This is a genomic window from Pukyongiella litopenaei (genome assembly GCF_003008555.2).
GTDB lineage: Bacteria > Pseudomonadota > Alphaproteobacteria > Rhodobacterales > Rhodobacteraceae > Pukyongiella > Pukyongiella litopenaei.
This window is the reverse complement of record NZ_CP027665.1, coordinates 2853089-2909438: the sequence shown is the minus strand read 5'-3', so window position 1 is coordinate 2909438 and position 56350 is coordinate 2853089. Positions and strand designations below refer to the sequence as shown.

Genomic DNA, 56350 nt, shown 5'->3' with positions numbered 1-56350 from the left:
CCGTGACCAGCGGCATTCGTCTGGGCAGTCCCGCCGGCACCACCCGCGGCTTCGGCGAAACCGAGTTCCGCCAGATCGCGGACTGGATCATCGAGGTGGTCGACGGGCTGGCCGCCAATGGCGAGGACGGCAATGGCGAGGTCGAGGCCAGGGTGAAGGCCGAGGTGGCTGATCTCTGCGCCCGCTTCCCGATCTATCCCGGCCTCTGAGCACTGCCCGGAAACGGCCCGGAAACTGGCCGGAAACTGGCCGGAAACCACATCAGGCGCGCGGAGCCCGCGCGCCTTTTTCGTGTCAGAGCAGCCCCTTCCAGCGCAGGAACACGACCAGCAGCGCGCCAAACAGCAGCAGGTTGAAGGCCAGCGCCCCCAGCATCCCCAGCCACCAGCCCTTGCGGCGGTCGGCCGGATCGACGCCGTCGAGATACGCGCCCACATCCGTGGCCGCCCGCGCCAGTGCGGCGTGATCCAGCGTCATCCGCAGGCGCGGATGGGCGAGGATCGGGGCCGCCGTGGCCAGGCGCTCGGCCTTGCGGCGGATCCGCCGTGGCACCCGGTAGCGCGCGCGGCGAACCACGCGGCCGATATCGCCGCCGCGCAGGCCCAGCTTGTCCCTGAACAGCAGGGCGATCCGGTCGATTTCGGCGGGCAGGTTCTCGGTCATGGGCCGATCCTAGCCGGTCGCGCGGGCGGCCTCAACGGGGCTGGCGCCGCCCCGCCGGGGCGGGTATCCCGGTGCCCATGCTGAACGTCATCACCCACGGAACCCCGACCGACACCCCGCCGCTGCTGATCGCCCACGGGCTCTACGGATCGGCCCGCAACTGGGGCGTGATCGCGAAACGCCTGTCGGACGAGCGCCAGGTGATCGCCGCCGACATGCGCAACCACGGCGCCAGCCCCCGGTTTTCCAGCCACGGCTACGAAGACATGGCCGACGACCTGGCCGAGGTGATCGACCGGTTCGGCGGGCAGGCGGATGTTCTGGGCCACTCGATGGGCGGCAAGGCGGCGATGATGCTGGCGCTGCGCCACGGCGCGAAACTGCGCAAGCTGGTGGTGGCCGATATCGCCCCGGTCGCCTACACCCATTCGCAACTGCCCTATATCCACGCGATGCGGGCGGTGGACCTGTCGCAGGTCACCCGCCGGTCAGAGGCCGAAACGCAACTGGCCGCGCAAGGGGTCGAGAAAGCCCTGCAGAGCTTCTTTACCCAGTCGCTCGACCTGAAGGAAAGGCGCTGGCTGCTCAATCTCGACGTGCTCGAGGCGGAGATGCCGAGGATCATGGGATTTCCGCAGATCACGGCCAGCTGGGACGGCCCGGCGCTGTTCCTGTCCGGGGCCGATTCGGATTACATCCGCCGCGACCACCGCCCCGCGATCAAGACGCATTTCCCCCGCGCCGGCTTTGCCAGGATCCCCGGCGCCGGACACTGGCTGCATGCGGACAAGCCACGGGAATTCGAGGCGACGGTGCGGGCTTACCTGAACCGGTGAGATGGCAATGCCGGGCCAGCGTGCAGGCCATGGATACAGAGGAGAACCCCACGCGGCACGACCGGGGTCAGCCCCCTAGCTGTCCATCTTCAGCGCCGAGATGAACGCCTCCTGCGGGATGTCGACCTTGCCGAACTGGCGCATCTTCTTCTTGCCGGCCTTCTGCTTCTCCAGCAGTTTGCGTTTGCGCGTCGCGTCGCCGCCATAACATTTGGCGGTCACGTCCTTGCGCAGGGCCGACAGGGTTTCGCGGGCGATCACCTTGCCGCCGATGGCGGCCTGGATCGGGATCTTGAACATGTGGCGCGGGATCAGGTCCTTGAGCTTTTCCACCATCGCCCGGCCGCGCATTTCGGCGCGGTCGCGATGCACCATGACCGACAGCGCATCGACCGGTTCGTCATTCACGAGGATTTGCATCTTGACCAGATTGTCGGCGCGGTAGCCAGTCAGCTGGTAGTCGAAACTGGCATAGCCCTTGGTCACCGATTTCAGCCGGTCGTAGAAATCGAACACCACCTCGTTCAGCGGCAGGTCATAGACCACCATCGCCCGCGACCCGGCATAGGTCAGGGTCTCCTGGATGCCGCGGCGGTCCTGGCAGAGTTTCAGCACGTCGCCCAGATAGTCGTCGGGCACCAGGATCGTCGCCCTGATCCGGGGTTCCTCGAGGTGGTCCACATGGGTCAGGTCGGGCATGTCGGCGGGGTTGTGCAGCTCGCGCATGGTCCCGTCGCGCATGTAGATGTGATAGATCACGCTGGGCGCGGTGGTGATCAGGTCGATCCCGTATTCGCGTTCGATCCGGTCGCGGATGACCTCGAGATGCAGCAGCCCGAGGAACCCGCAGCGGAAACCGAAGCCCAGCGCCGCCGAGGTCTCCATCTCGTAGCTGAAGGAGGCGTCGTTCAGCGCCAGTTTCTCGATCGCGTCGCGCAGATCCTCGAATTCGGCCGAATCGACCGGGAACAGCCCGCAGAACACCACCGGCACCGAGGGGTGGAACCCGGGCAGCGGCTCGGTCGCGCCCTTCTTCTCGTGGGTGATGGTGTCGCCGACCGAGGTGTCGCGCACCTGCTTGATCGACGCGGTGAGAAACCCGATCTCGCCCGGCCCCAGTTCGCCGATGGTTTCCATCTGCGGGCGGAACACGCCGATCCGGTCCACATGGTGCAGCGACCCGTTCGACATCATGCGCACGCGGTCGCCTTTCTTCAGGACGCCGTCCATGACCCGCACCAGCACGATCACGCCCAGATAGGCGTCATACCAGCTGTCGACCAGCATCGCCTTGAGCGGCGCGTCACGGTCGCCCGCTGGCGCGGGCAGCTGGGTGACGATGGCCTCGAGCGTCTCGTGGATGCCCTGCCCGGTCTTGGCGCTGACCTGGATGGCGCCGGAGGCATCGATGCCGATCACGTCCTCGATCTGTTCGGCCACGCGGTCGCAATCGGAGGCGGGCAGGTCGATCTTGTTCAGCACCGGCACGATTTCATGGTCGGCGTCGATCGCCTGGTAGACATTGGCCAGCGTCTGCGCCTCGACCCCCTGGGTGCTGTCGACCACCAGCAGCGATCCCTCGACCGCGCGCATCGAGCGGCTGACCTCATAGGCGAAATCGACATGGCCCGGCGTGTCGATCAGGTTGAGGACATAATCCTGCCCGTCATCGGCGCGATAGTCGATGCGCACGGTGTTGGCCTTGATGGTGATGCCGCGTTCGCGCTCGATATCCATCGCGTCGAGCAGCTGTTCCTTCATGTCCCGGTCCTTGACGGTCCCGGTTTCCTGGATCAGCCGGTCGGCGAGCGTGGATTTCCCGTGGTCGATATGGGCGACGATGGAGAAATTGCGGATGTGAGCGAGGTCGGTCATGGTAGCGGGATATGGGTGTGAAACCGTGGCTGGTCAAGGAGAATGAAGCGGGCAGGATTGCGTCTCGCGATCCCTCGATCGGCGCGGCTGCCGTCATCGCGGATTGGCATCGCCGGCAAGGGGCCGCACGCGCCGTCCCGCGCGGCCCCGGCGTCCCCTGCGACCACGGGACCGGCCGACAGACGGGCGGTGGGGTGAAACCCCACCCTACGCGGGCTTGCGCGACCGTCAGGCCGCATCACACGCGGCAATTGATCCTTAACCCCGTTTGCGGCATGATGCGCATCAGGCCGGAACGGCATGGCCCCGCAAGAGGGCCGGAATGGGTAGAGCCGGAAAACCGGCGGCACGAGGCAAGAGGAGCAGGCAGATCATGGACAAGAGGATTTTGGGTGCAGTCTGCGCAGGCGGGCTGATGATGCTGGCGGGCGTGGCACAGGCCGGCGTGATCGAACGGGCCTGCCGGGCGTCGGACCGGGCGGCAGCCACCCGGCAGATGTGCAGTTGCATCCAGAGCGTCGCCAACAAGCATCTGAGCCGGTCGGAACAGCGCAAGGCCTCCAAGTTCTTTGCCGATCCGCACATGGCGCAGGAGGTGCGCCAGTCGGACAAGCGCAGCGACGAGGTCCTGTGGAAACGCTACAAGGCGTTTGGCCGGCAGGCGGCCCAGACCTGCCGCTAGGCAACGGCCCGTTTCACCGCTGACCGGACGCGGGCTTGACCCCGTGCGCCCGCAGTTTCAATAAATGTGAAACGGCGGGGGCGGTCGATGCTGGCCAAGGGTGTGACATTGCGGGGGCTGGAAGTGTTCGAGGCACTGGCCGCGACCGGTTCGGTGGCGCGCACCGCCGCCGCCACGGGCATGTCGCAGCCTTCGGTCAGCCAGCATATGCGCAATCTCGAAACCGCGCTGGGGATGACGCTGGTGGATCATTCCCGGCGTCCGATGGTGCTCACCCCCGCCGGGCGCAGTTTTCTGGCGCGCACCGAAAAGGTGCTGCGGGAATTGCGGCTGGCGCAGAGCGAGCTCTCGGTGATGGACCTGTCCGATCTCACCTCGCTCTCGGTCGGGCTGATCGACGATTTCGACGACGACCTGACCCCGCGCCTGGCCACGGCACTGGCTGACAGCATGAGCAACTGCCGGTTTCGCCTGATCACCGCGCCCAGCCTCGAAATCGGGAGCGCGATGCGGGCGCGCGAACTGAACATCGCCGTCGCCGCCAGCAGCGGCGAGCTGCTGGACGGCGTGACCGAATACCAGCTGGCGCGAGACCCGTTCATCCTCGTGGCCCCGGCCGGCATCACGCGGGGCGGCGACGGCATCCTCGACGACATCGCCGATCTGCCGTTTCTGCGCTATGACCGCGAACAGCTGATCTCGCGCCAGATCGAGGCCCACCTGTCCCGCCAGCAGGTCACGTTCGAGGACCGGTTCGAGATCGGCAGCCACCTGGCGCTGATGGCGATGGTGGCCCGCCGGATCGGCTGGACGGTGACGACGCCGCTGGGCTACATGCGCGCGGCGCGGTTCCATGACGGCATGGACGCGCACCCGCTGCCATTCGGGTCCTTTGCCCGCACCATATCGCTCTATGCCGCCGCCGACTGGGCCGACCGGGTGCCGCGCGAGGTGGCGCGGACCATGCGCAACCTGCTGCAGGCGCAGATGATCGACCCGGCGGTGGCCCGGCTGCCCTGGCTGGCAGGTGAATTGCGGCTGATCGGCGGCTAGACCGCACCCCTGTCCAACGCGGCGACCAGTCCACGGGCGCAGCTTTCGATCAGGTCCAGCACGCCGTCGAAATCGCGGGTGTAATAGGGATCGGGCACATGGGTCGCGCCCGGATCGGGCGCGTAGTCCGTGAACCGCCGCACCGGCGTCGGGTGCCCATGCGGGCGCAGGGTTTCGACCTTGGCCACATTGTCGCCGTCCATGCCCAGGATCAGGTCGAACCGGTCGAAATCGGCGGTCGAGAACTGGCGCGCGCGCAGGGCCGACAGGTCCAGCCCGCGCGCGGCGGCGGCCGCCTGCATCGGCTGGTAGGGCGGCTCACCCACATGCCAGTCCGAGGTGCCGGCGCTGTCTATCTCGAATTGTGGCGCCAGCCCCCGCAGCACCGCCTCGGCGGCGGGCGACCGGCAGATATTGCCGAGGCAGACAAAAAGGATTCGGTTGGTCATCGGCGCGGTCCCGGTTAGCATCGCGCCGACAGGAATGGGGCATTTGCATGGGAAAGACCAGAGCAGCGCGGTCCCGCGGCAGCCGCCCACGCACGGGACCGGCATGAAGACCATCGTGATCCTGACCGGCGCCGGCATCTCGGCCGAGAGCGGGCTGGACACGTTTCGCGATGCGGGCGGGATCTGGACCCGCTACCCGCTGGAAGACGTGGCGACGCCCGAGGGCTTTGCCCGCGACCCCGATCTGGTGCAGGGCTTCTACAACGCGCGCCGCGCCAAGGCGGCCGCCGCACGCCCGAATCCGGCCCATGTGGCATTGGGCCTGCTGCAGCGGGACTGGCCCGGCGACGTGGTCATCGTCACCCAGAATGTCGATGGCCTGCACGAGGCCGGTGGCGCGGACCGCGTGATCCACATGCATGGCGAATTGTCCCGCGCCCTGTGTTCCGCCTGCGGCCACCGCTGGGACGCGCCCGAAAACATGGCAGCGGACGAACCCTGCCCGCAATGCCGGGGCAGCGCGCGCCCCGATATCGTCTGGTTCGGCGAGATGCCCTATCACATGGATCGGATCGAAAAGGCGCTGATGCGGGCCGACCTGTTCGCGGCCATCGGCACCTCGGGGCAGGTCTGGCCCGCGGCGGGGTTCGTTCAGAACGCGCGGGCGGTGGGCGCCCATACCGTCGAGATCAACCTCGAGCCGTCCGAGGTGACTTCGGAATTTGCCGAGTCCCGGCTGGGCCCGGCCAGCGAAACGGTGCCGGTCTGGGTGGCCGATCTGCTGTCAGGGGTCGGCCGGGACTGACGCCCCGGCCGCGGGATCACGGCGGATCAGTGGCTCATCTTGGCGGGTGCGCGCTCGAGGTCCACCGGCACGTCGATCGACATTTCGCCCGCCTTTTCAAAGGTCAGCGTCACCGGAACCGTCGCGCCCTGTTCCAGCGGCGCCTTCAGCCCCATGAACATCACATGGTCGCCACCGCGTTGCAGCATGTGCTTGCCGCCGGCGGGAATGACAAAGCCTTCCTCGACTTCCATCATCTGCATGACACCGTCGGCGTTTTCCTTGTGGGTGTGCAGTTCGACCCGCGCCGCGATGTCCGACGCGGCCGACACCAGCCGATCATCCGTGTCGCCGGTGTTTTCGATCATCATGAAGGCAGCCCCCGAGGACGAGGTCGCCGTCGAGCTGCGCGCATAGGAATCGTGCACGGCGATCGTGTCGGCGGCAAGGGCGGGAATGGCGAAAGCGATTGCGGCGGTTGCCGCGACAAGCGTGGATTTCAGGGTCATGGCCCATATCCTTTGATCTGTATTGATAGTGTAGGTCGGTGTCGGCGTCAGACCGGCACGGGCGGCGCGCGGGCCTGCGTCGGCGGCAGGTCGCGGGGGTGCAACTGCACCAGCCCCCGCGGGCGGTCGATGCGGCGGGGAATATCGGCGGCATCATCCGGCAGAACCGGGATGAAAACGGCGTTCAGCAGCGACAGAGCATTGTCAGGGCAGAGTCGCGGCCCGACCGGCTGGCCGTCTTCGTCGACCAGGATCATCACCGGCCCGGTGCCGGTGCAGATCTCGATCCGGCCCGCCGCGGCAGGGGCGCCGCGGGCCGCGGCCAGGCCGGCGCCGGTCAGGGCCAGCACCGCGGCCAGCATCAGGACGAGATATGTGCGAACCGCAGCCATGGCCCAAGGGTCTAGGCCCGGCGACCGGCCTGCACAAGCACAAACGGCCCCGCCGGGGCGGGGCCGTTTGTCACGGATCACGGCGAAAGGATCAGGCCGAAGCCTGGGCCTTCGCGATTTCCTTTTTCACCTTCAGCGCGTTGGGCGACAGGTCTTCGTCCTTCGCCTTGGCGAGAAACGCGTCCAGACCGCCGCGATGATCGACGCTGCGCAGGGCGGCGGCCGAAATCCGCAGCTTGACGCCGCGGCCCAGGGCTTCGCTCTGCAGGGTCACATCATTCAGGTTCGGCAGGAACCGGCGCCTGGTCTTGTTGTGGGCGTGGCTGACATTGTTGCCAGTCATCGGGCCTTTTCCGGTCAGTTCGCAACGGCGCGACATGGGGTCATCCTTCGTCTTGTCTGGTGGCGCGGGATGGAGCCGGAACCGGACCTTTGCGCCAAATCGTCAAGGGCGCCGCCTGTGGCCGCGCCCGGAAACTGGTTGGCTGGCTTTAGAGGGAATCGCGAACCGGGTCAAGACACATCGCCCGCCCCGGTTTCGCCCCCCGCGTTTGCCCCCGATCTTGCCCCGGTCCGGCGCCGCGAACCGCCCGGCGCGGCGCGGCGACATGCCCCGGTTCGGGCGGGCATGTTCAATTGCACCGCTCCCCCGCATGATCTATGGAGCGGGCAACTCCCTTTCACCTGCAACAGAGGTTGACGACATGGCCGAGAACAACACGCCCGACATTCTGTATACCATCGTGGACGAAGCACCGGAACTGGCCAGCGCCTCGTTCCTGCCGATCATCCGCAAGTTCGCCTCGGCGGCCGGTGTCAGCGTCGGCACCCGCGATATTTCCCTGGCCGGGCGCATCATCGCTGCATTCCCCGAGAACCTGACCGACGCGCAGCGTCAGTCCGACGATCTCGCCGCGCTGGGCGATCTGGTGAAAACGCCCGGCGCCAACGTGATCAAGCTGCCCAACATCTCGGCCTCGGTGCCGCAGCTGGTGGCTGCGATCGCCGAGTTGCAGGGCCAGGGCTATGACATCCCCGGCTATCCCGAGGAACCGGCCACCGACGCGGAGAAAGCGATCCGCGCGCGCTATGACGCGATCAAGGGATCGGCGGTGAACCCGGTGCTGCGCGAAGGCAACTCGGACCGCCGCGCCGCCAGGGCGGTCAAGAACTACGCCCAGAAGAACCCGCATTCGATGGGCGACTGGTCGGCGGACAGCAAGACCAAGGTATCGTCGATGCCGGGCAATGATTTCTACGCCAACGAGAAATCCGCCACCCTCGCCGCCGCGCAGGCGGGCGATGCGCGGATCGAGTTCGAAGGCAAAGACGGCGCGGTCTCCGTGCTGCGGGATGGCTGGACGCTGGGTGACGGCACGGTCGTGGACGCCACTTTCATGTCGGTCAGGGCGCTGTCGGAATTCCTGGCCGGCGCCATCGAAGACACCAGGGCCGACGGCACCATGTTCTCGCTGCACATGAAGGCCACGATGATGAAAGTGTCGGACCCGATCATCTTCGGCTACGCGGTGCGCGCCTGGCTGGCGCCGGTTTTCGACAAATATGCCGACGACCTGAAGGCCGCCGGCGTCAACCCCAATGCCGGCATGGGCGACGTGCTGGCACGGATCGACACGCTGCCGAACGCGGCGGCCATCAAGGCCGATATCGCGGCGCTGACCGCCGAACGGCCGTCGATGTACATGGTCGATTCCGACCGGGGCATCACCAACCTGCACGTTCCGTCCGACGTGATCATCGACGCCTCGATGCCGGCGGTGATCCGCGCCGGCGGCAAGGGCTGGGACGAAACCGGTGCCAAGGGTGACACCAACTGCGTGATCCCCGACACCTGCTATGCCCCGGTCTATGACGAGGCCATCCGCTTCTTCAAGGCCAATGGCGCGCTGAACCCGGCCACCGCCGGGGCCGTGGCCAATGTCGGCCTGATGGCGCAGAAGGCCGAGGAATACGGGTCGCATCCGACCACGTTCGAGGCACCCGCCGACGGCACCATCCGCATCGTTCTGGCCAATGGCGAAACGCTGCATGCGCATGAGGTCGAGGCCGGCGACATCTGGCGGGCCTGCACCGTGAACAAGGCCCCGATCGAAAACTGGATCCAGCTGGCGATGGACCGGCAGCGGCTGACCGGGTCCGAGGCGATCTTCTGGCTGGATGCGGACCGCGCCCATGACGCACAGCTGATCGGCTATGTGAAACCGGCGCTGGACGCCGCGGGCGTCGCGGAGCAATTCCGGATCATGGCCCCGCGCGAGGCGACCCGGCAATCGCTGGAGACGATCACCGCCGGACGGGACAGCATCGCGATCACCGGCAACGTGCTGCGCGACTACCTGACCGACCTGTTCCCGATCCTGGAACTGGGCACCTCGGCCAAGATGCTGTCGATCGTCAAGCTGATGCAGGGCGGCGGCCTGTTCGAAACCGGCGCCGGCGGTTCGGCTCCGAAACACGTTCAGCAGCTGGTCGAGGAAAACCACCTGCGCTGGGATTCGATGGGCGAATTCTGCGCGTTGGGGGAAAGCCTGAATTTCCTCGCCGATGCCCGTGGCAACGCCAAGGCGGGCGTGCTGGGCGCGGCGGCCGAAGCGGCGACGCAGGGCATTCTCGACAATGGCCGCTCGCCCGGGCGCAAGGTCGGCCAGCCCGACAACCGCGACAGCCATTACTGGTTTGCGCGCTACTGGGCCGAGGCACTGGCCGACCAGGACGGCGATAGCGATCTGGCGGCCGAGTTCGCGCCGGTCGCCAGGGCGTTGGCCGAAAACGAAGCGGCGATCCTGTCGGAACTGGCCGCCGTGCAGGGCGCACCGGCGGAGCTGGGCGGGTATTACCACGCCGATCCGGCCCGGACCGCGGCGGTGATGCGCCCCAGTGCGACGCTGAATGCGATCATCGGCGAGGATCGCGCTTAACGGTATCTGCGGGACCGAGGGGCCAGCCCCTCGGGCTCCCCGGAGTTTATCCGGCAAGATGAAGCAGCGGACCCGCGCGCCGAGTCGGGTCAGGCCCCCAGGTCAGGCCCCCAGATCGGCCAGCAACAGGCGCGCGGCGGCCGCCGGCGCGAGCGCGCCCCGGGCCACGTCATCGCCCAGATCGCGCATCCGGTCCCGCGCGGCGGCGGTGCTCAGGCGGGCCAGCAGCGCCTGCCGGACCTCTTCGGCGAACCAGTATCGGGCCTGCGCGGCCCGGTGCGCCGCCCAGTGGCCGTTGTCCTTGCGCCAGTCGGCCAGCGCGTTCATCTCGGCCCAGGCCTCGGACAGGCCAGTGCCTTTTGTTGCCGAGACCAGCAGCGCCTTGGGGAACCCGTCGGGATCTTGCGAACGCTTGCGCAACAGCCGCAGGGCGCCTGCGTAATCGGCGCAGGTGCGCCGCGCGGTGGGCAACAGGTCGCCATCGGCCTTGTTGACCAGGATCAGGTCGGCCATTTCCATGATGCCGCGTTTGACGCCCTGCAATTCGTCGCCGCCCGCGGGCGCCAGCAACAGCAGGAACAGGTCCGACATTTCGGCGACCACGGTTTCCGACTGGCCCACGCCGACGGTTTCGATCAGCACCACGTCAAACCCCGCCGCTTCGCACAGTGCCACCGCCTCGCGCGTGCGGCGCGCGACCCCGCCGAGTTGCGACTGGCTGGGCGAGGGCCGGATGAAGGCACTGGCTTCGCGGCTGAGCCGTTCCATCCGCGTCTTGTCGCCGAGGATCGAGCCGCCCGACCGCGTGCTGGACGGGTCGACGGCCAGCACCGCGACGCGCAGGCCCTGACCGACCAGCATCATGCCGAAGGCCTCGATGAAGGTGGATTTGCCGACGCCCGGTGTGCCGGACAGGCCGATGCGCAGCGCCTGTTTGCCGCTGTGGCCCAGCGCATCCAGCAGCGCATCGGCCCGTTCGCGGTGATCGTTGCGGCTGCTTTCGATCAGGGTGATCGCGCGGGCCAGCGACCGGCGGTTGCCCGATGCCACGCCCGCGGCAAGCTCTGCGATATCCATGCGGCGGCCCCGTTTCCTGTTCCTGCCGTTTCATGCCGCGCCGGGTGCGGGAATGTCCAGAGGCGCGGGCGCTGGACCTGCCGGAAACGAGCGGCGATAAGACGGCCATGACCCCGGCCCTGCCCATCGACGACATCCTGCCCGGCCTGCTGGACGCCCTGCGCGGCCATGGCCGGGCCGTGCTGCAGGCGCCGCCGGGCGCGGGCAAGACCACCCGCGTGCCGCTGGCCTTGCTCGACGCGGGGCTGACCGGGGGCCGGATCGTGATGCTGGAGCCGCGCCGGCTGGCCGCCCGGGCCGCCGCCGAGCGGATGGCGCAGACGCTGGGCGAGGCCGCCGGGCAGACGGTCGGCTACCGGATGCGCGGTGCGGCCAAAGTATCGGCCGCAACCCGGATCGAGGTGGTGACCGAAGGCATTCTGACCCGGATGCTGCAATCTGATCCCGAACTGTCCGGGGTCGGCGCGGTGATTTTCGACGAGTTCCACGAGCGGTCGCTGAACGCCGATCTGGGTCTGGCCCTGTGCCTGGAGGTGGCTGCCGCGCTGCGTGACGACCTCATCCTGCTGGCGATGTCGGCGACGCTGGACGCGGCCCCCGTGGCCGGGTTAATGCAGGCGCCGCTGATCACCTCCGAGGGCCGCGGCCATCCGGTCGAGACACGCTGGCTCGACCATCCGCTGCCGCCGGGCACGCGGCGGGAGGGCGCGCTGGCCGATCTGGTGGTCCGTGCCGAGACCGAGACGCGGGAAACCGGCGGCGGCATGCTGGTGTTCCTGCCGGGCGCGGGGGAAATCCGCCGGGTCCAGGCGCTGGTGTCGGGACGGCTGCCCGCGAATTGCGTGGTCAGGCCGCTTTATGGCGCGCTGCCCTTTGCCGAACAGCAAAAGGCGCTGGCCCCGGCGTCGGCACGGGACCGGAGGATCGTGCTGGCGACCTCGATCGCCGAAACCTCGCTGACCATTCCCGACATCCGGGTGGTGGTCGATGGCGGTCAGGCGCGGCGGGCGCGGTTCGATCCCGGCTCGGGAATGTCGCGGCTGGTGACCGAACGGGTCACGCGCGCCGAGGCGACCCAGCGCGCGGGCCGCGCGGGACGGGTGGCGGCGGGCGTCTGCTATCGGTTGTGGGCGCGGGGCGAGGACGGCGCGCTGGCGGCGTTCCCGCCCGCCGAGATCGAGGCGGTGGACCTGACCGGGCTGGCGCTGGACCTGGCGCAATGGGGGGCCGAGGCGGAGGCCCTGCCATTCCTGACGCCGCCGCCGGATGCCGCACTGGCGCAGGCGCGCGACCTGCTGCACCTGCTGGGGGCGCTGGACCGGCGCGGCCGCATCACCGGTCACGGCCGGACGCTGGCGGCGCTGCCGCTGCATCCGCGGCTGGCGCATATGCTGTCGGTGGCCGGGTCGCAGGCCGCGCCGCTGGCGGCGCTGCTGGGCGACCGCGACCCGCTGGCCCGCTCCGCGCCCGCCGACCTGTCGCTGCGGCTGGAGGCGCTGGCCGACCTGCGCCGCTACAGCGAGCGCCGCCCGCATCCGGCCGATGCGGGGGCGGTGTCGCGTATCCGCTCCGAGGCGAACCGGCTGAAGCAGGCGACGAAAGCGGCAGCGCCGGAACGCACCGACGCATCGTTCAGCCCCGGCGCGATGGCGGCGCTGGCCTATCCCGACCGGATCGGGCAGCGCCGCAGGGGCGAAGCACCGCGATTCGTGCTGTCGGGCGGCAAGGGCGCGGTGCTGGACGACGCCGATCCGCTGGCGGGAACGCCGCTGCTGGTGGCCGCCGACCTCGACGGCGACCGGCGCGAGGCCCGCATCCGCCTCGCGGCAACGATCACCGAGGGCGAGTTGCGCGATCTCTACGCCGACAGGATCGGCTGGCGCGAGACCTGCGCCTGGTCGAAACGCGACCGCCGGGTTGTGGCGCGCCGGCAGGAAAACCTGGGCGCGGTGGTGCTGCAGGACCGGGTCTGGAAACAGGCGCCCGCCGAGGCGGTGGCGCGGGCGATGTGCGACGGCGTGCGCGACCTGGGATTGCGGCTGTCGGGCGATGCGGCGCGGCTGGCGGCGCGGGTCGAACTGCTGCGGGCGACCGGCGCGGAGCTGCCCGATTTCTCCGAACCCGGCCTACTGGCGACGCTCGAAGACTGGCTGGCCCCGCATCTGGACTGCATCCGCGACGCCGCGGGCTGGAAGGGGTTCGACCCCCTGCCCGCCCTGCGCGCGGCGCTGGGCTGGGACCGGATGCAGGAGCTCGACCGCAAGGTGCCTGCGCATTTCACCACGCCGCTGGGCCGCCGGGTGCCGATCGACTATACGCCCGAAGGCCCCGAGATCGCTCTGCGCCTGCAAGAACTGTTCGGCGTCACCACCCATCCGGCATCGGCGGGCGAACCGCTGAAGATCACCTTGCTGTCACCCGCGCAACGACCGGTGCAGGTGACCCGTGACCTGCCCGGTTTCTGGGCCGGGTCCTACGCGGATGTACGCAAGGACATGCGGGCGCGTTATCCCAGGCATCCCTGGCCCGAAGACCCGACCCGGGCCGATCCGACCCTGCGTGCGAAACGGCGCTAGGCGGTCAGCCCCGGAGGCTGGGCAGGCCGATGCCCGTGGCCTGGAACCCACCATCGGCGGCCACGACCTGGCCGGTGACATAGCTCGCCTCGTCCGACAGCAGAAAGGCGATCACCGCGGCGATCTCGTCTTCCTTGCCGTAGCGGTTGAGCGGGATGGCATCGTGATAGGCGGCCCGGATGTCGGGCGTGTGAACCGCCAGCGCCAGCTTGGTGTCGACCGGGCCCGGCGCCACCGCATTCACGCGGATGCCCCGTTCGCCCAGTTCGGCGGCCTGTTGCAGCGTCAGCTGCGCCAGCGCGGCCTTGGACGTGCCATAGGCCACACGCAGGGTCGAGGCGCGCAGCCCCGAGATCGAGGTGACATTGACCACCGCCCCACCGCCGTCCGCCGCCAGCAGGGTCGCAAACGCCTGCGTCATCAGGAACGGCCCGTCGAGATTGGTCGCCATCACCCTGCGCCAGCAGTCGAAACCGGTTTCGCCGATGGGGCCGAACTCGGCGACGCCGGCATTGTTCACCAGTCCGTCGAGCCGTCCGAACCCGGCCGTGATCCGGTCGCGCGCCGCTTCGACCTGGGCCGGGTCCGACACGTCCGCCAGGATCGGCAGCGCCCCGGGCAGCGCGGCCGCCGCCGCATCCAGCGCCGCTGCGTCCCGGTCGAGAATCGCCATTCGCCAACCGCGCTCTGTCAGGAGCCCGGCAGTGGCGAACCCGATGCCACGCGCCGCGCCGGTTATCAGTGCTGCTTTCACCTGTCTTGTCTCCCTTCGATTTTTTTCGGCTTGGTGAATCTTCTCATTCGATATTAGTAAATTGTTAACCTTTGCTCACCAAAGTCCGGTTACACCCGCGACAACTGCTACAAAGAAGGCGGAATCGCAGGGAAAAACAAGGATAAGGGTACTTCACAACTGGCGGGACGGGCAGTCCGCAACCGGTCGGATCCAGCGGTTCCGGCCGGTTCAGCTTGCAACATGCGGACATCACACCGCGCTGCCCGGTCGCCTCGTGTCACGTTTTCGTTGCAACCGGCGCGTGTTGCGTCTAGCCGCTTCGTCCAAACCACCATGAGGGCGAAGCGATGACCGGGGCGCCGGAACCGCAGACATCGAACACCAATCGCTGGACAACGCTTGACCGGGATCTGAAACGCATCTCGCGGATCGAGGAGGCGACGACCTATGTCGCCCGCCCGATGGTCGCACCGAGCATCGCGCTTGCCTTCATCGTGTTCGCCGGCATCGCGTCGGCGGTGCTGCTGGGACAGTTCCCGGTGAACATGATCGTGGTCACGGCCGCCGGGTTCGGCGCCTACATGGCGATCAATATCGGCGCCAATGACGTGGCCAACAACATGGGTCCGGCGGTCGGTGCCAACGCGCTGACGCTGGGCGGCGCGATCCTGATCGCGGCGATTTTCGAAAGCGCGGGCGCGCTGCTGGCCGGCGGCGACGTGGTGTCGACCATATCCAAGGGGATCATCGACCCCTCAGCGGTGGCCGATGCCGACACCTTCATCTGGGCGATGATGGCGGCGCTGATTTCCTCGGCGCTCTGGGTCAACCTGGCGACCTGGATCGGCGCCCCGGTCTCGACGACCCATTCCGTGGTCGGCGGCGTGATGGGCGCGGGCATCGCCGCGGCCGGGCTGGCCTCGGTCAGCTGGCCGACCATGGGCGCGATCGCGGCGAGCTGGGTGATTTCGCCCGTGCTCGGCGGTGCGGTGGCGGCGGGGTTCCTCGCGCTGATCAAGCACCGGATCATCTATCGCGAGGACAAGATCGCCGCGGCCCGGACCTGGGTGCCGCTGCTGGTGGCGATCATGGCCGGCGCCTTTGCATCCTACCTGGCGTTGAAAGGGCTGAAACGGGTGGTCCGGATCGACCTGTCCGCCGCGCTGCTGATCGGCCTGGTGGTGGGTGGCATCGCATGGGCCGTGGCGCGGCCGCTGATCCACCGCCAGTCCGAGGGGCTGGAGAACCGCAACAAGTCGCTGAAGACGCTGTTCGGGCTGCCGCTGGTGATCTCGGCGGCGCTGCTGAGTTTCGCCCATGGCGCCAATGACGTGGCCAACGCGGTGGGACCGCTGGCGGCGATCGTGCATGCGGCCGAGGCCGGCGATTTCGCGGCCAGGGTGGCGATCCCGACCTGGGTGATGGTGATCGGCGCCTTCGGCATTTCCTTCGGGCTGTTCCTGTTCGGCCCCAAGCTGATCCGCATGGTCGGCAGCCAGATCACCAAGCTGAACCCGATGCGCGCCTTCTGTGTCGCCCTGTCGGCGGCGATCACGGTCATCGTCGCCAGCTGGCTGGGCCTGCCGGTCAGTTCCACCCATATCGCCGTGGGCGGGGTGTTCGGCGTCGGGTTCTACCGCGAATGGCACATGGAGCAGCGCCGCCTGCGGGTGTCGAGCGCGCAGCGCCCGCCCGAGCAACGCCTGCCACGGGCGGAACGCCAGCGCCGCAAGCTGGTGCGCCGGTCGCATTTCATGACCATCGTCGCGGCCTGGATCGTGACCGTTCCCGCCGCCGCGCTGCTGTCGGGCGGGATCTTCCTCGTGCTGAACGCGGTCGCGAACTGACCTCCGGGTCCATATGGGGGCAGTTCGGGACCAGATTCGGCCCGGCTCAGACGCCCAGGCACCACCGCATCACCGCCTTCTGCGCGTGCAGCCGGTTCTCGGCCTCGTCGAAGATCACCGAATGGGGCCCGTCCATAACCTCGGAGGTCGCCTCTTCCTCGCGATGGGCCGGCAGGCAGTGCATGAACAGAGCGTCGGGCCGCGCATGGGACATCAGTTCGGCGTTGACCTGATACGGGCGCAGCATGTTGTGGCGGCGTTCCTTGGAGGACTGGCTGTCATGCATCGACACCCAGGTATCGGCCACGACGAGATCGGCGCCCTCGACCGCCTTGACCGCGTCGCGTTCGATCCGCACCGCCGATCCCCGGTCGCGGGCAAAGCCCATGAACTCGGCCTCGGGGTCCAGCTGCGGCGGCCCGGTGAAGGTCAGGTCGAAGCCGAACTGGCCGGCGGCATGCAGGAACGAGGCGCAGACATTGTTGCCATCGCCGCACCAGACAACTTTTTTTCCGGCGATCGGGCCACGATGTTCCTCGTAGGTCAGGACATCGGCCATGATCTGGCAGGGATGGGTGCGGTCGGTCAGCCCGTTGATCACCGGTACATCCGCATATTCGGCCATTTCGATCAGCACGGATTCGTCGAATGTGCGGATCATGATCATGTCCACATAGCGCGACAGCACTCGGGCGGTGTCGGCGATCGTTTCACCATGGCCCAGCTGCATGTCATTGCCCGACAGCACCATGGTCTGCCCGCCCATCTGGCGCACCCCGAGGTCAAAGGAGACCCGGGTGCGGGTCGAGGGTTTTTCGAAGATCAGCGCCACCATGCGCCCGGCCAGCGGCTGGCTGTCATCGGCGGCCGCCCTGGGCCGGCCCAGGCGGGCCTGTTTCATCGCGCCGGCCTGGTCGATCATGCCGCGCAGGTCTGCGGCGTCCGTCTTGTGGATATCGAGAAAATGGTTCATCGGTTCGGTCCCGTGTCTGGGTGCGGGAGCGAGGGGCCAGCCCCTCGCGCTCCCCGGAGTTTATCTGGCAAGATGAAGGATCACGCGGCGGTCACCCGCGCCGCGGCGCGGTCGAGCCGGTCGACCGCCTCCGCGATTTCGTCCTCGGTGATGGTCAGCGGCGGCAGCAGGCGTATCACGTTGTCGGCGGCCGGAACGGTCAGGACCTGTTCGGCATGGCCCGCCGCGACCACATCGGCATTGGCGGCCCGGCATTTCAGGCCCAGCATCAGGCCCACGCCGCGCACCTCTTCGAACACATCGGGATGGGCGGCCGCGAGCCCTTCGAGCTTCTGGCGCAAAAGCCCCGCCTTGCGGTTCACATCCGCCAGGAAATCCGGGTCGGAGACGATGTCCATCACCGCGCAGCCCACCGCGCAGCCCAGCGGGTTGCCGCCATAGGTGGACCCGTGCGTGCCCGCGGTCATGGCCGAGGCCGCAGCCTCGGTCGCCAGCACCGCGCCGAGCGGGAAACCGCCGCCGATACCCTTGGCCACCATCATGATGTCGGGCGCGATCCCGGCCCATTCATGGGCAAAGAGCCGGCCGGTGCGGCCCATGCCGCATTGCACCTCGTCGAGGATCAGCAGCAGGCCGTGGTCGTCGCAGAGCGCGCGCAGCGCCCGCAGGTCGGCATCGGGCACCGGGCGGATGCCGCCTTCGCCCTGCACCGGTTCGACCAGGATCGCGGCGGTGGTATCGGTGATCGCGGCGCGCACGGCGTCGATATCGCAGAATGGCAGCTGCGTGAAACCGGGCAGCAGCGGGCCAAATCCCTTGGTCATCTTCTCGGACCCGGAGGCGGCGATGCCCGCCGAGGACCGGCCGTGGAACGACCCCTCGAAGGCGATGATCCCGACCCGGTCCGGCTGGCCGAAGTCGTGGAAATGCCTGCGCGCCATCTTGACCGCCAGTTCGCAGGCCTCGGTGCCCGAATTGGTGAAGAACACGGTGTCGGCGAAGGTGGCCGCCACCAGCCGGTCGGCCAGCGCCTGCTGCTGGACGATGCCGTAGAGGTTGGAGACATGCCACAGCGCCTGCGCCTGTGCTGTCAGGGCCTCGACCAGCGCCGGGTGGGCGTGGCCGAGCGCATTGACCGCGATACCGGCGCCGAGATCCAGGAAACGTCGGCCATCCGCCTCGGTCAGCCAGGCGCCCGCGCCGCTGACGAATTCGAGCGGCGCACGGTTGTAGGTCGGCAGGATGGACGGGATCATCTGGGGTTTCCTTCCGGAGAGTTTGAGCCCCCTGAGTGCATCAGCCGGGGCCGTTTCGTCAATGATGTGCGAAAGGGGCGCCGGTGGTGGCGCAAGTGATCGGGCGCAGGCCTCAGGCGCTGCGGCGTCGGAGCGTAGGGGTGTGGCGTCGCCGGATCATGACCCCGCCCTAGCCGGTTTCGGCGCGAAAAGGAAGGGCGAAACGCCGAATGCGGATTGCCGCGCCGGATCGCGGCGCCCATAACCGGCGCATGTTCACGCCCCGGACCCCCAATCCCGCCATCGCCGCGCTGATGGTGACGGCTGCCACCGCGTTCATCGCGGGCACCACGTTGCTGGCCAAGGCGATCGGCACCGGCGCGCTGGGCACGCCGCTGAACCCGCTGCAGATTTCGCAGGGGCGGTTCCTGTTCGCCTTCGTCCTGGTGGCCGGAGCGACCGGGATCCTGCGCCCGGCGCTGGGCAACATCCGCTGGCGGATGCACCTGGCGCGCACCGCATTCGGCTGGGCCGGGGTGACGCTGATGTTCGCCTCGGTCGCGTTCATCCCGATGGCCGACGCCACCGCGATCAGCTTTCTCAACCCGGTCTTCGCGATGATGCTGGCGATCCCGCTGCTGGGAGAAAAGGTGGGGCCGGTGCGCTGGGCCGCCGCCGCGATCGCGATGAGCGGCGCGCTGATCCTGCTGCGCCCGACCCCCGAGAGCTTTCAGCCCGCGGCGATGCTCGCGCTTTGCGCGGCCGCGGCGATGGGGATGGAGCTGATTTTCATCAAGAAACTGTCCGGGCGCGAACCGGTGCTGCAGATCCTGCTGATCAACAACGGCATCGGGCTGTGCATCGCCACGGCGGCGGTGCTGCCGGTCTGGCAGCCGCCGACACCGGCGCAATGGGCGGCCCTGGCGGGGATCGGCGCGTTGATGGCGGCGGCGCAGGTGCTCTATGTCAATGCCTTGGCGCGGGCCGATGCCAGTTTCGTGGCACCGTTCAGCTATGCCGCGCTGATCTTTGCCGCGCTTTACGATCTCGCCGTGTTCGGTGCGGTGCCCGACGCGGTATCGGCGGCCGGGGCCGCGGTGATCCTGGCCGGTGCGCTGCTGCTGGCCTGGCGCGAGGCGCGGGCGCGGACACCGATCCCGCCCGGTTCCGGGCAGGATCAGCGCCGCGAAGCCTTGTAACTTCCCCCGCATCGACTAGTATATATGGCCTAGAGACTTATCGAAGGCGGCCGCGCTTTGGCCGCCTTCCAGCTTTGAAAGGGTGCCCATGTCCTGGACCGAAGAGCGCGTCGATCTGCTCAAGAAACTGTGGGGCGAAGGCCAGTCGGCCAGCCAGATCGCAAAGGAACTGGGCGGCGTGACCCGCAACGCGGTGATCGGCAAGGTACATCGGCTGGGCCTGTCCAACCGCCAGAGCGGCGGCGCCGCCGCCGCCGCCAAACCCGCCGAGCCGAAAGCCGCGCCCAAGGCCGAGGCCGCGCCGAAGCCCGCGCCCAAGACCGAACCGGCCCGTCCCGCCGCGCAGCCGGCACCGGCCGATGCGAAACCCGCGATGCCCGCGCGCCGGCAGATCATCCCGGCGGGCCAGCCGCTGCCGCCGCAGCCATCGGCCAATGAAATCAGCCCCGAAGCGCTGGCCAAGGTCAACGAGGTCGAGAAGAAGGCCAAGAAGCTGGGCCTGATGGAACTGACCGAACGCACCTGCAAATGGCCGGTGGGCGACCCGGCGACCGAGGATTTCTGGTTCTGCGGCCTGCCGGTGCAGGTCGGCAAACCCTATTGCGAGGCCCATGTCGGCGTGGCCTTCCAGCCGATGAGCGCCCGCCGCGACCGCCGCCGCTGATCCCGGTCGCCGGATTTTTTGCGCGACCGCAAGACCGGGCAATGGGCGTTGCCGGGCGGCCGTGGTCGCCGCCTGCGGTGATGTTGTTGGGCTGACCCTGTCCCGGTGACCCTGTCCCGGCGTCAGTCGGCAACCGGTGCGTCCGAACTGTAGTTCGGGATCGGGTTTTCCGAGGCCGGCGCGGCTTCGATCCCCGGCCAATTGCCTTCGGCGGTCGAGATGTTGCCGGGAATGTCCTCTTCCCAGAACCCGACCACGGTCTCGGTGATGTTCAGGAACAGCTTGCCATCGACGATGCGCCACAGGTTCGGGTTGCCGGGCACCTTGCCGCCCTTGGACACGCCATAGGCACAATGGCCGTCATATTGCGGGGCGTACTGCCCGGGACTGGCGACAAACCTGTCACGGTTGGCTTCGCTGGCAAAGGCGAAGGTGGCCCCGTTCCATTCGGCGGTGATGTCGGCGCGCCCCGGCACGGCGGCGGGCTGGGCCTGTCCGACCGGCGCCTGTTCGAGGTCGAAATAGGCGACCACGTCATGGCCGGACACGGCAAAGCCGGTGCTGTCGACATATTGATCCCCGGCCCGGGCGGGCAGGCTGTTCAACACGGTGAACGCCGTGGCGGCGGCGGCGATGGCAAGTGCGAAACGGGTCATCCTGTCCTCTCAATCACGGTCGGGCCTGATCGGGCGGGCCGCGGGCGGCCGCCACCGCATCCGATAATAGGCATTGCCCCGGCCGCGCGAAGGGGGACTCGCGCCCCTGTGATGGCCGCGGAGCCGATGTGATCTGCTGCACAGAATGAGGGCCTGTTCGAGCGGGCGATTGCGGATATATGTGCTGTCAGCGCAACGCGATGGATGGACCTGACCCGATGAAAGACGCCGACAAGCATTCCAACGACCCCGCCCCGTATCAGCCGCCCGCGGTCTGGACCTGGGACAGCGAAAGCGGCGGGCGATTTGCCAGCATCAACCGCCCGGTCGCCGGCCCGACCCATGACCGGGTCCTGCCGGTGGGCAAACATCCGATGCAGCTCTATTCGCTGGCCACGCCCAATGGCGTGAAGGCCACGGTGATGCTCGAAGAGCTGCTGGCGCTTGGCCATGCGGGCGCGGAATACGATGCCTGGCTGATCAATATCGGCGAGGGCGACCAGTTCGGCAGCGGGTTCGTCGAGGCCAACCCGAATTCCAAGATCCCGGCCCTGTGGGACCGGTCCGGCGATGAACCGGTGCGGGTATTCGAAAGCGCGTCGATCCTGTTCCACCTGGCCGAGAAGTTCGGGGCGTTGCTGCCCGCCACCGGCCCGGACCGGACCGAGGTGATGAACTGGGTGTTCTGGCAGATGGGCAGCGCGCCCTACCTGGGCGGCGGCTTTGGCCATTTCTATGCCTATGCGCCGGAGAAATGGGAATATCCGATCAACCGCTTCGCGATGGAGGCCAAACGCCAGCTCGACGTGCTGGACCGGCAACTGGCCGATCGCGAATTCATCGCCGGCGACGCGTATTCCATCGCCGATATCGCGATCTGGCCGTGGTATGGGCAACTGGCGCTGGGACGGCTCTACGAGGCGGGCGAGTTCCTGGATGTCGAAAGCTATGCCAACGTGCAGCGCTGGGCCCGGGCGGTCGACGCGCGCCCGGCGGTGCTGCGTGGACGGATGGTGAACCGCACCTTCGGCAACCCCGAATTGCAGCTTCACGAACGCCACGACGCGGGGGATTTCGACACCAACACCCAGGACAAGCTGGCGCCAGAGGGCGACGCGGCGGACTGAGCAACGCGCCCGGTTTCGCGGGGCGGCGGCGCGGCATGCCCCCTGCCCCACGCCGTCATAGTTGGCGGCGTGGACCGGCTCAGCGCAGGATGGGCGGGCGGTCCGGGTCCGATCCGGGGGTCGAGGGCCGGGCGGGCGGTTCGGGTTCGGGAAGATCGAAGCGCAGCCCCGGCCCGGCCATGCGCGCGGCGGCGGGATCGTCGGCGGCAAAGAACCCCACATCGAGCATCCCGGCCTCGAGCCCGGAAAACACCAGCGCCTCGGACACCGCCCCGGCCAGGGCCGTCTGGGCGCCTTCGACCGCATCGACAAAGCCCAGCAGGTGACCGCGACCGCCGCCGGCATATTCGACCCCGACCAACCAGGCCGCCCGCGCCAGTCCGGCGGCGGTGGCCAGCTTGGCATCAAGCGCGGCAAGCAGCGCGGGGGGCAGGCCCGCCGGCGGTGTGAAGGCGGCTATCCACGCCTCTACCGTGCCCGGACCCTGGTCGAGCGTGTCGCGCAGCCAGCCCAGCGCCGCGGCGGGCAACAGCATCGACGATGGCGCCACCTCGGGATTCAGCGCCAGCCCGATCCCCTGCCCGGCCAGCAACCCGGCCAGCACCCGGCCCGACAGCGCCGCGTAGGGCGCGGGCCGGCCGGTGAACTCGGCCAGCCGTTCGGCCCGGTCGAAACCCAGCGCGAACCGGCCCTCGCCGGTATCGAACAGTTCGGGCGTGATGTCATCGCCATCCGGTTCCCCCGTCAGCAGCAGGAACAGCTCGGCATCGGCCAGCCGGTCGTAGAACCGCAGCCGCGCGGTATCGTCGGCCTCGTCCGCCACCATCGCCGCGTGGGCCGCGTCCAGCGGGGTCTCATCCTGCACCATCCAGAACCTCCTGCACCCGCACGCGCAGGGCCGGCAACAGCTCGGCCGCGAACCACGGATTGCGTTTCAGCCATGCCGTATTGCGCCAGGACGGATGAGGCAAGGGGAACACCCACGGCGCATGGGCGCGCCAGCCCGCCACGGTTTCGGTCACGCCCGCGCGTGTCCCCAGGTGCCAGCGATGGGCATGACCGCCCACCAGCACCACCAGCGGCGCCTCGCCCAGCTCCGCCATCACCTGCCCGTGCCAGGTCCGCGCGCAGACCGGCGGCGGCGGCAGGTCGGCCTTGCGATCGTCGTAGCCCGGGAAACAGAACGCCATCGGCACCACCGCCACGCGCGAGAGGTCATAGAACACGTCCTCGCCGATCCCCAGCCAGTCGCGCAGCCGGTCACCGGAGGGATCGGTAAAGGGGCGCCCCGATGCATGGACCCGCGCACCGGGCGCCTGCCCCGCGATCAATAGCCGCGCGCCTGGACGGAACCAGACCACCGGGCGCGGCGCATGGGCCGTCGCGGTGGCGGCAAACCGGTCACTGCAGATCCGGCAGGCCCGGATCCGATCGGCCAGCGCCGGTTCGCCTCCGGCCCCGTGCGCGGGGGTCACGTTCTCGGGCCGTCCGGCGCGCGCCATGTCATTCCCATTGGATAATTCCCCTGCAATTCTACATAATAACGCGTCACTACGTCTATCGGGCGTTAACACACCGCTGCTAGAGCGGCAGGAGGGCATGTTCCTGCCCGGGACACCACCAACGGAGCGCCGGTATCGGGCGGCACGATGATCGAGTTCGAGAATGTCAGCAAATCCTTCTGGACAGGCACCCGCCGCAAGGTGATCCTGCACGAAGCGTCGTTCCGGGTCGAACTCGGCCGGTCGCTGGGCATTCTCGCGCCCAACGGCACCGGCAAGACAACGCTGATCAACATGATGGCGGGACTTGAGAAACCCGACGAGGGCGAAATCAGGCGCAGTTGCAACGTGTCCTTCCCGCTGGGTTTCATGGGCGGCGTGGTCGGCAAGGTGTCGGCGATGGAAAACAGCCGCTATATCGCCAAGCTCTACGGGCTCGATCCCGATTACGTCGAGGCTTATTGCCGGTGGCTCTGCGATCTGGGCGAATATTTCGACCAGCCGTTGGCCACCTATTCGTCGGGTATGCGGGCGCGGTTCTCCTGCGCGCTGATGCTGGCGCTTGAATTCGACATCTACCTGATCGACGAAGGCATGCCCGGCACCACGGATGTGGAATTCAACCGCAAGGCCGGGGCGATCCTGCAGGAACGGCTGCGCAACACGACCATCGTGATCGTCTCGCACCAGGCGCAGACGCTGGAAAAATTCGCAAGTTCGGCCGCCGTGCTCAAGGACGGGCGGCTGCATATGTTCGACACCTTGGAAGAGGCAAGGCAACTCTATGACTACCAGACCCAAGGCTAGCAAGTTCCGCATCCGCCGCACCAGCGCGAGCCAGGCCGACGCCCCCAACCCCGCCGGCACCGGCGAGGCCGCGGATGGCGACGGCGGGGACGCGGCGGCGGAAAACCCCGTCGACGCCGAACTCGAGGCGATCCGCGCCGAGGGCCTGACCGGCCGCCAGTTGCGCATGGCCCTGCGGGTGGCCGAGAAACACGGCCTGGAACCGGCCGACGAACATGACGCGGTGCGCCTGCTGCGGCAAAAGAACATCGACCCGTTCAAACGCTCGAACATGCTGGAACTGGTCGTGCCGCGCGGCGGCGCCGATCCACAGACCGGCGCGCCGGACGCGTTCGAAACCATGGCAGGCCAGCCGGGACGGAAACCAGAGGGCGACAGCGGGGATCATGTGCATCTGCCGCAGAAATTCGAACCGCGCCGGACCGAACTGCCTTCGACCGAACTCAGCCCCGCGGCAAGGCGCGAGAAGGAAATCACCGGGATCCAGCGCGATATCGTGCGCCGGCGCCGCCGCCGGCTGGCGCTGCTGCTGGCGCGGCTGAGCTTTTTCGTGTTCCTGCCCGCTTTGGTGGCCGGGTGGTATTTCTACCGGGTGGCGACGCCGATGTATGCATCAAACTCCGGCTTCCTGATCCTGCAGGCGGACAATGCCGGCGGCAGCGGTCTGGGCGGGTTGCTGTCGGGCACGCAATTTGCCACCAGCCAGGATTCGATCGCGGTGCAGTCCTATCTGGAATCCCGCGATGCGATGCTGCGGCTGGATCGCGACATGGGCTTCAAGGCGCATTTCGAACAGGACCGGATCGACCCGATCCAGCGGCTCGACACCGACGCCTCCAACGAAGACGCATACCGGATCTACCGCAAGAACGTGAAGATCGGCTACGATCCGACCGAAGGCGTGATCCGCATGGAGGTGATCGCCGCCGATCCGGAACTGGCCGCCGAGTTTTCGCGGCGCCTGATCACCTATGCCGAGGAACGGGTCAACAACCTGTCGCAGCAGAAACGCGGCGACCAGATGCGGGACGCGATGGAAGGGTTCGAACAAGCCCAGGTCGCCCGGCGCGACGCGCAGGAAGCCCTGGTGGAACTGCAACAGCAGGGCGCCGTTCTCGATCCCGAAGGGGTGATCGCGAGCCTGCGCAGCCAGATCAACAATGTCGAGCTTCAACTGCAGGAAAAGCAGCTGCAACTGGCCGCCCTGCTGGACAACGCCCGCCCCAACCAGGCCAAGGTCGACGGCGCACGCGGCGATGTCGGACGGCTCGAAAACCTGCTGAACGATCTCAACATGCGCATGACCGATGCCAGCGCGGGCGAAAATTCACTGGCGCAGCTGTCGGTCCGCATCCAGATGGCGCAGGCCGACCTCGCCGCCCGCGACATGATGCTGCAATCGGCGCTCCAGCAGCTCGAACAGACCCGGATGGAGGCCAACCGCCAGGTCCGCTACCTGACCACCTCGGTCGAACCCGTCGCGGCGGACGCGGCCAGCTATCCCCGGAAGTTCGAAAATACGCTTTTGGCATTCCTGGTCTTTGCGGGTATCTATCTGTTGCTGTCGCTGACCGCCTCCATCCTCCGAGAACAGGTATCGTCCTAAGCCATGAAACATGTTTCCGTCGCCGGCCTGACCATCGGCAATGACCGCCCGCTGACCGTGATCGCCGGTCCGTGCCAACTCGAAACGGCGGACCACGCCCAGATGATCGCCGGACGGCTGAAGGAAGCCTGTGACGCCGCCGGCGCGCAATATGTGTTCAAAGGGTCCTTCGACAAGGCGAACAGGACATCGATCGACGCCGCCCCGGCCCTGGGCCTGGAAAAGGGCCTGGCGGTCCTGAAATCGGTGAAGGAAGCGATCGGCGTGCCGGTCACGACGGATGTTCACGAAAAGGAACAATGTGCCAGCGTGGCCGAAATCTGCGACATCCTGCAGATCCCGGCCTTTCTGTGCCGCCAGACCGCGCTGCTGAAAGCCGCCGGATCGACCGGCGCCGCGGTCAATGTCAAGAAAGGGCAGTTTCTGGCCCCCTGGGACATGCAGAATGTCGCCGCCAAGATCGAAAGCACGAACAATCACAATATCATGCTGACCGAACGCGGCGTCAGCTTTGGCTACAACCGCCTCGTGGTCGACATGCAGTCACTGCCCGAAATGGGGCGCACCGGGTATCCGGTGATCATGGACGCCACCCATACCGTGGCCCAACCGGGCGGTCTGGGCGGTGCATCGGGCGGGCAGCGGGAATTCGCGCCGGTCATGGCCCGTTCGGCCGTGGCGGTCGGCGTTGCCGGCGTATTCATGGAGACCCACCAGGATCCCGACAACGCCCCCTGTGACGGTCCCAACATGATCTATCTCGACCAGATGCCCGGTTTGATTGACACATTGATGCGTTTTGATGGCCTTGCTAAGGCAAACCCGATTGAAATCTGAGCAGAACCAGAGACTTTTGACATGACCAGACCCTTGCCCGAGGTGCATCAGAACACCTGGGAATTCCTGCGCGACCCGATGATCGCGCCCACCGGTTTCCGCGAATACGATGCCCGCTGGAAATACCCCGACGACATCAACTTGCCCGGCATGACCGCGCTGGGGCTGGGCCTGGGCACCCAGATCCGCGCCCGCGGGATCGAGCCGGTGATCGCGGTCGGCAACGACTATCGCGACTATTCGCTGGCGATCAAACAGGCGCTGATCCTCGGGCTGATCGAGGCCGGCATCCGCGTCAAGGACATCGGACCGGCACTGTCTCCGATGGCCTATTTCGCCCAGTTCCATCTCGACGTGCCTGCTGTGGCGATGGTCACCGCCAGCCACAACCCCAATGGCTGGACCGGGGTGAAGATGGGGTTCGAACGCCCGCTGACCCATGGCCCGGACGAAATGGCCGAACTGCGCGACATCGTCCTGCAGGGCCGGGGCCGGCCCCATCCCGGCGGCGGCTACGAATTCGTCCCCGGCCTGCGCGAGGCCTACCTGGACGATCTCGCCGGCGATTTCCGCATGACCCGCCCGCTCAAGGTAGTCTGCGCCACCGGCAACGGCACCGCGGGCGCCTTTGCTCCCGAGCTGCTCGAACGGATCGGGGTAACGGTGGTGCCGTCGCATAACCGGCTCGATTACGGGTTTCCGAACTACAACCCGAACCCCGAAGCGATGGAAATGCTGCATGACATGGCCGCCAGCGTCAAAGCCAGCGGCGCCGACCTGGCGCTGGGCTTCGACGGCGATGGCGACCGTTGCGGCGTCGTGGACGATGAGGGCGAAGAGATTTTTGCCGACAAGGTCGGCGTGATCATGGCCCGCGATCTGGGTCGGCTCTATCCGGGGTCGACTTTCGTGGCCGATGTGAAATCCACCGGGCTGTTCGCATCGGACCCGGCGCTGAAGGAAAACGGCATCAAGGCGGATTACTGGAAAACCGGCCACAGCTACATGAAGCGCCGGGTCAAGGAAATCGGCGCGCTGGCCGGGTTCGAGAAATCGGGCCACTACTTCCTCGCTGAGCCGATCGGGCGTGGCTATGATTGCGGGATGCGGGTCGCGGTCGAAATCTGCAAGCTGATGGACCGCAACCCCGGCCAGTCCATGTCCGACCTGCGCCGCGCCCTGCCGCGCACCTGGTCGACCCCCACCATGTCGCCCCATTGCGCCGATACCGAGAAATACGCCGTCCTCGACAGGATCGTGGACAGGCTGTCGGCGATGGCCACGGATGGCGGCACGCTGGCCGGCCGGCCGATCGCGCAGGTGATCACCGTGAACGGCGCCCGCGTCATCCTCGACAATGGCGCATGGGGCCTGGTGCGCGCCTCCTCCAACACCCCGAACCTGGTGGTGGTCTGCGAAAGCCCCGAAAGCGAGACAGAGATGCGCGCCATCTTTGCCGATCTCGACGCGGTGATCCGGACCGAACCCGCGGTGGGCGACTACGACCAGACGATCTGAGCGGGGCGCGCGCGCCTTCCTCTTGCCGAAAATATCCCCGCCGGAGGCTCCGGCGGCCGGGGCCAGCGCGACGGCGGCGCGCCGGGCGCCGCGCAAACCCTTTGCGCCCAAGGCCCGTCCCCCCTATATGGCGGACGATGAGCACGAACCCGCCCGACCTGCGCCCCGACCTCGCCCCCGCCGCCCGCGTCTCCGACAGGCCGCGCCGGGGCCAGCCCACCATCGGCATGGTCAGCCTCGGCTGCCCCAAGGCGCTGGTCGACAGCGAACGCATCCTGACCCGGCTGCGCGCCGAAGGCTACGGGATCTCGCCCGATTACGCCGGGGCCGACGCGGTGATCGTGAACACCTGCGGCTTTCTCGACAGCGCCAAGGCCGAGAGCCTCGATGCCATCGGAGAGGCGCTGACCGAGAACGGCAAGGTGATCGTGACCGGGTGCTTGGGCGCCGAACCCGATTACATCCGCACCCATCACCCGCGCATTCTCGCCGTGACCGGCCCGCACCAGTATGAACAGGTGCTCGATGCCGTGCATGGCGCGGTGCCGCCCGACCCGGACCCGTTCGTCGACCTTCTGCCGGCCTCGGGCGTCCGGCTGACCCCGCGCCATTTCAGCTATCTGAAGATCTCGGAGGGCTGCAATCACAAGTGCCGGTTCTGCATCATCCCGGCGATGCGCGGAAAACTGGCCAGCCGCCCCGCCCACGCGGTGTTGCGCGAGGCGGAAAAGCTGGTTGAAAGCGGCGTGCGCGAACTCCTGGTGATCAGCCAGGACACATCGGCCTACGGGCTGGACCGCAAACACGACCTGCACCCCTGGAAGGGCGGCGAAATCCGCAGCCACATCACCGACCTGTCCCGCGAACTGGGGCGGCTGGGGGCCTGGGTGCGGCTGCATTATGTCTACCCCTACCCCCATGTCCGCAACCTGATCCCGTTGATGGCCGACCCCGACAACAGGTTGCTGCCCTATCTCGACATTCCGTTCCAGCACGCGCATCCCGATACGCTGAAACGCATGGCCCGCCCGGCGGCGGCGGCGAAAACGCTGGACGAGATCGCCGCCTGGCGCGCCACCTGCCCCGACCTGACCCTGCGCTCGACCTTCATCGTCGGCTATCCCGGCGAAACCGAGGCGGAGTTCCAGACCCTGCTGGACTGGCTGGACGAGGCGCAGCTGGACCGGGTCGGCTGTTTCAAATACGAAAACGTGGACGGCGCGCGGTCGAACACGCTGCCCGATCATGTGCCCGATGAGGTCAAACAGGACCGGTGGGACCGTTTCATGGCCAAGGCCCAGGACATCTCGGCGGCGAAGCTGGCGGCCAGGGTGGGCACCACCTGTCAGGCGATCGTCGACGAGGTGGACGCCGACGCCGCCACCTGCCGCACCATGGCCGATGCGCCCGAGATCGACGGCAACCTGTTCATCGACGACGGCCACGAGACGCTGAAACCCGGCGATATCGTCACCGTCGAGGTGGACGAGGCCGGCGATTACGACCTGTGGGGCCGGATCGTCTGAACCTCAGCCCGCCACCGCGGTCTCCACCGCCGACACCACGCCGGCCACGGTGTCGCGCAACAGCGTCTCATCCTCGCATTCGGCCATCACCCGGATCAGCGGTTCGGTGCCCGATTTGCGGATCAGCAGCCGCCCCTGCCCCTGCAGCGCGGCCTCGGCGCCCGCGATCGCGTCGCGCACGGGCGGCATCTCCAGCGGCGTCTGCCCGGCGGTGTAGCGCACGTTCTGCAACAGTTGCGGCACCGGGTCGAACCGGTGGCACAACTCGCTGGCCCGCTGCCCCGCGCGCTGCATCTCGGCCAGCACATGCAGGCCGGCCATCAGCCCGTCGCCGGTGGTGGCGTGGTCGGTCATCACGATATGGCCCGATTGCTCGCCGCCCAGGTTGAACCCGCCCTCGCGCATCCGTTCGACGACATAGCGGTCGCCCACCGCCGTGCGTTCCAGCCGCAGCCCCTGCCCCTGCAGGTGCCGCTCCAGGCCGAGATTGGACATCACGGTCGCCACCAGCGCACCGCCGGTCAGGGTGCCGGTTGCCGCCATCCGCGCCGCCAGCAGCGCCAGGATCTGGTCGCCATCGGCCACCTTGCCGGTCTCGTCGATCACCACGACCCGGTCCGCGTCCCCGTCGAGCGCGATCCCCGCATCCGCGCCATGGGCCACGACCGCCGCCGCCGCCGCGTCGGGATGGGTCGATCCGCAGCCCTGGTTGATGTTGTGCCCGTCCGGCGACGCGCCGATCGCGATCACCTCGGCGCCCAGTTCCCACAGCACCTCCGGCGCGGTGCGATGGGCGGCGCCGTTGGCGCAATCCAGCACCACCTTCAGCCCGTCCAGCCGCAGGTCGCGCGGCAGCGATGCCTTGACCCGTTCGCCATAGCGGAACCGCGCGTCGTCGATCCGTTTCGCCCGGCCGATATGCTTGGCCTGCGCCGGGTCCACGCCGCTGGCCACCAGCGCCTCGATCTCGGCCTCGGCCTCGTCCGACAGCTTGAACCCGTCAGGGCCGAAGAACTTGATGCCATTGTCCTGCGCCGGGTTGTGGCTGGCCGAGATCATCACGCCCAGATCGGCGCGCATGGTCCGCGTCATCATGCCCACGGCGGGGGTCGGCACCGGGCCGAGCAACAGCACGTTCATCCCGGTCGAGGTCAGCCCCGCGGTCAGCGCGTTTTCGAACATGTAGCCCGACAGCCGGGTGTCCTTGCCGATCACCACGCGGTGGACCCCGCCGGCCTCGCGCCGGAAATAGCGGCCGACGGCGGCGCCGAGCCGCAGCGCCATGTCGGCGGTCATCGGCGGCGTGTTGGCGGTGCCGCGCACCCCGTCGGTCCCAAAGAGTTTACGCATCTGTTCTCCCGTCCCTTGCCGCCCGCCACAGACGCAACGCCTGCGCGGTTTCGGCCACGTCATGCACCCGAATCATTTGCACGCCCTGCGCCAGAGCCGCAAGCCCAACCGCGATCGACCCCGGCGCGCGGGCCCGCGGGTCCGGGGCGCCACCGATATCGCCGATGAACCGCTTGCGCGACACGCCCAGCAGGATGCCGCAGCCGAGCCCGTGAAACAGCGCCAGCCCCGCCAGCAGCGCCAGATTATGCGCCCTGGTCTTGCCGAACCCGACGCCGGGATCGATCAGGATACGTTCACGCGGGATCCCCTGGCGGTCCAGCGCGGCGATGCGCCCGGCAAGATAGTCGTAGACATCCAGCAGCACGTCCTCATAGACGGGCGCGTCCTGCATCGTGGCCGGATCGCCCTGTGCGTGCATCACGCAGACCGGAACCCCGCGCGACGCGCAGAGCGGCGCGAGGTCGGGATCGTGGGTCAGGCCCGCCACGTCGTTGACCAGCCCCGCACCGGCATCGAGCGCGGCCTCGGCCACCGCCGCCTTGCGCGTGTCGATCGAGACCGGCACCGCGCTTTGATCGCGCAGCGCGGCGATCACCGGCGCGGTGCGGCGGATCTCCTCTGCCTCGGGCACGGTCACGGCGCCTGGCCGGGTGGATTCACCGCCCACGTCGATCATGTCGGCCCCGGCCCCCACCATCGCGGTCGCCGCCGCCCGCGCCGCATCGGGCGCCAGGTGCTGTCCGCCATCCGAAAAACTGTCCGGCGTCGTGTTCAGGATGCCCATGATCCGGGGCCGGGACAGATCGAGCCCCGCAACCGGCGCGCGCGGCGCAACCAGGCGGTCCAGAACCGGCGCGGGAATGTCGCCGGCGGCCACGACGCGGGGCGGCGCATCGCGCGACAGCATCTCGGCATGGGTGAACCAGAGCGGCCCGCCCGCAAGCGGGCGCGCCGTATCGGGGCGCGCCGCGCTATGCTGCGGCAAGGGGCGGAAATACGGGCTCACAGCGTGGTGCGGTCGGCGGGAACACCCCGCAGCGGCACCTGCGCGGCGGCGGCATCTGCCGGCAGGTCGGCCCCGATCACCAGCATCTCGCCGGCCTCGAACTGCCCCGCGAACCAAGCCGCCAGCGCCACCGCGTCGGACGGGTGCGCCGATGGCCCGTCGACCGCGTCCAGCACGATCTTGGACGGCGCCCAGACGCTGATCTGACCGTTCTTCATGGCCCAGTCCAGTTCGGTCCGGGTCGATACCACCACGCAGCGGGGATCGCGCGCCGCCAGCACCCAGGCGTTCTGTTCGATGGCCAGCAGGTCGATGCGGCGCTGGGTCAGGGCATGTCCCGATCGTGGCGCCGGCTGATCGGGCGCGCCCACGCACAGGATCAGCGGCCGCGCACGGGCCTGCAACTGGTCGATCCATCCCGGCAGATGCGGCGCGGCGATGGCCGCGTTCGAGAGATAGACCAGCCGCGGATGGGGGCGGTCGTCATCCACCGGCGCGCCGGGATGTTCGCTGACCTGCCCGCGCGTGCGCACGATCTCCACCCCCAGCGCACCGGGGCCGCGGTCGAGTTTCTCGATGCGGACAAAGGCCCGCACCGCCTGCGGTTCCGACAGGATCCGTTCGGCGATGCGCTCGGCCAGCGTTTCCAGCAGGTTCAGGCGCTCGGCGGCCAGTTCATGGGCGATCGCCTCGGTCACCCGGTCGTAGGACAGAATGCGATCCACGTCGTCGTCGATGGGGTCGAGGACCGGCTCGACCTCGACGACGATGTTGAAACAGACCCGCTGGGTGGTGCCGCGCTCGGCCTGAAAGGCGCCGATCTCGACCTCGACGATATGATCGCGCAGCGAAATCCGGTCGAGCGGACCGCGCGGCGCGGTTGCATGGGACCGTTCGGACGGGTGCGCAAAGGCTAGGCGGATCTCGGTGCTCATGTCCCCGTGTTCCTGGGCATCGGTGCCGCGCCATCCAGCGCGTGCCGCCCTTGTAACAGGCCCGGCCCCACCGTGCCACAGGTCATGGAATGCAGCGGCCGGATCGGGCGGAACCGCCGCCCGGGCGCCGGTTCATGCGCGGCCGGTGGCCACGGGGTCAGTGGCGATAGAACATGTGCACGCCGATCTGGGCGGTGCGGGTGAATGTCCGCGACCAGCGCGGACGAACCGCTGAGGTGTGATAATGCGTCGCCCCGGCGGTCAGATCCTCGACGGCACCGTCGATCACCGCGCGCGCGACCTTGGCCACGCGTTCGAACGCCTTCTTTTCGCGGATCACTTCCTTGTGCCCGTCACAGGTATAGGTGAACTGGCACTGGAATTTCTTGCCGGTGCCCTGGCGGATCACGCCGCAGAGCGAATTCGGATAGCTGTTCGACGCCACCCGGTTCATGATCACCTCGGCCACCGCGAACTGGCCCTTCACGGTTTCGCCGCGCGCCTCGAAATAGAGCGCCTCGGACAGGCATTTCCAGTTGTCGTCACCGGCGGCCCTGGGCTGGGCATCCAGCCATGCGGTCGAATAGGTGACCGGGCCGGGGGCCGGTGCCGGCGCTTCCTGCGCCCCGCCGCCCAGCAGCGCGCGCAGCGGATTGGTCTCGCGGCGCGTCACCGCGCCGGTTTCGTCCACGGTGACCGCCTCGGCCACCGGGTTGGACCGGATCACCTTGCGTTCGACCCTGGGCTGAATCCCATCGCGTCCAACGCGGTCCTCGCGTGTGGTTTCCGCAGTCGTGGTTACAGGCAGTGCGGCAGCACAAATCAGCGCGAAGGCGCCCAAAAATCGTCTCATCATGTTCCCAATCCCCAGGTCCGGACCAGCTCGGCGCCGAACTCCCCCCGGTGCACGGCGCCGGGGTCGGTTATCCCACGGGCCCCAAAAGGTCCACCCGAGGGCCGGAACCCGGCGGGAAACGGCAGGAAATTGCCTGAAAATTCAGGGGGAAAGGTCCGAAGCGGCCCCGAATCTCTCTAGATATTGGGGCTGTCGGCCGAGCTGTCGCCGATCTTGTGGCGGATGGCCAGCTGTGCGGCAGCCAGTCGCGCCACCGGCACCCGGAATGGAGAACAGGAGACATAGTCGAACCCGGCGGCCCGGCAGAACGCGATCGATTCGGGGTTTCCGCCATGTTCGCCGCAGACGGACAGGGTGATTCCCGGATGCGCGCCGCGGCCGCGTTCGACGCCGAGCCGCAGCAGCTCGCCCACCCCGTCCGTGTCGAGAACGTGGAACGGATCCTCGGGGAACACGCCTTTCTGGACATAGGCCGACATGAACCGCCCGGCATCGTCGCGCGACAGCCCATAGGTCATCTGGGTCAGGTCGTTGGTGCCGAAGGACAGGAACGCGCAATGCGGCGCGATCTCGGCGGCGCGCAACGCGGCGCGGGGGGTTTCGACCATCACCCCCAGCCGATAATCGAAATCGCGGCCCGCCTCGGCGCGCACGGCGACGGCCACCGCGTCGATCCGGGCCTTGACCAGTTCCACCTCGCGGCGGGCCGAAACGAGCGGGATCATGATTTCGGGCACCACCGAGGCCCCGTCGCGACTGGCCTCGATCGCCGCCTCGAAAATGGCGCGGGCCTGCATGTCGTAGATCTCGGGCACGGTCACGCCCAGTCGCACCCCGCGCATCCCCAGCATCGGGTTGTATTCCACCATCGCGTCGGCCCGGCGGGTGACATCGGACACCGGCAGGTTCAGCGCATCCGCCAGGTCGCGCTGGCCCGCCCGGTTGGTGGGCAGGAACTCGTGCAGCGGCGGGTCGAACAGGCGGATGCAGACCGGCTGGCCCTCCATGATGCGGAACAGCTGCACGAAGTCGGCGCGCTGCATCGGCAGCAGCCGTTCCAGCACCGCCGCCCGGCCCGCGGGCGTCTGGGCAAAGATCATCTCGCGCATCACCGTGAGCCGCCCGGTTTCAAAGAACATGTGCTCGGTCCGGCACAGCCCGATCCCCTGGGCGTCGAAATTGCGCGCGGTCTGCGCGTCCGCCGGCGTGTCGGCATTGGCGCGGATGCCGATGTCGCGTTCGGCGTCGGCCCAGCCCATCAGGGTGCGGAAACTGTCGTCCAGCGCCGCCTCGAGCATCGCCGGCTCGCCCGCCAGCACCTGCCCGGACGTTCCGTCGATGGTGACCAGATCGCCTTCGCGCAGGATGCGCCCGTCCGGTGCGGTGATCTGTTTCTTGCGGGTCTGGAACCGCAGGTCCGACACGCCGACGATGCAGGGCAGCCCCAGCCCCCTGCCGATCACCGCCGCGTGGCTGGTCATGCCGCCCTTTTCGGTCAGCACCGCGGCGGCGGCATGCATCCCGCGCACATCCTCGGGCGAGGTTTCGCGGCGCACCAGCACGCAGGCCTCGCCGCGCGCGGCGCTGGCCTGCGCATCGGCCGAGGTAAACACGATCCGCCCGGTGGCAGCGCCGGGGCTGGCGGCGATGCCGGTGGCCAGCAGGTCGCGTTCCGCCTCGGGGTCGACCTGCCGGTGCAGCAACTCGTTCAGCCCGTGCGGCTCGACGCGCAGCAGCGCCTCCTGCCGGGGGATGATGCCCTCTTCGGCCAGGCGCACCGCGATCTTGACCGCTGCGCGCGGCGAGCGTGGCACCCGCATCCCGTCGAGGATATGCACCTGGCCGTTGGCAATGACGAACTCGACCTGCATCTCGGCGCGCAGCTGCCGCCGCATCAGCGCCGCATGGTCGCGCAGCGCCCCGAAGGCCTCGGGCGCGACATCCTGCAACGCGGTCCCGCGGCTGTCAGACGCCAGATAGAGCGATCCCGAGCCATCGCCCAGCGCCTCGCGGCCCTGGCTCTGACGCAGGTAGCGCCCGGTGACCTGCTTGTCACCGGTCACCGTGTTGACCAGCTGGATCACGCCCGATCCGCATTCGCCCGGCCCGACGCCGGGGATCATCTCCTGCACGACGAGGCCCAGCCCGGCCTCGGCGGGCGCGCCCTTGGCCTGGCGCAGCAGCCGCGCCGAGGTGCCGTCCCAGGCCCGCGCCATCGACCGCAGCACACCGGCGAGCTGTTCGCCGCGATCCTGCGGGAACGGTTCGTCCGCCTCGTCCTCGTAGGCATCCAGCGCCGCGGCCAGCGCCTCGGGGCCGGTCCCGTCGATATGTTCGAATTCATCCGGGTCGAGCCGCGCCACATGGGTCGCATAGGATTGCACGAAGCGCAGGTAGAGCGCGGTGGCCGCCGCCGGGCCGAGACTGTCGCTCAGCGCCGCATGGGCGCCGTCGGACATGCCGATGCTCATCACCGCGCCGGGGCCGCCCCAGTCGGGATCTTCCGATGACGGGCGCACGCATAGCAGCGCGCGGTCGTCGAACTGGCCCAGGATGGCCGAGAGGTCGGGCATCCCACCCGCGGCGATCGCCTTGACCGTGTCGAAACACAGCGCCACCGTGCGCGGCACCGGCAGGTCCAGCCGCACCAGCCGCTGGAGGCATTTGGCCCGCCCGCCATGGGTGGTGGTGGCCACCGGCGCGGTGGCGGTGATCAGCGTGACATTCGGATCATTCTGCACTGCGGCATCCTTTGGGTTGCCGTGCAGCATAAGCGCGAATTGCGCCCGTGCAAGCGTCGGAGCAAGTATCGGGGCAAGTATCGGGGCAGCTATCCCGGCGCGCGGCGGCCACCCGCGCCCTACTCGATGCGGGTCAGATCGGCCACCTGCGCACAGGTCGCGCGAATCCGGTGCAGCAACCTCAGCCGGTTGCGGCGCACCTCATCGTTGTCGGACATGACCTGCACATCCTTGAAAAACGCGTCGATCGGTGCGCGCAGCGCGGCCATGGCGGCCATCGCGGCGGGGAAGTCCTCGGCTTCCAGCGCGGGCGCGATCCGGGCCTCGGCCTCGTCCAGCGCCGCGAACAGCGCGGTTTCGCTGTCGGTTTCGGCCAGTTTCACATCCGCGCCAAGCGAGTAGTCGTCCCCATACTTTTCTTTTGCCTGGTTGAGGAGGTTGGTGCGTTTGAACCCCTGCACCAGGTTTTCCCCGTCCTCGGTGCCCAGCACCGCCTGCAACGCGCGGGCGCGTTTGACCAGCAGGTTCAGATCGTCGCTACCCGGCATCGAGATGCAGGCGTCGATGATGTCATGGCGGATGCCTTCGTCGCGGAGGAAGACCTTGAGGCGGTCGTGGAGGAAGGCGAGGAGATGTCGTCCTATTCCACGAGCGTTATTCAACTGGTCGTAGATCACCCGCCCGGCGGCAAGGATCTCGTCCCTCCGCGCCTCTCGATCAATTTGCAGCAGAGCGGCAAGTCTCTCCATCAGTTCTTGGTTCGGCGCAGAGAAACTGCCGCTTTCGTCAAGCCTCAGAATGTCAGAATATTCAACGAGTATTCTGTTCAACTCATGCACATGGCTTTCATCATACCCCAGAAAAACGGCAATGCGAGCAGTCAACCAACCCAATAGCGGTAGCTTTAGATCATTCTCCAGCACCAACCGAATGACCCCCAGCGCGGCGCGGCGCAGGGCGAAGGGGTCCTTGCTCCCGGTGGGTTTCTCGTCGATGGCCCAGAACCCGGTCAGCGTATCGAGCTTGTCGGCCAGAGCCACGGCCACCGAAACCGGCGCCGTGGGCACGGTATCGGAGGGGCCGAGCGGCGAATAGTGATCCTGCGCGGCGGCGGCGACCTCGGCCGGGTGGCCGGCATGGCCGGCATAATACCGGCCCATCAGCCCCTGCAATTCGGGGAATTCATAGACCATTTCGCTGCTCAGGTCGGCCTTGGCCCAGCGCGCGGCGCGCTCGGCCATGTCGGGATCGGCGCCGCAGGCGGGGGCCAGTTCCCGCGCCAGCGCGGCGATGCGGCGGATGCGGTCGCCCTGGCTGCCCAACCTGTTGTGGAAGGTCACGTTTTCCAGCGCGTCGAGCCAGGCCTGGCCGCCCGTCCCGGCCACGCGGAGATCGTTTTCCCAGAAGAATTTCGCATCCGACAGCCGCGCGAACAGCACCTTGCGGTTCCCCGACAGGATGGTCGCGCCATTGTCGGCGGTTTCGCGGTTGGCGACGGTGATGAATTTCTCGATCCGCCCGGTTTTCGGGTTGCGCAGGGAAAAGAACTTCTGGTGTTCGCGCATCGAGGTCTGCAGCACCTCGGGCGGCAGCGACAGGAAATCTTCGGCAATGTCGCCCATCAGCACGACCGGCCATTCCACCAGCCCGGCCACCTCGGCCAGCAGCCCGGCATCCTCGACCAGTTCCATGCCCGCGGCAAAGGCGAGGTTCCCGGCCTCGGCGCGGATCTGTTCGGCGCGGGTCTCGGATGACAGGATCACCCTGGCCGCGCGCAGCCTGGTCTCGTAATCCTCGAACGAGGTGACGGAAAACCGCCCCGGCGCCATGAAACGATGGCCTTCGGTGCTGTCGCCCGCCGCGATGCCCCCGACCTCCATCGGCACGACGCGGGCGCCGCTTTCATCGGTCAGGATGCACAGGATCGATTGCAGCGGCCGCACCCAGCGCAGGCTGCCGTCGCCCCAGCGCATCGATTTGGGCCAGGGAAAGCCGCGGATCACGGTTTCGAGCACCTCGGCCACGATCTGTTCGGCCGCGTGCCCCGGTTTTTCGACCGTGGCGAACCAGACCGCGCCCTTGGGGGTGTCGCGTTGTTCCAGCGCCTCGCGCGGGATGCCGGCGCCGCGCAGGAACCCGTCGACGGCCTTGTCAGGTGCGCCGACCCGGGGGCCTTTGCGCTCTTCGCGGATGGTCGGGCTTTCGGTGGGCAGCCCCTGCACCGTCAGCGTCAGGCGGCGGGGCGTGGCAAAGGCGGCGGCCCCCGCATAGGTCAGACCTGCCTCGACCAGCCCGTCGGTCATGCGCTTCTTCAGGTCCTCGCCGGCGCGCGCCTGCATGCGGGCGGGGATCTCTTCGGAAAAGAGTTCGATCAGCAGATCGGGCATCGCGGCCACCTTCAGAAATTGACGTTGGCCTGTATGACGATGGTGTTGGCGAGGTCAACCGGGAATGCGGCCGGCGCCACTGAGCGAAATGGGCGAACAGGACGAACCGCGCGAACCAGGCGCGGGGCGTTGTCCGGTTTGTGGCGCTATCCGGCGTTTCCCGATTGACACCGCCGGGGCGGGCCTGAATATAGCAACCAACGTCAGGGGAGTCCCGCCAAGGGGACTGAGAGGCTGACAGGGGGAAACCCCGGTGACGCGACCCTTTGAACCTGACCCAGTTGATGCTGGCGTAGGAAGACCGAAGGGTATCCCCGCGAACCTCTGTATGGCGAGGGCGGTCCTTTCGGACCGCAGGCAATCGTCGGCGCATGTCGCGCCGGGGTTGATCCGGTCCCTTTCTGCCAAGGCTGTCCCCTGGGTCTCATCGCGAGAGGAGACCGACATGAAAGACACGATCCCCACCATCACCACGGGCGCCCTGCCCGCGTCGCGCAAGACCTATGTCACCGGCGAAACCCATGACATCCGGGTGCCGATGCGCGAAATCGTGGTGACCGGCGAAGCGCCGCTCAGCCTCTATGACAGTTCCGGTCCCTATACCGATCCCGCCGCGCGGATCGACATCGCCACCGGCCTGCCCGAGGTGCGTGGCGGCTGGCTGCAGCAGCGCGGCGATGTCGAGACATATGACGGCCGCAGCATCACGGATGCGGATAACGGGTTTGCGTCGGGCGACCGGCTGACGCCGGCCTTTCCGGTTCAGCCCGCGCCGCTGCGGGCCGTGGGCGACCGGGCGGTGACCCAGCTCGCCTATGCCCGGGCCGGCATCGTCACCCCCGAGATGGAGTTTGTCGCGATCCGCGAAAACGAGGGAAGGATGGCCGCCCATGACCGCGACGGCGACGCCCACGGCGCCGAACTGCCCGACCTGGTGACGCCGGAATTCGTGCGCGCCGAGATAGCGGCGGGCCGCGCGATCATCCCCGCCAACATCAACCACCGCGAGCTGGAGCCGATGATCATCGGGCGCAATTTCAAGGTAAAGATCAACGCCAATATCGGCAACTCCGCCGTCACCTCGTCGATGGAGGAGGAGGTCGAGAAAATGGTCTGGGCGATCCGCTGGGGCGCGGACACGGTGATGGACCTGTCGACCGGGCGCAACATCCACAACATCCGCGACTGGATCATCCGCAACGCGCCGGTGCCGATCGGGACCGTGCCGCTCTACCAGGCGCTGGAAAAGGTCGGCGGCATTGCCGAAGACCTGACATGGGAGGTGTTCCGCGACACGCTGATCGAACAGGCCGAACAGGGGGTGGATTACTTTACCATCCATGCGGGCGTGCGGCTGCACATGATCCCGATGACCGCGAAACGGGTCACCGGCATCGTGTCGCGCGGCGGGTCGATCATGGCGAAATGGTGCCTGCATCATCACCGCGAGAGCTTTCTCTACGAGCATTTCGAGGAAATCTGCGACATCTGCCGCCGCTACGACGTGTCGTTCTCGCTGGGGGACGGGCTGCGCCCCGGATCGATCGCCGACGCCAATGACGAGGCGCAGTTCGCCGAATTGCGCACGCTGGGCGAGCTGACCCGCATCGCCTGGGCAAAGGACTGCCAGGTGATGATCGAAGGCCCCGGCCATGTGCCGATGCACAAGATCAAGGCCAACATGGACGAGCAGCTGAAACATTGCCACGAGGCGCCCTTCTATACGCTCGGGCCGCTCACGACCGACATCGCGCCGGGCTATGACCACATCACATCCGCCATCGGGGCGGCGATGATCGGCTGGTTCGGCACCGCGATGCTCTGCTACGTCACCCCCAAGGAACATCTGGGCCTGCCCGACCGCGACGACGTCAAGACCGGCGTGATCACCTACAAGCTGGCCGCCCATGCCGCCGATCTGGCCAAGGGACATCCGGGCGCCCGGCGGCGCGACGACGCGATCAGCCGGGCGCGGTTCGAGTTTCGATGGGAAGACCAGTTCAACCTCGGTCTCGACCCGGATACGGCACGCGAGATGCATGACGAAACCATGCCGAAAGAGGCCCACAAGGTGGCGCATTTCTGTTCGATGTGCGGGCCGAAATTCTGTTCGATGCGGATTTCCCACGACATCCGCGCCGAGGCCGAAAAGCAGAAGGGCATGGAGGCGATGGCGGCGAAGTTCCGCGAGGGCGGCGAACTCTATGTGCCGGCGAACGAGCCTGCGGAATGATGTTCTCGGTTCTCGGGGCCGGCGTGGCGGGGCTCTGCGCCGCGACCGCGCTGGCCGAACGCGGCTGCCGGGTCGAGGTGATCGACCCCGACCCGGCGCCGACGGGGGCCTCGTGGTATGCGGGCGGGATGCTCGCGCCGTTCTGCGAAGGCGAGGCCGCGCCGGACGGGATCGTCACGCGCGGCCAGGCCGCGCGCGACTGGTGGGCGGCGCGGGTGCCCGGTGTCCTGCAGCAGGGCACGCTGGTCGTCGCCCCGCCGCGCGACCGGGTCGAACTGGACCGTTTCGCATGCGCCACGCGGGGCCATGACCGGGTTGTTCCGGGTGAGATCGAGCCCGACCTGGGCGGGCGGTTCGCGGTGGGGCTGCACTTTGCGCAGGAGGCGCATCTCGATCCGCGCGCGGCCTGTTCCGCGCTCATCGCGCGATTGCGCGGGATGGGCGTCGAATTGCATTTCGGTGCCCAGCGGCGACCGCGCGGCCAGATTGTCGATTGCCGCGGCTGGGCGGCGCGGGCCGACCTGCCGGGATTGCGCGCGGTGCGCGGTGAAATGCTGATGATCGAAACCCGGGAGGTTGCGCTGTCGCGTCCCGTCCGGCTGCTGCATCCGCGTTTTCCCTGCTATGTCGTGCCGCGCGGCGACGGGCGGTTCATGGTCGGCGCGACGATGATCGAAAGCGAGGATGACGGCCCGATCACGGCGCGCACGGTCATGGAGCTGCTATCCGCCGCCTATACCGTGCATCCGGCCTTTGGCGAGGCGCGGCTGATCGAGACGGGCGCCGGGCTGCGGCCCGCATTTGCCGACAATGTGCCCGCGGTCGTCGCACGCGGCGACCGCATTCATGTGAACGGCCTCTACCGGCACGGGTTCCTGATGGGTCCCGCGCTGGCCGAGGAACTGGCGGCGATGGTGTTTCAGGAGCAACGACATGCGGGTTGACGTGAACGGCAGGACAGAATCGGTGCGCGGAGGAACGCTGGCCGATCTGATCGACGAACTGGGCTTTGACGCCGACAGCGTGGCGACGGCGCTCGACGGGGTGTTCGTGCCCCGTGCCGACCGCGCCGCGATCCCGATGCGGGACGGCGCGAAGGTCGAGGTCCTGTCGCCGATGCAGGGAGGCTGAGCGATGTTCTACGGCGTCGACCTGAACTGCCGGCTGATGCTGGGCACGGCGCAATACCCGTCGCCGCAGGTGTTGCGCGACGCGATTTCCGCCTCGCAGACCGAGGTCATCACCGTGTCGCTGCGCCGCGAAGGGCATGGCGGAGAGGCGTTTCGGGAAATCCTGAAAGACAGCGGGTGCCGCATCCTGCCCAACACCGCCGGCTGCCACACGGTGCGCGAGGCGGTGACCACGGCGCAGATGGCGCGCGAGTTGTTCGGCACGGCCTGGATCAAGCTCGAGGTGATCGGCCATGCCGACACGCTGCAACCCGACCCGTTCGCGCTGGTCGAGGCCGCCCGCATCCTGACCGCGGACGGGTTCGAGGTCTTTCCCTATACGACCGAGGATCTGATCGTGGGAGAAAAGCTGATCGAGGCGGGGTGCCGGGTGCTGATGCCCTGGGGCGCGCCCATCGGCTCGGGGCAGGGTCTGCGCAATATCGGCGGGCTGCGGTCGCTGCGCGCCTATTTCCCCGACATCCCGCTGGTGATCGACGCCGGGATCGGCGCGCCGTCGCAGGCGGCGCAGGCGATGGAACTGGGGTTCGACGCGGTGCTGCTGAACACCGCCGTGGCCAGGGCGCTCGATCCCGTCGGCATGGCCCGCGCCTTCGGGCAGGCGGTGGCGGCGGGGCGGCTGGCCCATGATGCCGGGCTGATGCCCGAACGCGACATGGCGCAGGCCTCGACCCCGATCTTCGGCATGGCGGAACTGGCATGACCGCGCTCGATCCCTTCTATCTCATCGTCGGCCATGTGGGGCGGCTCGAACTGCTGGTTCCCCATGGCGTCAGGCTGGTGCAACTGCGGATCAAGGACCAGCCCGAGCAGGAAATCCGCCGCCAGGTCGCCCGCGCCCGCGATTTCTGCGCGGTTCACAAGGCGCAGCTGGTGGTGAACGACTACTGGGAAATCGCGCTCGATCTGCGCTGCAATTTCGTTCATCTCGGGCAGGAGGACATGGACGGGGCGGATTTCGCCGCGCTCAGGCGGGCGGGGATCCGGTTCGGCCTGTCCACCCATGACGACGCGGAACTGGACCGCGCCCTGGGCTGCGATCCGGCCTATGTCGCGCTGGGGCCGGTCTATCCGACATTGCTGAAACAGATGAAATGGGGGCCGCAGGGGCTCGACCGGGTGCGGGACTGGAAAACGCGGGCGGGCACCACGCCGCTGGTCGGCATCGGCGGTCTGACGCCCGCGCGCCTGCCCGATCTCTTTGCCGCTGGGGCCGACTGCGCCGCCGTCGTGACCGACATCCAGCAGGCGGACGATCCCGAGGCGCGGTGCCGCGAGTGGATCACCGCCACGCGGGCGCATCTGCGATGACCCGCTATGCCCGCCAGACCTGCCTGCCCGGGATCGGGCCCGGCGGGCAGGCCCGGCTCGCCGCCGCGCGCGTGCTGGTTGTCGGCGCGGGCGGGTTGGGTGCCGCGCTGCTGCCGCTGCTGGCGGGGGCGGGCGTCGGATACCTGCGCCTGATCGACCCGGACGTGGTCGAGGCGAGCAACCTCCACCGCCAGACGCTGTTTCGCATGTCCGATCTGGGCCGCGCCAAGGCCGAGGTCGCCGCCGAGACGCTGGCCGGGCTCAACCCCGATTGCGAAATCTCGCCATGTGTCGCCCGTCTCGACCCGGTTTCGGCACGCGGCGAACTGGCCGGCGCCGACCTGGTGATCGACGCCGCCGACAGTTTCGCGGTGACCTATGCGCTCTCGGATCTGTGCCACGCCGCCGCCAGGCCGCTGATCAGCGCGTCGGTGCTGGCGCGGCAAGGCTATGTCGGCGGGTTCTGCGGCGGCGCGCCGAGCCTGCGCGCGGTGTTTCCCGACCTGCCCGGCAGGCTGGGCAGCTGTGCGACCAACGGCGTGATGGGGCCGGTGGTGGCGACGCTGGGCGCGGTGCAGGCGCAGATGGCGCTGGCGGTGCTGCTGGATCACGACCCGTCGCCGCTGGGGCAGCTCCTGTCGATGGATCTGGCGACCTGGCGGCTGACCGGCTTTCGGTTCGATGGCGCGGCCGAGCCCGCGACACCGACACCGGCGATCCTGTCGCGGTCGCAAGTCGCCGCCGGCGATCTCGTGATCGACCTGCGCGAAAACCAGCTGCCGGCACCGGCACCGCGACCGGACCAGCGGGTGGTGTTCGTCTGTTCCACCGGGCTGCGGGCCTGGCGCGCGGCCAGGGCGCTCGGCGCCAGCGGGCACGCGGCCGTCGCCATCATCGGTGACGGGGCATGAGCGGCGCGGTCCTGTTCATCGGCGGCATGGATTCGAGCGGCGGCGCCGGGTTGCTGCGCGACTGCGCCGCCGCGGCGGAGGTGGCCGCCGAGGCACGGGTCGCCGTCACCGCGGTCACGGCGCAGGACGACCGGGCCGTGACCGCCATCCATCCGGTCCCGCCCGAAATGGTCACCGCCCAGATCACCGCCGCCGACGATGTCGCCGCGATCAAGATCGGGATGCTGTGCTCGGCCCGGATCGTCGATGCGGTCGCGGCCGCCCTGCCGCGTGCGCCGCGCGTGCTCGACCCGGTGCTGAAATCCAGTTCGGGGCGCGATCTGCTCGATGCCGAAGGGGTCGACCTGCTCGTCGAGCGCCTGTTGCCGGCCACCGACCTGCTCACCCCGAACCTGCCCGAACTCGCGGTGCTCGCACGCCATCTCGGGGTCGGCGCGGCGGATGAAACCGCCTGTATCGAGGCGCTGTTCGCACGCGGCTGCGGCGCGGTGCTGGTCAAGGGCGGCCATGCCGCACCGTCCCCGGTCAGCGAAGACAGGCTCTATGTCCCGGGCGCCCCGCCCGCCCGGTTCACGAGACCGCGCATCGGTGTCGCGGTGCGGGGAACCGGCTGTTTTCTGGCCAGCGCCATCGCGGCCCATCTGGCCCGCGGGTGCGACCTGTACGGGGCCACAGACGCCGCCAAGGCCCTGCTGCACGCCCGTTTCCTGCGGGTTGCGGCCGGGGCCGCCAGCCGCGACCATCAGGCGTTGCCGGTGCAATCGCACTGAACCGGCAACCGGCTTGATTCTGCGGCTTGCGGCGGTTCGTCGGACGCGCGAACCGGGCTGGCCCACGACACCCGCCGGTCGGAACGGTTTGCCGTTGATGTATCTGCATCACACCCATGGCGTCCGTTATGCGTAGCAAGCTCCTTTATTCGCATTGCCTGGAAATTGGGGCGACCGTGGCACTTGCGGCGAGGCCTCAGACCATAGGATGATCGCGCCCAGAGGCATGGCGCCGCTGAGCCCGTGCCACCACCGGACAGGCCGCAGGAAAGGAGAACAGCAAGGATGAACATCGCCCGATGGCTCTACCAGACCGCGCTGGCGCGGCCCGATGCGCCGGCCATCCGGCTCGGGACCGAGCAGGTTGCCGACTATGCCGCGTTCGCGGGGGCCAGCGCCGCGCTGGCCCGGCATCTGGCCACCGGACAGGGCGTCGGACAGGGCGACCGGGTGGCAATATTCTGCCGTAACAGCGTCGAATACCTGCCTGTTCTTCAGGCGATTTTCTGGATCGGGGCCATCGCGGTCCCGATCAACAGCAAGCTTCATCCGCGCGAAGCCGCATGGATCATCGCGGACGCCGGGGCCAGCGCGGTCTTTACCGAGGCGGGCGGTGTCTTTGAAACCTCTGGCGAGCTTGGCATCCCCTGTCCCGAGATTGCCCTGTCCGACCCGCCGGTCGCGGGCCTCCTGTCATTCGGACCGGCCGCTGCCGCGCCGCTGCCCGCCCCGGCAGCGGTGGCGGGCGACGATGTCGCCTGGCTGTTCTACACGTCAGGCACGACCGGGCGGCCCAAGGGGGTCATGCTCACGCATGGAAACCTGGCGGCAATGGCGACCTGCTATGCGCTCGATGTCGATGCGGTGCTGGCGGACGACCATCCGCTCTATGCGGCGCCGATGTCCCATGGCGCCGGGCTCTATCACCTGCAGTTCACGCGGGCCGGTGCCTGCCATGTGATCCCGGCATCGCGCGGGTTCGATCCGTCGGAAATCCGCGCGCTGGCGCAGGCGCTGGGCAATCTCGTCTTTTTCGCTGCGCCCACCATGGTCAAGCGGCTGATCGCGGCGTCCGGGGCGGCCGGCTATCAAGGCGCGGGGATCAGGACGATCATCTATGGCGGCGGCCCGATGTATGCCGCCGATATCGACGAGGCGCTGGCGCTTTATGGCCCGCGGTTCGTGCAGATCTATGGCCAGGGCGAAAGCCCGATGACCATCACCGTGCTGCCCCGCGACCTGGTGGCCGACAGGTCGCATCCGCAGGCCGACCGCCGCCGCGCCTCGGTGGGGTTCGCCCATGCGGCGGTCGAGGTTCGGGTGGTGAACGACGCGATGCGCGACGTTTCCGCCGGCGAGGTCGGCGAGATCATCGTGTCCGGCGCCCCGGTGATGAAAGGATATTGGCGGAACGAAGACGCCACCGCCAAGACGCTGGTGAACGGCTGGCTCAGGACCGGCGATCTCGGCACCATGGATGCGGACGGGTTCGTGACCCTGACCGACCGGTCCAGGGACGTGATCATCTCGGGGGGCAGCAACATCTATCCCCGCGAGGTGGAAGAAGCCCTGCTGAACCATGCGGACGTGTTCGAGGTCTCGGTGATCGGCGTGCCGAGCGCGGAATGGGGCGAGGACGTGATGGCCTTTGTGGTGCTGCGCGACGGCGCCGACCGCAGCCGCGACGACCTGGACGCCTGGTGCCGCGCCCGGATCGCATCGTTCAAGAAACCCAGGCACTATCGCTTTGTCGAAAGCCTGCCAAAGAACAGCTATGGCAAGGTGCTCAAGACCAGCCTTCGGGACCGGGCCGCAACCGGACGGGACGCGGCCCCCTGAGGCGCCGCGCTGAAACGGCCGTCGGGCGATAGCAGCGCCAGCCCGCTGTCCCGGATGCCGGTCATCGGGCCAGTGTTGCCCGCCTCAGCCGCCCCAACTGCGTTCGAGCAGGGCCAGCCAGTTTCGGTGGGCCAGCTTTTCGATCAGCGCGGCGTCATAGCCATGCGCGCGCAGCGCCGCGATCAGGCGGGGCAGACCGGCGGCGTCCTGCAACGCGACCGGCACCGTGGCGCCGTCGAAATCCGAGCCCAGCCCGACGCGGTCCTCGCCCAGCTGCTCGATCAGGTGATCGAAATGGCGCAGGATCGGATCCCAGCCGTCAAAGCCGTCGCCGCGGCCCTCGGGGTCGAGGAACCCCACCGCGAAATTCAGCCCGACCATGCCGTCGCTGTCGCGGATCATGGCGAGCTGCCGGTCGGTCAGGTTGCGCGACGACGGGCAGATCGCATGGGCGTTGGAATGGGTCGCCACCAGCGGCGCGTCGGAAATCGCCGCCACGTCGTCGAAACCCTTCTCGTTCAGGTGGCTGAGGTCGATCATGATCTTCAGCGCGTTGCATTCGCGCACCAGATCCTTGCCCCTGTCGGTCAGCCCGTCGCCGGTATCGGGCGAGGACGGAAACGCGAAGGGCACCCCATGGCCAAAGACGGTCGGCCGCGACCAGACCGGCCCGAGCGAACGCAGCCCGGCGGCGTGCCAGACATGCAGCGCGTCCAGGTCGGGGCCGATCGCCTCGGCGCCCTCCATGTGCAGCACCGCGGCGATCCGGCCCGCCGCCATCGCCGCGCGAATATCGGCGGTGCTGCGGCAGATGCTCAGGTGGCCGGTGCGCTCCATCCACATCAGATGGCCGACCATCGCCATGGCCACCGGCAGCGCCTGGTCCTGCCCGATCGGATCGGGCAGCGGCAGCGCATAGGGCGGGTTTTTCATGATCCGGTCAAACTCGGCGTCGTCATGGGCTACCGGCGAGGAGACATAGACCGCGAAGAACCCGCCGGCAAACCCGCCCGCCCGCATCCGGGGCAGGTCGAGATGACCCTGCCCGGTGTCGCTGGTCCAGGTGGTTTCGCGGTTGTCCGGGTCGCGCAGCAGGCGCAGCAGGAAATCGTTGTGGCCGTCGAATACGGCAACGGGGTCGGTCATGTCAGGAACCTGTCGGAATGGGGTCCGGCCGATAGCCTTCGCTGGCAGCCAGAAGATCGCGTGTATAGGGTTGCTGCGCCCGGTGCGCGCGCAGCTCGGCGCGGCTGAGTTCCTCGACCGCGCGGCCGTGCTGCATCACCAGCAGCCGTTCGCACATATGCGCCACGACGGCAAGATCATGGCTGACCATCAGATAGGTCAGGCCGCGTTCGGCGCGCAGCGCGTCCAGAAGGTTCAGCACCTCGGCCTGAATCGACGCGTCCAGCGCCGAAGTGGGTTCGTCCAGCAGCAGGATTTCCGGCTCCAGGATCAGCGCGCGGGCGATGGCGACGCGCTGGCGCTGCCCGCCCGAGAGCTGGTGCGGATAGCGAAACCGGAACCCGCGGCCCAGGCCGACATCCTCCAGCGCCCGGACGATGCGCGCTTCGGCATCGTCGAACCGGTGGATCGCCAGCGGCTCGGACAGCGCCCGATCGACCGTGTGGCGCGGATGCAGCGAGGCATAGGGGTCCTGGAACACCATCTGGACCTGGCGATAGAACCCGGCGTCGCGTGGCGTGGCGACCGGCGAGCCACCGATGCGGATGCTGCCGCCGGCCGCCTCGTTCAGCCCGCAGACCGCCCGCAGCACGGTGGATTTGCCCGACCCGCTTTCGCCGACCAGACCGAAGCTTTCGCCGCGCCCGACCGACAGGCTGACGCCCCGCACCGCGTGGACCAGATCGTCGGCGGAGCCGAAGGTGACCGACAGGCCGTCGATTTCGACCATCGCGCTCATAGCGCCCAATCCGCGTCTCGTTGCAGGGTCGGCAGCGGGCGGGTATCGGCGCCGATATCGGGCAGGCAGTTCAGCAATCCGCGGGTATAGGGATGGGTCGCCGCGTGCAGGTCGCGGGCGGCGATCTCCTCGACCATGCGGCCGGAATACATCACCAGGATACGGTCGCAGAAGGTCGAGACCAGCCGCAGGTCGTGGCTGATGAAGATCAGCCCCATGCCGCGTTCGCGCACCAGCCGGTCGAGGATGCGCAGCACGTCGATCTGCACGGTGACATCCAGCGCCGAGGTCGGTTCGTCGGCGATCAGCAGATCGGGTTCGCGGATCAGCATCATCGCGATCATCGCCCGCTGCCCCATGCCGCCGGACAATTCGTGCGGATAGGCGTCGAACACCCGCTCCGGGTCGCGGATCTGCACCGCCGCCAGCATCTCGATGGCGCGGGCGCGGGAATCGCCGCGCCGCCCGACGCTGATGCGCAGCGCCTCGACGATCTGCCGGCCGATGGTCATCACCGGGTTGAGCGAGAATTTCGGGTCCTGCATCACCATGCTCATCCGCTGGCGCCGCAGCCTGCGCCAGGTCGATTGCGACGCGCTCAGCAGGTCGGTGCCCTCGAATCTCAGCGTCTTGGCCGTCACCCGGCCCGGCGTCAGGCCCAGGATCGCGCGCCCGGTCTGGGACTTGCCCGAGCCGCTTTCGCCGACGATGCCCAGCCGTTCGCGCCCCAGCGTGAAATTGACCCCGCGCACGACCTCGACCGGGCCCTTGTGGCTGGGAAAGGCGACGCGCAGGTCTTCGACTTCGAGAACGGGTGTCATTTCGCCCCCTTGGGGTCCAGCACGTCGCGCAGCCCGTCGCCGAGCAGGTTGAAACCCAGGCTGACCACAAAAATCGCAATGCCCGGCATGGTGGCGACCCACCAGAAGTCGATCAGGAACCGCCGCCCGCTGGCGATCATCGCGCCCCATTCCGGCTGCGGCGGCTGCGCGCCCAGCCCCAGAAAGCCCAGCCCGGCGGCGGTGAGGATGATCCCGGCCATGTCCAGCGTCACCCGGATGATGACCGAGGACAGGCACAGCGGCACCACATGGCCCCAGATGATGCGCGGGCTGCGCGCGCCCTGCAGACGGACCGCGTCGATATGATCGGCGCTGCGGATGGTCAGGGTTTCCGCCCGCGCCAGCCGCGCATAGGGCGGCCATGACGTGATCGCGATGGCGATGATCGCGTTCTCGATCCCCGGACCCAGCGCCGCGACGAAGGCCAGCGCCAGGATCAGGCGCGGGAATGCCAGGAAGATGTCGGTGATCCGCATCAGCACCGTGTCAACCCAGCCGCCGAAATAGCCGGCCGTGGTCCCCACGGCGAGCCCGATGGGCGTGGCGATCACCGCCACCAGCGCCACCACCATCAGCGTCAGGCGCGATCCGTGGACCACCCGGCTGAAGATGTCGCGGGCCTGATCGTCGGTGCCCATCAGATGATCCCATGACGGCGGCAGCAGCCGTTCGGTGCGCAGATCGCCCCCGGCCAGCGGGTCGAACGGCGCGATCAGGTCGGCGAACAGGGCCATCAGGATCAGCACGATCACGATGCCCAGCCCGACCATCGCCAGCCGGTTCGCGCGCAGCGCCGACCAGGTCCGGTAGAGCTGGCCCAACCGGGCCTGCCGGCGGGATAGCGGTTCTTCGCTCAGCAGCCAGTCGCGGCGGGTCATCTCGGTCATTTGCGCCGCCTCACGCGCGGGTCCAGCAGGTTGTAGAGCAGATCGGACAGCAGGTTGAGCCCGACAAAGATGATGCCGATCACCAGCGTGCCGCCCAGCACCGCGTTCATGTCGGCATTTTGCAGCGAATTGGTCAGATACTGCCCCAGCCCCGGCCAGGCGAACACGGTTTCGGTCAGCACCGAACCTTCGAGCAGCCCGGCATAGGACAGCGCCACCACCGTCACCAGCGGCACTGCCGCATTGCCCAGCGCATGGACCCAGATGATGCGGGTTTCGGACACGCCCTTGACCCGCGCGGTGATGATGTATTCCTGCGCCAGCTCGTTCAACATGAACGACCGGGTCATGCGGCTGATATAGGCCATCGAGAAATACCCGAGCAGCAGCGCCGGCAGCGCCAGATGCGCCAGCACGTTGCGGAACGCGTCCCATTGCCCCTGCATGGCGCTGTCCAGCAGCAGCAGCCCCGTCGCCGGCGTGATCGAATATTCATAGGAAATGTCGATCCGCCCCGGCCCGGCCACCCAGTCGAGTTTCGCATAGAACACCAGCAGCCCCAGCAGCCCCAGCCAGAAGATCGGCGCGGAGTAGCCGATCAGCCCGAACACCCGGATCATCTGGTCGGCGATCCCGCCCTGGCGCACGGCGGCCAGCACGCCCAGCGGGATCCCGAACACGGTGCCGATCAGGATACCGGCGGTGGCCAGTTCCAGGGTGGCGGGAAACACCCGCTTGATATCCTCGACGATGGGTTTCTTGGTCAGGATCGACGTGCCCAGATCGCCGGTCAGCGCATTCTTGAGGAAAATCCAGAACTGCTGATACAGCGGCTTGTCCAGCCCCAGCTCGATATAGGCGGCGTCATAGGTCGATTGTGACGCCCGGTCGCCGACCACCGCCAGCACCGGATCGACCGGCACCACGCGCCCGATCAGAAAGGTGACGAACAGCAGCCCCAGCAGGGTCACGGCCAGGGTCGCGACCAGCCGCGCCCCCCGGACCGCCAATCGCGGGACGGCGCCGCCGCGCCGCCCCGCAGGTTTCGTCCTGGCCGTGCCCGGCGTCATTCGGATTTCGAGACCTTCTTGAACGAGTTGTCGTTGAAGGACGGCCCGATCACGAATCCATCGACATTCTCACGGATGCCCAGAACCTCGATCTCCTGGAACATGATGACAAAGGGCGACACCTGCTGATGTTCCGCCTGCAGTTCCAGATACATGTCGGCGCGCTTGTCGGTGTCCTTTTCCAGCACCGCGGCGTCAGCCTTGGCGGTCATCTCGGGGATGTCCCACGAATTGCGCCAGGCCAGCGGCTTGCTGGCTGCGTCGTCGCCGTTGTCGGGGTTGCGCGCAAAGGTATCGGCATTGGTGTGCGGATCCTGATAATCCGGGCCCCAGCGGCCGATATAGATATCATGGTTGCGGGCGCGGTATTTGGTCAGGGTCTGCTGCCCGTCGCCGGGGATCAGTTCCATCTCGATGCCCGCCCCGGCCATGGTCTGCTGGATCGCCTCGGCGATGGCGGTGATCTCGGGCGTGTTGCGGGTGTCCATCGTCACCTTGAACCCGTCCGGCACACCGGCCTCGGCCAGCAGTTCCTTGGCCTTTTCGACATTCAGTTCGAACGGCGTGTCGTTCAGCGCGCCCAGGAAACCTTCGGGCAGGAACGCCTGATGCACCTTGACCCGGCCCTTCATGATCGTGTCGGCGATGGTCGCGTAGTCGACCAGGTATTTCATCGCCTGACGCACCTCGGGCTTGGACAGGTATTCGTTCTTCTGGCTCAGCCCCAGGTAATAGATCGACCCCTTGACGCCGCTCTCGATCTTGACGTCCGGGTTGTCCTGCAACGCGGTGATTTCCTCGGACCCCAGGCTGCGCGCGATATCGATATCGCCCTTTTCCAGCAGCAGCCGCTGAGTCGCGCCCTCGGGAATGTGGCGATAGATCGCGCGGGCCATCGCCGGCGCGTCGCCGCTGTAATTGTCGTTGCGCTCCAGCACCACGACCTCGTTGGCACGCCAGTCGCGGATCGTGAACGCGCCGGACCCGGCATAGTTGGTCTTGAGCCAGTCATAGCCGAAATCGCCGTCCTGTTCGTGCGACAGCGCCAGTTCCTTGTCGACGACGAACCCCACAGTCGCGGTCAGGCAATAGAGAACCAGCGAGGGCGCATAGGCCTGGTCCATCTCGAATTCGAACGTCATGTCGCCGGTCTGGCGGATCTTCTCGTCCACGTTTCCGGCGTTGAACCCGAACTGCGTCAGGATGAATGCCGGCGACTTGTCCAGCTTGATCGCCCGTTGCAGCGAAAACACCGGATCGGCGGCGGTGATCGGGTTGCCGCTGGCGAATGTCATGCCGGGGCGGATCTGGAAGGTGAATGTCTTGCCGTCCTCGGACACCGTCCAGCTTTCGGCGATCACGCCATGGATCTGGCTGACGTCCTTGACGTCATAGCCGACCAGCGGCTGATAGCTGTTGCCCAGGATCTCGGAGGCGGTGAATTCGAACACCTCCGCCGGGTCCAGCGTGATGATGTCGTCGATCGCCCAGGCCTGGATCAGGGTATCGGGCGGAGTTTCGGCGCGCGCCGCGGTCATCGGTGCCCCGATGATCGCCGCGACCGCCGCGGCGGCGGCCAGTTTGGCAAAGTGTTTCATTGCTGTCTCCCCATGGATTGTTCTTGTACAGGCAGGTGCCCTGGCCGGACTGTAGGCCGCGCATCTGACCCGGGCAAGCCGTGTTCGCGTTCCCGCGCCATGGCCGGGCGCCCCTGCCGCCACAATGCCCCGCAATCGCCGAACATCCGCGCCACCGGATGTCCAGCGCGGCGGCGGCACCCTTGGGCAGCCGGCCCGGATACGGGCTTGGTCTCGCTCGGATCCTGCACACGGCCTGCGGGAAACACATAGGCGCAGCCCGGTGACAGGGATATGCGCCGGTTCATGATCGGCCGCGCAGGTGACGGACCCAAACCCATGGACGCGATGGACAACACTGGACCGGCTACCCCGCCAAACCGATCCATTTGACAGGGTTGTTTACAGGTGGCGATTTCAAGCATAGCTTTCAATCATGCGTTTGAATGAGTCAGGGAAACCCGGATCCACCACGCGCGACGCCCTTCGGGCCGTGGCCGAGGAACTGTTCGCCGAACACGGGATCGACGGCGTGACCACCCGCGCGCTGGCCGAGCGGGCCGGTGCGAACATGGCCGCCGTGAACTATCACTACGGCAACAAGGACAACCTGACGATGGCCGTGTTCCGGGACGTCGCCCGGCGGACGGTGCAGCGGCGGCTCGACAACCTCGCGCGGATCGAGGCGCGCGCCGAACGCGAAGGCCGCGCCCCGGGCCTGCGCGAGGTCGTGGAGGCCTTCGTCGATGCCTATGTGAACCACGATTCGCCACGCACCGGCGTCCTGCTGGCACATCTTGTGCTGCAGCACCGGGTGCGGTCGACCGAATGGACCGAAGCCATCGTTCGCGAGGAACTGGACGATTTCGCGCGCCGCTACGTCGGGGTGCTGCGCCGCGCGGTACCGCATCTGGACGAAAGCGAGGTCCACTGGCGCTATCACCTGATGGTGGGCGCGGTGATGATGGGCGTCAGCGGCCATGGCTCGAACGCCCGGTTGCGGCGCCTGTCGAACGGGCTGTGCGCGCCCGAGGATCGGGACGAGTTCCGCGAACAGCTCATCGCGTTCCTTGTCGCGTCCTTCGGCCCCGGCCCCGCGACGGACAAGGATATCGATGGCCGGCCGGCGATCCCGGACGGGTCACATCAGAAAAACCGGGCGCGGACCCGGACACAACCCAGGACGGAGGAAACATGACGAAACTCACCACCACGGCCCTTGCGGGCACGCTGATGCTGGCCACGAGCCTGCCGGGCGAGGCAGAGACCTGGAACTTCACCGTCATCGCCGGCCATCCGCCGCTGACCAGGGGCGTGTCGGCCATATCGGATCATTTCGTCCCCGAGGTGACCCGGCGCGCGGCCGCGCTTGGGCACGAGATCAACTGGACCGAAGCCTATGCCGGCGCCGTCGCGCCGCCCACGGGGGTACTCGAAGCGGTGGAGAGCGGCGTCGCCGAATTCGGCTATGTGCCGCAGTTGTTCGAGGGTGACAAACTGCCACTGGAGCAGATCACCTATGTGACGCCGTTCGGCACGTCGAACCTTGCCGATGTGATGAAGGTGATCGACAAGCTGCATGCCGAGATCCCGGCGATGGACCAGGCCTGGGCCGACAACGGGCAAAAGGTGCTGGCGCCGGTCGGCGTCGACACCTACCACTTCGTCACGACCTTCCCGATCGAGAAGGTCGCCGACCTTGACGGCCACAAGATCGGCACCGCGGGGCTTGCCCTGAACTGGCTGAAGGGCGTTGACGCGACACCGGTGGCGGGCGCGCTGCCCGATTTCTACAATTCCATTTCCACGGGCCTCTACGACGGGATCATCACCTTCGAATCCGTGATCGCGCCCTACAAGTTCTACGAGGTCGCCCCCTATATCACGAAAATCAATTTCGGTGGGCAATACGCATCGGCCCTGACGGTGAATCTCGACACATGGAATTCGCTGCCCGAGGATCTGCAGCAGGTGATCGTCGAGGTTGCGGACGAATACCGCGACATCGCCGCCGAGTCCTACAAGGATGGCGGCGTGGCCTCCATCGCCAAGGCGGTGGAGAACGGCGCGACGGTCAGCGAGCTGTCGGACGACCAGCGCACGGCCTATGCGCAGAAGCTGCCGAGCATCGCCCGTGAATGGGCCGACCAGCTCGACGCGCAGGGCAAGCCGGGCACCGAGGTGCTGGAAACCTACCTGCGCCTGTCGAAGGAGGCCGGAATCGAGCACGCGCGGGACTGGGCCGCGGAGTGAAGGACCCGGCAGGCGACTACGGGCTGCCTGCATGGCCGGGCAGCCCGCTGATCAGGTGGCTGAACCGCGCGACGCTGGCGCTCGCGGCTGTCGGCGGGGTCGGGACGCTCGGGATCATGGCGATCATCAATGCCGACGTGATCGGGCGGGGCGTGTTCCATACCCCGGTCCCGGCGACGGCCGAGATCGTCAGCGCA

General features: G+C 68.0%; 52 protein-coding genes and 1 riboswitch (2 of these 53 cut by a window edge). Of the genes, 27 read left to right on the top strand and 25 right to left on the bottom strand.

Going from position 1 to position 56350, the window contains the following annotated elements:
* Window positions 1-209 carry the end of a serine hydroxymethyltransferase gene (glyA, locus tag C6Y53_RS14405; RefSeq protein ID WP_106473058.1) on the top strand. Its footprint begins 1087 nt before the window's first position, so only the last 209 of its 1296 coding nucleotides appear in the window; the start codon falls outside the window, past its left edge; it ends in the stop codon at window positions 207-209.
* An 85-nt stretch (window positions 210-294) separates the two neighbouring features.
* Here the strand turns inward: glyA and C6Y53_RS14400 are convergent, their stop codons facing one another.
* Window positions 295-663, bottom strand: a complete 369-nt coding sequence (locus tag C6Y53_RS14400; protein WP_106473057.1) for a hypothetical protein — start codon at window positions 661-663, stop codon at window positions 295-297.
* A gap of 77 nt (window positions 664-740) precedes the next feature.
* Between C6Y53_RS14400 and C6Y53_RS14395 the strand changes: the two genes are divergently transcribed.
* The gene (locus C6Y53_RS14395; RefSeq protein ID WP_106473056.1) at window positions 741-1499 is read left to right on the top strand and encodes an alpha/beta fold hydrolase; all 759 of its coding nucleotides are present in this window, start codon (window positions 741-743) and stop codon (window positions 1497-1499) included.
* 75 nt (window positions 1500-1574) lie between these two features.
* Here the strand turns inward: C6Y53_RS14395 and lepA are convergent, their stop codons facing one another.
* Window positions 1575-3374 (bottom strand): translation elongation factor 4, encoded by a 1800-nt coding sequence (gene lepA / locus C6Y53_RS14390; protein WP_106473055.1) that lies wholly within the window; start codon window positions 3372-3374, stop codon window positions 1575-1577.
* Window positions 3375-3747: 373 nt separating this feature from the next.
* Here lepA and C6Y53_RS14385 point away from each other — a divergent pair, with 373 nt between their 5' ends.
* A complete protein-coding gene (locus C6Y53_RS14385; protein ID WP_106473054.1) occupies window positions 3748-4056 on the top strand; it encodes a hypothetical protein in 309 nt (102 codons plus the stop codon).
* A gap of 87 nt (window positions 4057-4143) precedes the next feature.
* Window positions 4144-5109 carry a LysR family transcriptional regulator gene (locus tag C6Y53_RS14380; protein WP_106473053.1) on the top strand — a complete coding sequence of 322 codons (966 nt, stop codon included), beginning with the start codon at window positions 4144-4146 and terminating at the stop codon, window positions 5107-5109.
* Here the strand turns inward: C6Y53_RS14380 and C6Y53_RS14375 are convergent.
* Window positions 5106-5558, bottom strand: a complete 453-nt coding sequence (locus C6Y53_RS14375) for a low molecular weight protein-tyrosine-phosphatase (protein WP_106474126.1) — start codon at window positions 5556-5558, stop codon at window positions 5106-5108. The genes C6Y53_RS14380 and C6Y53_RS14375 overlap by 4 nt on opposite strands.
* A 103-nt stretch (window positions 5559-5661) precedes the next feature.
* On the opposite strand from C6Y53_RS14375, the gene C6Y53_RS14370 reads away from it, so the two are divergent.
* The gene (locus tag C6Y53_RS14370) at window positions 5662-6363 is read left to right on the top strand and encodes an NAD-dependent deacylase (protein WP_106474125.1); all 702 of its coding nucleotides are present in this window, start codon (window positions 5662-5664) and stop codon (window positions 6361-6363) included.
* Between the two features lie 26 nt (window positions 6364-6389).
* Here the strand turns inward: C6Y53_RS14370 and C6Y53_RS14365 are convergent, their stop codons facing one another.
* The 3 genes from C6Y53_RS14365 to rpmB form a co-directional block, all read right to left on the bottom strand.
* Window positions 6390-6851, bottom strand: coding sequence for a copper chaperone PCu(A)C (locus C6Y53_RS14365; RefSeq protein ID WP_106473052.1), 462 nt, complete (start codon window positions 6849-6851; stop codon window positions 6390-6392).
* A gap of 47 nt (window positions 6852-6898) precedes the next feature.
* Complete coding sequence (locus tag C6Y53_RS14360) at window positions 6899-7243, bottom strand: hypothetical protein (protein ID WP_106473051.1); 345 nt, start codon at window positions 7241-7243, stop codon at window positions 6899-6901.
* A 91-nt stretch (window positions 7244-7334) separates the two neighbouring features.
* Complete coding sequence (gene rpmB, locus C6Y53_RS14355; RefSeq protein ID WP_106473050.1) at window positions 7335-7622, bottom strand: 50S ribosomal protein L28; 288 nt, start codon at window positions 7620-7622, stop codon at window positions 7335-7337.
* 325 nt (window positions 7623-7947) lie between these two features.
* On the opposite strand from rpmB, the gene C6Y53_RS14350 reads away from it, so the two are divergent.
* Window positions 7948-10182, top strand: coding sequence for an NADP-dependent isocitrate dehydrogenase (locus C6Y53_RS14350; protein WP_106473049.1), 2235 nt, complete (start codon window positions 7948-7950; stop codon window positions 10180-10182).
* Window positions 10183-10284: 102 nt separating this feature from the next.
* Here C6Y53_RS14350 and meaB read toward each other — a convergent pair whose 3' ends face one another.
* A complete protein-coding gene (meaB, locus tag C6Y53_RS14345; protein WP_106473048.1) occupies window positions 10285-11259 on the bottom strand; it encodes a methylmalonyl Co-A mutase-associated GTPase MeaB in 975 nt (324 codons plus the stop codon).
* 107 nt (window positions 11260-11366) lie between these two features.
* Here meaB and hrpB point away from each other — a divergent pair, with 107 nt between their 5' ends.
* Complete coding sequence (gene hrpB, locus C6Y53_RS14340; protein ID WP_106474124.1) at window positions 11367-13835, top strand: ATP-dependent helicase HrpB; 2469 nt, start codon at window positions 11367-11369, stop codon at window positions 13833-13835.
* A gap of 4 nt (window positions 13836-13839) precedes the next feature.
* Here hrpB and C6Y53_RS14335 read toward each other — a convergent pair whose 3' ends face one another.
* Window positions 13840-14589 (bottom strand): SDR family NAD(P)-dependent oxidoreductase, encoded by a 750-nt coding sequence (locus C6Y53_RS14335; protein WP_106473047.1) that lies wholly within the window; start codon window positions 14587-14589, stop codon window positions 13840-13842.
* A 329-nt stretch (window positions 14590-14918) separates the two neighbouring features.
* Between C6Y53_RS14335 and C6Y53_RS14330 the strand changes: the two genes are divergently transcribed.
* On the top strand, window positions 14919-16418 hold the full coding sequence (locus C6Y53_RS14330; RefSeq protein ID WP_106473046.1) for an inorganic phosphate transporter: 1500 nt from the start codon (window positions 14919-14921) through the stop codon (window positions 16416-16418).
* 46 nt (window positions 16419-16464) lie between these two features.
* On the opposite strand, the gene argF is transcribed toward C6Y53_RS14330, so the two are convergent.
* Together argF and C6Y53_RS14320 are read right to left on the bottom strand one after the other, a co-directional pair.
* On the bottom strand, window positions 16465-17391 hold the full coding sequence (gene argF / locus C6Y53_RS14325; protein WP_106473045.1) for an ornithine carbamoyltransferase: 927 nt from the start codon (window positions 17389-17391) through the stop codon (window positions 16465-16467).
* Window positions 17392-17471: 80 nt separating this feature from the next.
* Complete coding sequence (locus C6Y53_RS14320) at window positions 17472-18647, bottom strand: aspartate aminotransferase family protein (protein ID WP_106473044.1); 1176 nt, start codon at window positions 18645-18647, stop codon at window positions 17472-17474.
* Between the two features lie 251 nt (window positions 18648-18898).
* Between C6Y53_RS14320 and C6Y53_RS14315 the strand changes: the two genes are divergently transcribed.
* Together C6Y53_RS14315 and C6Y53_RS14310 are read left to right on the top strand one after the other, a co-directional pair.
* Window positions 18899-19825 carry a DMT family transporter gene (locus tag C6Y53_RS14315; RefSeq protein ID WP_106474123.1) on the top strand — a complete coding sequence of 309 codons (927 nt, stop codon included), beginning with the start codon at window positions 18899-18901 and terminating at the stop codon, window positions 19823-19825.
* 88 nt (window positions 19826-19913) lie between these two features.
* Window positions 19914-20489 (top strand): GcrA family cell cycle regulator, encoded by a 576-nt coding sequence (locus C6Y53_RS14310; protein WP_106473043.1) that lies wholly within the window; start codon window positions 19914-19916, stop codon window positions 20487-20489.
* Window positions 20490-20611: 122 nt separating this feature from the next.
* Here the strand turns inward: C6Y53_RS14310 and C6Y53_RS14305 are convergent, their stop codons facing one another.
* Complete coding sequence (locus C6Y53_RS14305) at window positions 20612-21145, bottom strand: YHS domain-containing (seleno)protein (RefSeq protein WP_106473042.1); 534 nt, start codon at window positions 21143-21145, stop codon at window positions 20612-20614.
* Window positions 21146-21363: 218 nt separating this feature from the next.
* Here C6Y53_RS14305 and yghU point away from each other — a divergent pair, with 218 nt between their 5' ends.
* On the top strand, window positions 21364-22272 hold the full coding sequence (yghU, locus tag C6Y53_RS14300; RefSeq protein ID WP_106473041.1) for a glutathione-dependent disulfide-bond oxidoreductase: 909 nt from the start codon (window positions 21364-21366) through the stop codon (window positions 22270-22272).
* 79 nt (window positions 22273-22351) lie between these two features.
* Here yghU and C6Y53_RS14295 read toward each other — a convergent pair whose 3' ends face one another.
* Both C6Y53_RS14295 and C6Y53_RS14290 read right to left on the bottom strand, forming a co-directional pair.
* The gene (locus C6Y53_RS14295) at window positions 22352-23137 is read right to left on the bottom strand and encodes an SseB family protein (protein WP_106474122.1); all 786 of its coding nucleotides are present in this window, start codon (window positions 23135-23137) and stop codon (window positions 22352-22354) included.
* Window positions 23127-23774, bottom strand: coding sequence for a uracil-DNA glycosylase family protein (locus C6Y53_RS14290; protein ID WP_106473040.1), 648 nt, complete (start codon window positions 23772-23774; stop codon window positions 23127-23129). The genes C6Y53_RS14295 and C6Y53_RS14290 overlap by 11 nt, the downstream gene beginning before the upstream one ends.
* A 147-nt stretch (window positions 23775-23921) precedes the next feature.
* Between C6Y53_RS14290 and C6Y53_RS14285 the strand changes: the two genes are divergently transcribed.
* From C6Y53_RS14285 to rimO, 5 genes are all read left to right on the top strand, one after another.
* Window positions 23922-24581 (top strand): ABC transporter ATP-binding protein, encoded by a 660-nt coding sequence (locus C6Y53_RS14285; RefSeq protein WP_106473039.1) that lies wholly within the window; start codon window positions 23922-23924, stop codon window positions 24579-24581.
* Complete coding sequence (locus tag C6Y53_RS14280) at window positions 24559-26187, top strand: KpsE/RkpR family capsule polysaccharide export protein (protein WP_106473038.1); 1629 nt, start codon at window positions 24559-24561, stop codon at window positions 26185-26187. Before C6Y53_RS14285 ends, C6Y53_RS14280 begins: the two co-directional genes overlap by 23 nt.
* A 3-nt stretch (window positions 26188-26190) precedes the next feature.
* A complete protein-coding gene (gene kdsA, locus C6Y53_RS14275) occupies window positions 26191-27024 on the top strand; it encodes a 3-deoxy-8-phosphooctulonate synthase (RefSeq protein ID WP_106473037.1) in 834 nt (277 codons plus the stop codon).
* A 21-nt stretch (window positions 27025-27045) separates the two neighbouring features.
* The gene (locus C6Y53_RS14270) at window positions 27046-28542 is read left to right on the top strand and encodes a phosphomannomutase/phosphoglucomutase (RefSeq protein WP_106473036.1); all 1497 of its coding nucleotides are present in this window, start codon (window positions 27046-27048) and stop codon (window positions 28540-28542) included.
* Window positions 28543-28679: 137 nt separating this feature from the next.
* Window positions 28680-30068: a 30S ribosomal protein S12 methylthiotransferase RimO gene (gene rimO, locus C6Y53_RS14265; protein WP_106473035.1), complete on the top strand. Its 1389-nt coding sequence runs from the start codon at window positions 28680-28682 to the stop codon at window positions 30066-30068.
* 3 nt (window positions 30069-30071) lie between these two features.
* Here the strand turns inward: rimO and glmM are convergent, their stop codons facing one another.
* The 6 genes from glmM to glyS all read right to left on the bottom strand — a co-directional run bounded on the left by glmM (window position 30072) and on the right by glyS (window position 39346).
* On the bottom strand, window positions 30072-31418 hold the full coding sequence (glmM, locus tag C6Y53_RS14260) for a phosphoglucosamine mutase (protein ID WP_106473034.1): 1347 nt from the start codon (window positions 31416-31418) through the stop codon (window positions 30072-30074).
* Window positions 31411-32427 (bottom strand): dihydropteroate synthase, encoded by a 1017-nt coding sequence (gene folP / locus C6Y53_RS14255; protein WP_106473033.1) that lies wholly within the window; start codon window positions 32425-32427, stop codon window positions 31411-31413. Before folP ends, glmM begins: the two co-directional genes overlap by 8 nt.
* Window positions 32424-33362, bottom strand: a complete 939-nt coding sequence (locus tag C6Y53_RS14250; RefSeq protein ID WP_106473032.1) for a dihydroneopterin aldolase — start codon at window positions 33360-33362, stop codon at window positions 32424-32426. The genes folP and C6Y53_RS14250 overlap by 4 nt, the downstream gene beginning before the upstream one ends.
* Before the next feature lie 157 nt (window positions 33363-33519).
* Entirely contained in the window at window positions 33520-34218 is a 699-nt protein-coding gene (locus C6Y53_RS14245) for a cell wall hydrolase (RefSeq protein ID WP_244614845.1), read from the bottom strand.
* A gap of 176 nt (window positions 34219-34394) precedes the next feature.
* On the bottom strand, window positions 34395-36989 hold the full coding sequence (locus C6Y53_RS14240; protein WP_106473031.1) for a putative PEP-binding protein: 2595 nt from the start codon (window positions 36987-36989) through the stop codon (window positions 34395-34397).
* An 89-nt stretch (window positions 36990-37078) separates the two neighbouring features.
* Entirely contained in the window at window positions 37079-39346 is a 2268-nt protein-coding gene (gene glyS / locus C6Y53_RS14235; RefSeq protein WP_106473030.1) for a glycine--tRNA ligase subunit beta, read from the bottom strand.
* A 195-nt stretch (window positions 39347-39541) separates the two neighbouring features.
* A riboswitch (TPP riboswitch) is annotated at window positions 39542-39662 on the top strand.
* 129 nt (window positions 39663-39791) lie between these two features.
* On the opposite strand from glyS, the gene thiC reads away from it, so the two are divergent.
* From thiC to C6Y53_RS14195, 8 genes are all read left to right on the top strand, one after another.
* Entirely contained in the window at window positions 39792-41579 is a 1788-nt protein-coding gene (gene thiC, locus C6Y53_RS14230; protein WP_106473029.1) for a phosphomethylpyrimidine synthase ThiC, read from the top strand.
* Entirely contained in the window at window positions 41579-42523 is a 945-nt protein-coding gene (locus C6Y53_RS14225) for an FAD-dependent oxidoreductase (RefSeq protein ID WP_106474120.1), read from the top strand. Before thiC ends, C6Y53_RS14225 begins: the two co-directional genes overlap by 1 nt.
* Window positions 42513-42710, top strand: a complete 198-nt coding sequence (thiS, locus tag C6Y53_RS14220) for a sulfur carrier protein ThiS (RefSeq protein ID WP_106473028.1) — start codon at window positions 42513-42515, stop codon at window positions 42708-42710. The genes C6Y53_RS14225 and thiS overlap by 11 nt, the downstream gene beginning before the upstream one ends.
* Window positions 42711-42713: 3 nt before the next feature.
* Window positions 42714-43472, top strand: a complete 759-nt coding sequence (locus C6Y53_RS14215) for a thiazole synthase (protein WP_106473027.1) — start codon at window positions 42714-42716, stop codon at window positions 43470-43472.
* Entirely contained in the window at window positions 43469-44080 is a 612-nt protein-coding gene (locus C6Y53_RS14210; RefSeq protein ID WP_106473026.1) for a thiamine phosphate synthase, read from the top strand. Before C6Y53_RS14215 ends, C6Y53_RS14210 begins: the two co-directional genes overlap by 4 nt.
* Entirely contained in the window at window positions 44077-44991 is a 915-nt protein-coding gene (locus tag C6Y53_RS14205) for a ThiF family adenylyltransferase (protein ID WP_106473025.1), read from the top strand. Before C6Y53_RS14210 ends, C6Y53_RS14205 begins: the two co-directional genes overlap by 4 nt.
* On the top strand, window positions 44988-45761 hold the full coding sequence (thiD, locus tag C6Y53_RS14200) for a bifunctional hydroxymethylpyrimidine kinase/phosphomethylpyrimidine kinase (RefSeq protein WP_106473024.1): 774 nt from the start codon (window positions 44988-44990) through the stop codon (window positions 45759-45761). Before C6Y53_RS14205 ends, thiD begins: the two co-directional genes overlap by 4 nt.
* Window positions 45762-46046: 285 nt before the next feature.
* Complete coding sequence (locus C6Y53_RS14195; RefSeq protein WP_106473023.1) at window positions 46047-47600, top strand: class I adenylate-forming enzyme family protein; 1554 nt, start codon at window positions 46047-46049, stop codon at window positions 47598-47600.
* A gap of 84 nt (window positions 47601-47684) precedes the next feature.
* Here C6Y53_RS14195 and C6Y53_RS14190 read toward each other — a convergent pair whose 3' ends face one another.
* The 6 genes from C6Y53_RS14190 to C6Y53_RS14165 are packed head-to-tail and all read right to left on the bottom strand — an operon-like array spanning window position 47685 to window position 53921.
* A complete protein-coding gene (locus C6Y53_RS14190; protein ID WP_106473022.1) occupies window positions 47685-48746 on the bottom strand; it encodes a dipeptidase in 1062 nt (353 codons plus the stop codon).
* Between the two features lies 1 nt (window position 48747).
* Window positions 48748-49524, bottom strand: coding sequence for an ABC transporter ATP-binding protein (locus C6Y53_RS14185; RefSeq protein ID WP_106473021.1), 777 nt, complete (start codon window positions 49522-49524; stop codon window positions 48748-48750).
* Window positions 49521-50345, bottom strand: a complete 825-nt coding sequence (locus C6Y53_RS14180; protein ID WP_106473020.1) for an ABC transporter ATP-binding protein — start codon at window positions 50343-50345, stop codon at window positions 49521-49523. Before C6Y53_RS14180 ends, C6Y53_RS14185 begins: the two co-directional genes overlap by 4 nt.
* Window positions 50342-51244 (bottom strand): ABC transporter permease, encoded by a 903-nt coding sequence (locus C6Y53_RS14175; RefSeq protein ID WP_106473019.1) that lies wholly within the window; start codon window positions 51242-51244, stop codon window positions 50342-50344. The genes C6Y53_RS14180 and C6Y53_RS14175 overlap by 4 nt, the downstream gene beginning before the upstream one ends.
* Before the next feature lie 5 nt (window positions 51245-51249).
* Window positions 51250-52323: an ABC transporter permease gene (locus C6Y53_RS14170; protein ID WP_106473018.1), complete on the bottom strand. Its 1074-nt coding sequence runs from the start codon at window positions 52321-52323 to the stop codon at window positions 51250-51252.
* Window positions 52320-53921 (bottom strand): ABC transporter substrate-binding protein, encoded by a 1602-nt coding sequence (locus C6Y53_RS14165; protein WP_106473017.1) that lies wholly within the window; start codon window positions 53919-53921, stop codon window positions 52320-52322. The genes C6Y53_RS14170 and C6Y53_RS14165 overlap by 4 nt, the downstream gene beginning before the upstream one ends.
* Before the next feature lie 415 nt (window positions 53922-54336).
* Here C6Y53_RS14165 and C6Y53_RS14160 point away from each other — a divergent pair, with 415 nt between their 5' ends.
* The 3 genes in view from C6Y53_RS14160 to C6Y53_RS14150 are tightly spaced (each overlapping or abutting the next) and all read left to right on the top strand, a layout consistent with a single transcriptional unit that may run on beyond the window.
* Window positions 54337-55098 (top strand): TetR/AcrR family transcriptional regulator, encoded by a 762-nt coding sequence (locus C6Y53_RS14160; protein WP_106473016.1) that lies wholly within the window; start codon window positions 54337-54339, stop codon window positions 55096-55098.
* On the top strand, window positions 55095-56153 hold the full coding sequence (locus C6Y53_RS14155; RefSeq protein ID WP_211299394.1) for a C4-dicarboxylate TRAP transporter substrate-binding protein: 1059 nt from the start codon (window positions 55095-55097) through the stop codon (window positions 56151-56153). Before C6Y53_RS14160 ends, C6Y53_RS14155 begins: the two co-directional genes overlap by 4 nt.
* Window positions 56150-56350: the beginning of a TRAP transporter small permease subunit gene (locus tag C6Y53_RS14150; protein ID WP_211299393.1), read on the top strand. It continues 357 nt past the right edge of the window; only the first 201 of its 558 coding nucleotides appear in the window; its start codon is at window positions 56150-56152; the stop codon falls past the right edge of the window. The genes C6Y53_RS14155 and C6Y53_RS14150 overlap by 4 nt, the downstream gene beginning before the upstream one ends.

Excerpts from the sequence above, each read along its gene's own strand:
- C6Y53_RS14400 (WP_106473057.1), bottom strand. The coding sequence starts at position 663 with ATGACCGAGAACCTGCCCGCCGAAATCGACCGGATCGCCCTGCTGTTC.
- C6Y53_RS14395 (WP_106473056.1), top strand. The coding sequence starts at position 741 with ATGCTGAACGTCATCACCCACGGAACCCCGACCGACACCCCGCCGCTG.
- lepA (WP_106473055.1), bottom strand. The coding sequence starts at position 3,374 with ATGACCGACCTCGCTCACATCCGCAATTTCTCCATCGTCGCCCATATC.
- C6Y53_RS14385 (WP_106473054.1), top strand. The coding sequence starts at position 3,748 with ATGGACAAGAGGATTTTGGGTGCAGTCTGCGCAGGCGGGCTGATGATG.
- C6Y53_RS14380 (WP_106473053.1), top strand. The coding sequence starts at position 4,144 with ATGCTGGCCAAGGGTGTGACATTGCGGGGGCTGGAAGTGTTCGAGGCA.
- C6Y53_RS14375 (WP_106474126.1), bottom strand. The coding sequence starts at position 5,558 with ATGACCAACCGAATCCTTTTTGTCTGCCTCGGCAATATCTGCCGGTCG.
- C6Y53_RS14370 (WP_106474125.1), top strand. The coding sequence starts at position 5,662 with ATGAAGACCATCGTGATCCTGACCGGCGCCGGCATCTCGGCCGAGAGC.
- C6Y53_RS14365 (WP_106473052.1), bottom strand. The coding sequence starts at position 6,851 with ATGACCCTGAAATCCACGCTTGTCGCGGCAACCGCCGCAATCGCTTTC.
- C6Y53_RS14360 (WP_106473051.1), bottom strand. The coding sequence starts at position 7,243 with ATGGCTGCGGTTCGCACATATCTCGTCCTGATGCTGGCCGCGGTGCTG.
- rpmB (WP_106473050.1), bottom strand. The coding sequence starts at position 7,622 with ATGTCGCGCCGTTGCGAACTGACCGGAAAAGGCCCGATGACTGGCAAC.
- C6Y53_RS14350 (WP_106473049.1), top strand. The coding sequence starts at position 7,948 with ATGGCCGAGAACAACACGCCCGACATTCTGTATACCATCGTGGACGAA.
- meaB (WP_106473048.1), bottom strand. The coding sequence starts at position 11,259 with ATGGATATCGCAGAGCTTGCCGCGGGCGTGGCATCGGGCAACCGCCGG.
- hrpB (WP_106474124.1), top strand. The coding sequence starts at position 11,367 with ATGACCCCGGCCCTGCCCATCGACGACATCCTGCCCGGCCTGCTGGAC.
- C6Y53_RS14330 (WP_106473046.1), top strand. The coding sequence starts at position 14,919 with ATGACCGGGGCGCCGGAACCGCAGACATCGAACACCAATCGCTGGACA.
- argF (WP_106473045.1), bottom strand. The coding sequence starts at position 17,391 with ATGAACCATTTTCTCGATATCCACAAGACGGACGCCGCAGACCTGCGC.
- C6Y53_RS14320 (WP_106473044.1), bottom strand. The coding sequence starts at position 18,647 with ATGATCCCGTCCATCCTGCCGACCTACAACCGTGCGCCGCTCGAATTC.
- C6Y53_RS14315 (WP_106474123.1), top strand. The coding sequence starts at position 18,899 with ATGTTCACGCCCCGGACCCCCAATCCCGCCATCGCCGCGCTGATGGTG.
- C6Y53_RS14310 (WP_106473043.1), top strand. The coding sequence starts at position 19,914 with ATGTCCTGGACCGAAGAGCGCGTCGATCTGCTCAAGAAACTGTGGGGC.
- C6Y53_RS14305 (WP_106473042.1), bottom strand. The coding sequence starts at position 21,145 with ATGACCCGTTTCGCACTTGCCATCGCCGCCGCCGCCACGGCGTTCACC.
- yghU (WP_106473041.1), top strand. The coding sequence starts at position 21,364 with ATGAAAGACGCCGACAAGCATTCCAACGACCCCGCCCCGTATCAGCCG.
- C6Y53_RS14290 (WP_106473040.1), bottom strand. The coding sequence starts at position 23,774 with ATGGCGCGCGCCGGACGGCCCGAGAACGTGACCCCCGCGCACGGGGCC.
- C6Y53_RS14285 (WP_106473039.1), top strand. The coding sequence starts at position 23,922 with ATGATCGAGTTCGAGAATGTCAGCAAATCCTTCTGGACAGGCACCCGC.
- C6Y53_RS14280 (WP_106473038.1), top strand. The coding sequence starts at position 24,559 with ATGACTACCAGACCCAAGGCTAGCAAGTTCCGCATCCGCCGCACCAGC.
- kdsA (WP_106473037.1), top strand. The coding sequence starts at position 26,191 with ATGAAACATGTTTCCGTCGCCGGCCTGACCATCGGCAATGACCGCCCG.
- C6Y53_RS14270 (WP_106473036.1), top strand. The coding sequence starts at position 27,046 with ATGACCAGACCCTTGCCCGAGGTGCATCAGAACACCTGGGAATTCCTG.
- rimO (WP_106473035.1), top strand. The coding sequence starts at position 28,680 with ATGAGCACGAACCCGCCCGACCTGCGCCCCGACCTCGCCCCCGCCGCC.
- glmM (WP_106473034.1), bottom strand. The coding sequence starts at position 31,418 with ATGCGTAAACTCTTTGGGACCGACGGGGTGCGCGGCACCGCCAACACG.
- C6Y53_RS14250 (WP_106473032.1), bottom strand. The coding sequence starts at position 33,362 with ATGAGCACCGAGATCCGCCTAGCCTTTGCGCACCCGTCCGAACGGTCC.
- C6Y53_RS14245 (WP_244614845.1), bottom strand. The coding sequence starts at position 34,218 with ATGATGAGACGATTTTTGGGCGCCTTCGCGCTGATTTGTGCTGCCGCA.
- C6Y53_RS14240 (WP_106473031.1), bottom strand. The coding sequence starts at position 36,989 with ATGCTGCACGGCAACCCAAAGGATGCCGCAGTGCAGAATGATCCGAAT.
- glyS (WP_106473030.1), bottom strand. The coding sequence starts at position 39,346 with ATGCCCGATCTGCTGATCGAACTCTTTTCCGAAGAGATCCCCGCCCGC.
- thiC (WP_106473029.1), top strand. The coding sequence starts at position 39,792 with ATGAAAGACACGATCCCCACCATCACCACGGGCGCCCTGCCCGCGTCG.
- C6Y53_RS14225 (WP_106474120.1), top strand. The coding sequence starts at position 41,579 with ATGTTCTCGGTTCTCGGGGCCGGCGTGGCGGGGCTCTGCGCCGCGACC.
- thiS (WP_106473028.1), top strand. The coding sequence starts at position 42,513 with ATGCGGGTTGACGTGAACGGCAGGACAGAATCGGTGCGCGGAGGAACG.
- C6Y53_RS14215 (WP_106473027.1), top strand. The coding sequence starts at position 42,714 with ATGTTCTACGGCGTCGACCTGAACTGCCGGCTGATGCTGGGCACGGCG.
- C6Y53_RS14210 (WP_106473026.1), top strand. The coding sequence starts at position 43,469 with ATGACCGCGCTCGATCCCTTCTATCTCATCGTCGGCCATGTGGGGCGG.
- C6Y53_RS14205 (WP_106473025.1), top strand. The coding sequence starts at position 44,077 with ATGACCCGCTATGCCCGCCAGACCTGCCTGCCCGGGATCGGGCCCGGC.
- thiD (WP_106473024.1), top strand. The coding sequence starts at position 44,988 with ATGAGCGGCGCGGTCCTGTTCATCGGCGGCATGGATTCGAGCGGCGGC.
- C6Y53_RS14195 (WP_106473023.1), top strand. The coding sequence starts at position 46,047 with ATGAACATCGCCCGATGGCTCTACCAGACCGCGCTGGCGCGGCCCGAT.
- C6Y53_RS14190 (WP_106473022.1), bottom strand. The coding sequence starts at position 48,746 with ATGACCGACCCCGTTGCCGTATTCGACGGCCACAACGATTTCCTGCTG.
- C6Y53_RS14185 (WP_106473021.1), bottom strand. The coding sequence starts at position 49,524 with ATGAGCGCGATGGTCGAAATCGACGGCCTGTCGGTCACCTTCGGCTCC.
- C6Y53_RS14180 (WP_106473020.1), bottom strand. The coding sequence starts at position 50,345 with ATGACACCCGTTCTCGAAGTCGAAGACCTGCGCGTCGCCTTTCCCAGC.
- C6Y53_RS14175 (WP_106473019.1), bottom strand. The coding sequence starts at position 51,244 with ATGACCCGCCGCGACTGGCTGCTGAGCGAAGAACCGCTATCCCGCCGG.
- C6Y53_RS14170 (WP_106473018.1), bottom strand. The coding sequence starts at position 52,323 with ATGACGCCGGGCACGGCCAGGACGAAACCTGCGGGGCGGCGCGGCGGC.
- C6Y53_RS14165 (WP_106473017.1), bottom strand. The coding sequence starts at position 53,921 with ATGAAACACTTTGCCAAACTGGCCGCCGCCGCGGCGGTCGCGGCGATC.
- C6Y53_RS14160 (WP_106473016.1), top strand. The coding sequence starts at position 54,337 with ATGCGTTTGAATGAGTCAGGGAAACCCGGATCCACCACGCGCGACGCC.
- C6Y53_RS14155 (WP_211299394.1), top strand. The coding sequence starts at position 55,095 with ATGACGAAACTCACCACCACGGCCCTTGCGGGCACGCTGATGCTGGCC.